The sequence below is a fragment of the Streptomyces sp. NPDC014676 genome (assembly GCF_043084105.1).
GTDB lineage: Bacteria > Actinomycetota > Actinomycetes > Streptomycetales > Streptomycetaceae > Streptomyces.
In genome coordinates this window covers 238651-293837 of sequence record NZ_JBIBZI010000007.1, presented here as the reverse complement: position 1 = coordinate 293837, position 55187 = coordinate 238651, and the positions used below count along the sequence as shown (strand labels likewise).

Sequence of the window (55187 nt, the reverse complement as noted above, 5' to 3'; positions counted from 1 at the left end):
GGCCTCGCCGAGGTCGCGGGACGCGTCCGCGATGATCTTCGGGTCGTCGTAGAAGGTGGTCGCCTTGACGATGGCGGCGGCACGCTTCGCCGGGTCGCCGGACTTGAAGATGCCGGAGCCGACGAAGACGCCCTCGGCGCCGAGCTGGCGCATCAGCGCGGCGTCGGCCGGGGTGGCGACACCGCCGGCGGAGAAGAGGACCACGGGGAGCTTGCCCAGCTCGGCGACCTCCTTGACCAGCTCGTACGGGGCGCGCAGCTCCTTGGCGGCGGCGTACAGCTCGTGGTTGTCGTAGCCGCGCAGGCGGGCGATCTCGTTCTTGATCTGGCGCAGGTGGCGTACGGCCTCGACGACGTTGCCGGTGCCGGCCTCGCCCTTGGAGCGGATCATCGCGGCGCCCTCGGCGATCCGGCGCAGGGCCTCACCGAGGTTGGTGGCACCGCAGACGAACGGGGTGGTGAACGCCCACTTGTCGGAGTGGTTGACCTCGTCGGCCGGGGTGAGGACCTCGGACTCGTCGATGTAGTCGACGCCGAGGGACTGCAGCACCTGGGCCTCGACGAAGTGGCCGATGCGGGACTTGGCCATCACGGGGATGGAGACCGCGCCGATGATGCCCTCGATCATGTCCGGGTCGGACATCCGGGCCACACCGCCGTCCTTGCGGATGTCGGCGGGGACCCGCTCCAGGGCCATGACGGCGACGGCGCCGGCGTCCTCGGCGATCTTGGCCTGCTCCGGTGTGACGACGTCCATGATCACGCCGCCCTTGAGCTGCTCGGCCATGCCGCGCTTCACGCGGGCGGTGCCGGTCTCGGGACCCTGGTTTTCGGAGAGCGTGCTGGACACGAATGACCTCGCTGAGGGGAAGGAGGGGGTTTCTGCAGCACTGAGGAAACGTGAACGGACCAGGCCACAGCAAGGGCCAATGAGAAGCCGGTGGATCCTTTTCGGTCGGTGGCGGTCCGGCCGGGTGGCCGGATCCCGCCGTCACGCGGCCCGCTCGACCAGGGCGGCAGGCGGCTCGTCGTCCATCTCGAAGGCCATCGGGAAGGGCGCGTGTCCGGCCAGCCGGAACCAGCGCACCTTGCGGTGCCGGCGCAGCGCCCGTGCCGCCCGTACGGCGTCGTTGTGGAAGCGGCGGGCCATCGGCACCCTGCGCACCGCCTCGGCGAGCTCCAGGGCCGCCTCCTCGCCCCCGGGAGCCTCCCGGACCGCGTCCACCTGCTGCGCGTCGCCGAACACCGCGCGCAGCGCCTGGCTGAGCTCGCTCTCCGCGACCTCACGGTGCTCCTCGACCGACTGCCGCGCGGCGTGCGCGGCCTCATAGAGCACGATCGACGCGGCGGGGTCGAGCACGCCCGAGGTGGCCAGTTCCTGCGCCACGGAGGCACGGCGCAGCAGCTGGGCGTCGAGCGCGGCCCGGGCGGCGTCGATCCGGGCGTGCAGCCGGTCCAGGCGTCCCGCCGTCCAGCTCAGGTAGAGGCCGATGACGACGAGGGCGACGAGGATCCAGATGAGGGTTGCGGTCACGGGCGGCAAGGCTACCGGGGCGCTCTCAAGGGGCTGCGCCCCCGGACCCCTTGCGGCCCGGGCGGCCCCGTCCCCAGGACCTGTCCGCCCCTTCCCGCCGTCCGCCCGGAGGGCGGGCCACGCGCCTGGGATCCCCCTCCGCGGGAGTACGTGCCAGGCGTCGCGCTGCAGGCGGGAACGGTCCGGGCGGGCCCCGGGGCCCGCCCGGCGGATCAGGCCGGAGGGAACCGGCGGCGTCTTGCGGCCCGGGTGAGCGGGGCGATGGGGCCCCGCTCACCCGGGCCGCAAGGTGGAAGAGTGCGTCGACGCGCCGGGGTCCCTCCGGGGAGGGGCGTACCGGCCCCCGCGCCCGCGCCCGCGGCATGGTCCGCCGGGCAGGTCCCTAGTCCCGTGCCAGGCCGAACCGTGCCCTCAGCCCCGTCGCGCGGTCGTCCGTCGCCACCGCCGCCGCGCCCGCCGTCACCGTCTCGTAGACCGACAGGATGTCCGCGCCGACCGTCGACCAGTCGAAGCGGCGGACGTGGGCGCTGCCGCGGTCACGGAGCTCCGCGCGGCGCTCCGGGTCCTCCAGGAGCCGTACGGCCGCCTCGGCGAGGGCGTCCGGGTCCTCGTTGGCGAACAGCTCGCCCGCCGCTCCCCGGTCGAGGACCTGCGCGAACGCGTCCAGGTCGGAGGCGAGCACCGGCGCACCCGCCGACATCGCCTCGACCAGGACGATGCCGAAGCTCTCCCCGCCGGTGTTGGGTGCCACGTACAGGTCGACGCTGCGCAGGAAGCGGGCCTTGTCCTCGTCGCTGACCATGCCGAGGAACTCCACGCGCGGACGCAGTTCGCGGGGCAGCGACTCGACCGCCTCCTCCTCGTCGCCGCGTCCGGCGACCAGCAGGCGGGCCTGCGGGCGGGCGGCGAGGATCTTCGGCAGGGCCTTCATCAGCACCGGCAGGCCCTTGCGGGGCTCGTCGATGCGGCCGATGAAGCCGATGGTGTCGCCCTGCCACTCCGGCTTGGGCTCGGCCTTGGCGAAGAAGTCGACGTCGACGCCGTTGGGGATGACCACCGCGTCGCCGCCCAGGTGCTCGACGAGGGTGCGGCGGGCGTACTCGCTCACCGCGATCCGCGCGCTGATCTTCTCCAGGGCGGCCTGGAGGATCGCGTACGCGGCGATCATCGCGCGGGAGCGCGGGTTGGAGGTGTGGAAGGTGGCGACGATCGGCCCCTCGGCCGCCCAGCAGGTCAGCAGGCCCAGCGAGGGCGAGGTCGGCTCGTGGATGTGGACGACGTCGAAGGCGCCCTCGTGCAGCCAGCGCCGCACCCGCGCGGCGGACAGGAAACCGAAGTTGAGCCGGGCCACCGAGCCGTTGTACGGCACCGGCACCGCGCGGCCCGCCGAGACGACGTACGGCGGCAGCGGGGTGTCGTCGTCGGCCGGGGCGAGGACGGACACCTCGTGACCGAGCCGGATGAAGTACTCGGCCAGGTCACGGATGTGGAACTGGACGCCTCCCGGCACGTCCCAGGAGTACGGGCAGACGATGCCGATCCTCACGCGGTTCCCTTCCGGTCCTGCTCGGGGGCGGTCGCGGGGTCCCGCGCGGGGTCGAGGTCCCTCAGCCACAAGCGCTGCAGCATGTGCCAGTCCTCCGGATGGTCGGCGATCCCCGTGGCGAAGGCGTCGGCCAGCGCCTGTGTCATGACAGACGTCTTCTCCGCGCGCGTACCTGACTCGGGGACCTCGACCGGCGGATGGACCCGGCCCCGCATCACCGGCGAGTCGTCGTACCAGAGGGTCACCGGCAGCAGCCGGGCCCCGGTCTGCTGGGCGAGCAGGGCGGGTCCGGCCGGCATCCGGGCGGTCTCGCCGAAGAAGCCGACCTCGACACCGGAGGAGGACAGGTCGCGGTCGGCGACCAGGCAGACCAGTCCGCCGTCGCGCAGCCGCCGGGCCAGGGTGCCGAAGGCGGAGCCGCCGCTGTGCGGCAGCACCTCCATGCCGAGGCCCTCGCGGTAGGCGACGAAACGGTCGTACAGCGTCTCCGGCTTCAGCCGCTCGGCGACGGTGGTGAACGGTATGCCGAGCTTCGTGGTGACCCAGGCGCCGGCGAGGTCCCAGTTGGCGAGGTGCGGCAGCGCCAGGACGACGCCCTTGCCGGCCGCCATGCCGTCGGTCAGGTGGTGGAGGTCCTTGACGTCGAGGCCGTCCGCGATGCGCTCGGGGCTCCAGGCGGGCAGCCGGAAGGACTCCATCCAGTAGCGCAGGTACGACCGCATCCCCGCGCGGGAGAGTTCGGCCAGCCGCTCCGGGCCCGCGTCCGGCACGACGCGCGCGTAGTTGCCCTCCAGCCGGAGCACGCCTTTGCCGCGCTGCTTCCACGCGAGGTCGGCGATGGTCCTGCCGAGGCGCGCGGCGACCGGCTCGGGGAGTCTCTTGACGGTGCCCCAGCCGGCGCCGTACAGGGCGTCGGCCAGCCGCTCCTGGGCGCTCACTTCGCGGCCTCGCTCCCCTGGGCCTCCGGCCGCTCCGCGGCCTCCGCCTCGGCGGACTCGCGGCGCACGGTGACCACCCGCTGGATCAGCGTGACCAGGCTGCCGACGGCGACGATCCACAGGGCGACCGGCAGCAGGTACTGGATGCCGGGTACACCGAACGCGTGCAGGCCCGCGAGACCGGCCGCGACCAGCGAGACCACCAGCCGTTCGGCCCGCTCGACCAGTCCGTTGACGGCGACCGGCAGGCCGATCGACTCGCCGCGCGCCTTGGTGTACGACACCACCTGGCCGCTGGCCAGGCAGAAGATCGACACCGCGCACAGGGCGATGTCGTCACCGCCCCCGGCGTACCAGAGGGCGAAGCCGCCGAAGATCGCTCCGTCGGCGACCCGGTCCAGGGTGGAGTCCAGGAAGGCGCCCCAGCGGCTGGAGCGGCCCAGCTGGCGGGCCATGTTGCCGTCGACGAGGTCGGAGAACACGAACAGCGTGATCACGACCGTGCCCCAGAAGAACTCGCCCCTGGGGTAGAAGACCAGCGCGCCCGCGACCACTCCCGCGGTGCCGATGAGGGTGACCGTGTCGGGGCTGACCCCCCGTCGGATGAGAAACGCGGCGAACGGTGTGAGGACACGCGTGAAGAATGCACGCGCGTACTTGTTCAGCATGGCCTTCCCGACGGTCGGTGGGGCCGCGCGGCCCCTGCTGGCCACCCGGCGGGCCCAATCGTAGCCACGCACACGCGCGGGCGGCGGCGGGGCACCCGTACACCCGCGCGGGAGCGGGGCCACGACGCCCTCACCCCGGCACGTCCCGCACGGGCCGGGGCCGCCGGAGTCGACGCCGACCGGTGCCGACGTCCGCCCCCGCACCCGCGTGGGAGCGGGGCCACGACGCCCTCACCCCGGCACACACCGGCCGCCACCCGCTGCACCCGCGCGAAGGCGGGACGGGGACTGTCCCGCGGACCGCTCCGCGGACGCGGGGCCCGGTACACGCTCCCCCGCTGTCTGAAGGATGTGGGACACCCCGAGCCGCGTCGTCGTCACTCACCGACTCCCCACGCCCGGCTCCGCTCGAGCGGGGGTCCCTCCCCCACGCGGGAGGGGACCCCCGTCCCGTCGGCCCCCTCCCCCGCCCTGCGGCCGCACGCTCCCCCGCTCCCGGCTTCGTCCCACCGGGATCCCACGCGCGGGGCACCCCGTCGCCCTCCGCGCATCCGGGCCGCGGGGCACCGCCGGTTTCCTCCCGCCCGGCCGCCGGGCGGACCCCGGCCCACGAGGCGGTTCGCACCGCCGCGGGCAGGGCCGGACGTCGGGATCGCGTCGTTCGTATGGACGCGCCGTGACGGGAGTGGAAAGCTCGAAGGACCGCGGGCGTCGCCGGAGCCGCACCGCACGCGGATTCCGCGGGTCCGCGCCCACAGTGACCTCACCGTGCACGGGAGGCAGGATCATGGGCGACAAGGCGCACACACACCCCGGAGCCGCCGGCAGGGCTCAGCCGGCCGACCACCCCACGTCCGTACGGAATGTGGTGCTGGTCGGCCACTCCGGATCGGGCAAGACGACCCTGGTGGAGGCCCTCGCGCTGACCGCGGGGGCGGTGAACCGGGCGGGCCGCGTGGAGGACGGCGGCACCGTCTCCGACTACGACGACATCGAGCACCGGCAGCAGCGCTCCGTACAGCTCTCCCTGGTGCCCCTCGAATGGGACGGCATCAAGGTCAACCTCTTGGACACCCCCGGATACGCCGACTTCGTCGGGGAGCTCAGGGCCGGTCTGCGGGCGGCGGACGCGGCCCTCTTCGTCGTCTCGGCCTCGGACGGCGTGGACGGCACCACCCGCATGGTGTGGGACGAGTGCGCCGCGGTCGGCATGCCGCGCGCCATCGTCATCACGCACCTGGAGGCGGCCCGCGCGGACTTCGAGGAGATGACCCGCGTCTGCGCGGAGACGTTCGGCGGCGACGACCCCGATGCCGTACTGCCGCTGTACCTGCCGCTGCACGGCCCGGAGGGGCCCGACGGGCACGCGCCCGTGACGGGCCTGACCGGACTGCTGTCGCAGAAGCTGTTCGACTACTCCACCGGCGAGCGCAAGGAGTCCGAGCCCGGCGAGGACCAGCTCCCGCGGATGGAGGAGGCGCGCGGCCGGCTCATCGAGGGGATCATCGCCGAGAGCGAGGACGAGACCCTCATGGACCGCTACCTCGGCGGCGAGCAGATCGACGTCAAGACGCTGATCGAGGACCTGGAACGGGCGGTCGCGCGCGGGGTGTTCTTCCCCGTCCTGGCCGCCGCGCCCGCCGCCGACGGCGCCCGCCAGGGACTCGGCACGGTCGAACTGCTCGAGCTGGTCACCGGCGGCTTCCCGACCCCGCTGGAGCACGGCACCCCGAGCGTGACCACCGTCGACGGCAGGCCGCGCGAGCTGAAACCGTGCGACCCCGACGCCCCGCTGGTCGCCGAGGTCGTGAAGACCTCCTCCGACCCGTACGTCGGCCGGCTCTCCCTGGTCCGGGTCTTCTCCGGCACCCTGCGCGCCGACCAGACCGTCCACGTCTCCGGGCACGGGCTCGCCGACCGCGGGCACGAGGACCACGACGTCGACGAGCGGATCGGCGCGCTGTCCACCCCGTTCGGCAAGCAGCAGCGGCCCGTCTCCCACGTCATCGCGGGCGACCTCGCGTGTGTGGCGAAGCTCAGCCGCGCGGAGACCGGCGACACCCTGTCCGCCAAGGACGACCCGCTGCTCATGGAGCCGTGGGACATGCCCGACCCGCTGCTGCCGCTGGCGATCCAGGCGCACAGCAAACCCGACGAGGACAAGCTCTCGCAGGGCCTGTCCCGGCTGGTGGCCGAGGACCCGACGATGCGGCTGGAACAGAACCAGGACACCCACCAGGTGGTGCTGTGGTGCCTGGGCGAGGCGCACGCGGACGTGGCCCTGGAGCGGCTGCGCAACCGCTACGGCGTCCAGGTCGACGCCGTGCCGCACCGGGTGTCGCTCAGGGAGACGTTCGGCGGCAGGGCCGCCGGGCGCGGACGGCACGTCAAACAGTCCGGCGGGCACGGCCAGTTCGCCATCTGCGAGATCGAGGTGGAGCCGCTGCCGAACGGCTCGGGCATCGAGTTCGTCGACAAGGTGGTCGGCGGCGCCGTACCTCGGCAGTTCATCCCCTCCGTCGAGAAGGGCGTACGGGCCCAGGCCGTCAGGGGAGTCGCCGCGGGACATCCGCTGACCGACGTCCGCGTGACACTCCTCGACGGCAAGGCGCACTCCGTGGACTCCTCCGACGCCGCGTTCCAGACGGCCGGCGCGCTGGCCCTGCGGGAGGCGGCCGCGGACGCGAGGATCCATCTGCTGGAGCCGGTGGCCGAGGTGAGCGTCCTGGTCGGCGACGACTACGTCGGCCCCGTGATGAGCGACCTGTCCGGCCGCCGAGGCCGGGTGCTCGGCACCGAGCAGTCGCCCGGCGGACGCACCCTCGTCAAGGCCGAGGTCCCGGAGATCGAGATCGGCCGGTACGCCGTCGACCTGCGCTCCCTCTCGCACGGCACCGCCCGGTTCAGCCGCCGGTACGCGCGGCACGAACCCATGCCGTCGAACGTGGCGGAACGGGTCAAGGAAGAGGCGCGTACCGCCTCGTAACCGGCGACGGGCGCCCCCGGGAGACCCGGCGGGCGCCCGCGTACGCCCCTCGCACCGGGACGGCTTCGGAATGCCTCACTCCGTGGTGACGGACGGCTTCGGCCGTCCGCCTACGGACGACAGTGGGTACGGATACGCTGAAGACCTGATCAACAGGTGTGCGCAGCAAGGAAGTCGGGAAGGCCGCAAGACGACAGTCGCGGCGATCGGGGGCGGGAATGACCGTTGAGAGCGGTTACGCGGATTTTTTCGGTCCGCAGGTGCCGCGCACGGGCGACGAGGGGCAGACGCCGACGTTCGCGCTGGCCTCGGCGGCCTACCGGGACAACGAGGCCGAGGAGATACTCAAGGCCAACAGCGAATGGCACAAGTCGGCCGTGAGCGCACCCAGGCTGAAGCTGTTCCGGCCGAACCTGGGCGAGGCGTTCTCCAGGGCGATCATCGACCGGATGCTCGGCTCCGGCCGCGCGCCGCTCATCCAGTCCTTCGGCGCCCAGCCGCAGGTGGTGGTCGAGCACTCGCTGGCGGCGCACCGCATCCGCCGCGAGCGGGACAACTGGCTGAGCGCCATCATGGTCCTGTGCGGACTGCTCTTCCTGCCCGGGCTGCTCGTATGGCTGCTGGTCTTCCAGATCCGTACGACGATGTCCAGGCGCGAGGACAAGCGGGCGGGCGCGCTGGCCACCACCCTGCTGGTCGCGGTGGGCGCCCTCGCCGTGCTGTTCCTGATCCGCATGCCGTTCGACGGCTTCTGGGGCTGGTACGCGCGCGCGGCGGTCGTCGCCCCGGTGCTGGGCTGGTTCTGGGCCAAGCGGATCTGCGAGCGCACGGCGAGGGACCTGCGCGAGCGCTGGGCCGGCCTGCTCTCCGGGAGCAGCGTCGGCGCCAAGGTGCCCGAGGCGGTGCCGAGCAGCCCCGGTGAGACGGCCGCCGAGCAACTGCGCCAGTCCCTGGCCCGGCTCAGCGCCGAACAGCAGTCCAACTCCGTCTTCTACGCCGGGCCCAAGGGCATACTCGGCATGGGCACCCGCTGGGGGAGCTGGCAGCTCGCCGAGGACCTGGTGCCCGCCGACCCGGACCGGGAGATCAACCCGTTCCGCAGCTGGGACGTCATCAAGGCCATCTACGACCGGCTGCGGATGCTGGAGCGCGGGCCGCTGCACACCGGCGGCTTCCCCAAGCCGTCGGTACGGCACTGGATCGTCACACCCATCGGGGAGAACGCCGACGCGGTCTCCCGGCCCGAGGGCACCGACGTCGAGGCGTACCAGGTCAAGCCGCACGCGATACAGGACATCTGCAACAAGCAGCAGTTCGGCGCGGGCGACCGGCACTACCTGGGCGTGCAGTGGACGCTGTGGGACGGTCAGCTGGTGCTCACCATGCTGATCACCGTGACCGTGCTGCACGAGACGCTGCGCATCGAGGTCACCGGGCACGCGCTGGGGCCGGTGCACTCGCTGTTCACCAGCAAGCCGGCGGCCAAGGAGAAGGAGGTCCAGAAGTCGATCAGGTTCTGGGAGACCCGGAAGGTGAAGCTCCCGCTGGTCGACTCGGACGAGGTGGTACGCCTGGCCGCGCGGGCGCCGCTGACCTGGTACCCGCCGCTGCTGTACTGGCTGGGCGGCAAGCTGAGCCTGCCGGAGCCGTTCGGTCTGCGGCACGCGTGGGCGGACAGGCCGTGGCGGCACCGGTTCATGGCGGACGACGCGTTGCGGGCGGCCACACCGGTTTTGCGGGTGGTGCACTCGGCAGCGATCAAGGTGCTGAAGGAGAACGGGGTGGACACGGAGAAGTTCGGTGCGCGGTCGTCGTCCCTCAGCGCCGCGGTGCAGGATGCCGCGCCCAGGAAGGCCGACGTGTACGACGCGTAGGCCTCCGGCGGTCGGGCGGCTGCGGGTACGTCGCGGTGACGGGCTCTGGGGGCTGCGCCCCCAGACCCCCCATCGGCCTGAACGGCCTCGTCCTCAAACTCCCCCAGAGGGGAGACCCCCAGACGGGCTGGTTGATGCAGGCCACGCCTCCGCGAGCATCTTCCTCGTGTCCGCCAGGAGCTGGGGCAGGATCTTCGTGTGGCCGACCACCGGCATGAAGTTCGTGTCGCCACCCCAGCGGGGGACGATGTGCTGGTGCAGGTGGGCGGCGATGCCCGCGCCCGCGACCGTGCCTTGGTTTATGCCCAGGTTGAACCCTTGGGCCCCGGAGGCCGTGCGCAGAGCCGTCATCGCCTGCTTGGTCAGCTCGGCGAGCTCCGCGGTCTCCGCGTCGGTCAGGTCGGTGTAGTCGGCGACGTGACGGTAGGGCACGACCATGGTGTGGCCGCCGGTGTAGGGGTACAGATTGAGCACCGCGTAGACCAGCTCGCCACGCCGGACGATCAGGCCGTCCTCGTCGGACTTGGCCGGGATCGAGCAGAAGGGGCAGCCGTCGTCGGCGCCCGGGCCGCTCGGCTTGTTCTCGCCCTGGATGTACGCCATCCGATGGGGCGTCCACAGACGCTGGAACGCGTCCTGCGTCCCCACTCCCCACTGCTGCTCAGGCTCACTCGTCATGCGTGCAGCATATGGCTTCGCCGGAGGACCGCGGAAAAGGCCCCCGGGAAACCCGAGGGCCTACAGAGCCCCGCTGCAGCGGGGAGCATGCGCCGGCGACCGTGCCTTGTTTCATGCCGATCGGATCACCCCCGCAACGGCGGGGAGCACATCACACCTGGATCCGGCGCTCCACCACATCAACGAGCTTCGCCAGCGCCTGGTCACGCGGAATGCCGTTCTCCTGCGAGCCGTCGCGGTAGCGGAACGACACCGTACCCGCGTGCATGTCCTCGTCACCGACGATGATCATGAACGGGACCTTCTGCTTCTGCTGCGTGCGGATTTTCTTCTGCATCCGGTCCGAGGAGGAGTCCACCTCGACGCGCAGCCCCTTCCGCCGTGCCTCGCCCGCGAACTCCTCCAGGTACTGCACGTGGGCGTCGCCCACCGGGATGCCCACCGCCTGGACCGGAGCGAGCCACGCCGGGAACGCGCCCGCGTAGTGCTCCAGGAGCACCGCGAAGAAGCGCTCGATGCTGCCGAACAGCGCGCGGTGGATCATGACCGGGCGGGTCTTGGAGCCGTCCGCGGCGGTGTACTCCAGGTCGAAGCGCTCCGGCAGGTTGAAGTCGAGCTGGATGGTCGACATCTGCCAGGTGCGGCCGATGGCGTCCTTGGCCTGGACGGAGATCTTCGGGCCGTAGAAGGCGGCGCCGCCCGGGTCCGCCACGAGCTCCAGGTTCTGCTTCTCGGCGACCTGGCGCAGCGTCTCGGTGGCCTCTTCCCAGGCCTCGTCGGTTCCGACGAACTTCTCCGGGTCCTTGGTGGACAGCTCCAGGTAGAAGTCGGTCAGGCCGTAGTCGCGCAGCAGGTTGAGGACGAAGGTGAGCGTCTTGTCGAGCTCCTCCGACATCTGCTCACGGGTGCAGTAGATGTGCGCGTCGTCCTGGGTGAAGCCGCGGGCCCGGGTCAGGCCGTGCACCACGCCCGACTTCTCGTACCGGTACACGGTGCCGAACTCGAACAGGCGCAGCGGCAGTTCACGGTAGGACCGCCCGCGCGCGTCGAAGATCAGGTTGTGCATCGGGCAGTTCATGGGCTTGAGGTAGTAGTCCACGCCCTCGTCGAGCTGCATGGGCGGGTACATGCCGTCGGCGTACCAGTCCAGGTGGCCCGAGGTCTCGAAGAGCTTCCCCTTCGTCGCGTGCGGGGTGTAGACGAACTCGTAGCCCTCCTCCTCGTGGCGGCGCCTGGAGTAGTCCTCCATGACCCGGCGGATGATGCCGCCCTTGGGGTGGAAGACGGCGAGGCCGGAGCCGATCTGCTCCGGGATGGAGAACAGGTCGAGCTCGGAGCCGAGCTTGCGGTGGTCGCGCTTCTCGGCCTCGGCGAGGAACTCCAGGTGGGCCTTGAGCTCGTCCTTGCTGGGCCAGGCGGTGCCGTAGATGCGCTGGAGCATCGGGTTCTTCTCGCTGCCCCGCCAGTAGGCGGCGGCGTTGCGCATCAGCTTGAACGCCGGGATGTTCCGGGTGGTGGGCAGGTGGGGGCCCCGGCAGAGGTCCTTCCAGCACAGCTCGCCGGTCTTGGCGTCGAGGTTGTCGTAGATCGTCAGTTCGCCGGTGCCGACCTCGACGTCCGCGCCGTCGTCGTGCGAGGCGGAGCCCTTGAGGCCGATCAGCTCCAGCTTGTACGGCTCGTCGGCGAGCTCCTCACGGGCGGCCTCGTCGGTCACCACGCGGCGGGAGAAGCGCTGCCCGCGCTTCTGGATCTCCTGCATCTTCTTCTCGATGGCCTTGAGGTCATCGGGGTGGAAGGGCTTCTCGACGTCGAAGTCGTAGTAGAAGCCGTCCTTGACCGGCGGGCCGATGCCCAGCTTGGCCTCGGGGAACAGCTCCTGCACGGCCTGGGCCATGACGTGCGCGGTGGAGTGGCGCAGGATGTTCAGACCGTCCTCGGAGGAGATCTCGACTCCCTCGACGGTCTCGCCGTCCTTGACCTCGTAGGAGAGGTCCTTGAGCTCACCGGCCACGCGCGCGGCGATCACCGAGCGCTCGCCGGCGAAGAGCTCGGCGGCCGTAGTGCCCGTCGTCACCACGCGTTCTTCCCGCTCGGAATCGCGTTGGATGATCACACGGACGTCTGACACCGGTCTCTCCTGACTGAAGGCTGTGGTCGCGGCGCCATACCGGAGCGCACGCATGGGTGCGATCGTACCGACCCCGGGCCGCCCACCGCGAAATCATTCCCCGCCGCAGGCCTCCTCGAAGAAGTCGAGGTCCTCCTGGAGCGCCTTCATCAGGCGGTCCCGCTCCGCGTCGTCGACCTGTACGGGCACCACCTCGCCCGCCCCGGTGAGGCGCCGGAAGCCGCCCCGGCTCTCCAGCCGGCCGTGCACCCGGACCGGCAGTCCGACGAGGTGGGCGTGTCCGGCGATGCGGTACGCCTCCTCCTCCAGGGCGATCCGGACGTGCGGGACCTCGGCGCCGGCCAGCACCCGCAGCCGTACGGTGCCCGCGCCGCGCGGCCCCGACCTGCGCATCCGCACCACCGTGCCGGTGATCAGCACCGGCACGGACGGCTCGGCCCGGAGGTAGCGCAGGCCGGCCTCGCGCAGGGCGGGCAGGTCGCCGGGTGAGAACTCGACGGGCTCGGCCGGGGCCGCGCAGCCCTCGGGGACGCCGGCGGCCGGCGCCCACTCCACGGCGATCCGGGCGCCTTCCGAGCCCCGTACCAGGGCGACCAGCGCCTCGGTCAGCTCGTGGCTGACCCCCGCCTCCACGGCGGAGTCGAAGGCGTCCATGCCGCCGGTGGCCCGCCGGTAGTCGACGGCCTCGCGGGTGGCGTGCAGCGCCTGGTGCAGGCATACGGCGAGCGGACGGCCGGTGGCGACGGGCACGAACGCGGTCAGCCGGCGACCGCCGGGCGCGGGGCCGACCAGGACGTTCGCCAGGGAGGCGGCGGCGGCACGCCGGTGCCGGGCGCCGTGGTAGCCGGCCCGCGCGCGCGTGGTGAGCGCGGCGGCGAGCAGCACGGCGCGGGCGGCGCTGCGCAGCCGCTCCTCGACGGTCCAGGGGGCGGAGTCCCCGGGGCCGGACGGCACATCGCGCCACCAGCGGATCTCGTCGCTGGGGACGGCGAGAGCGAGGAGGACCTCGCGGGCGGAGGGCGTGCCGCTGCGGGTCAGGGCGAGCAGGGCCTCGCCGAGCAGGTCCTCGCTGTCGGGGAAGGCACGGCTCTCGGGCACCAGCAGGCTGGTGCCCGAGCCGCCCGGTCCGGGCGGCGTCCAGCGGCCGTAGCGACCGGGGGCGCCGCCGCGCCGCTGCCAGCCGTGCCGCCGCAGCAGGGCGGCGAGCACGGCCGGGTCGACCGCGCCGGGCTCGGGCGGCGCGGCCTCCCGGGCGGCGTCGGCGGGATGGGGACGCACGGGCCTCAGGGGTTCGTCTGTCGAGCGATGCGTCACGGTGTCCCTCCCGTCCCGACCCGCGTCATGATCTCGCACAGCGCACGGTCGTCGAAGATGCGTGAGGTCGGTATCCGCACGGTCGTGCGGCGCCGGCCGGTGACCGGCTGTCCGGCGAGGTTGGTCCAGTAGCAGCAGTGCCTCAGGTCGAGCCGGTCGTGCCCGGCCCGCAGCCACTGGTCCCGCGAGCGCGGGACGATCATCACCACGAGGATCTTGTGCACCGACACGGGCGTGCGGGCGAGCTTCGCCAGGTGGTCGTTGTCGAGGGTGAAGGAGAAGAAGCGGCCCGGAGGGTCCGGAGGGACCTGGTATGTGGCTTTGAGCTGCACCTTGATGGTCACCTCGTCGTCGACGGTGTGTCCGGGCGCGCTGTGGCTGACGTGCCAGTCGATGCCGTTGTCCGGGAACGGCTGGGACAACGAGCAGCCGGCCGCGGCCGCGACGGCGTGCAGATAGCCGACCTGCAGTGTCTCCATGCAGGCGGTGGTGGCGAGAGAGCCGCGGGCGGGTGCGGCGCGCTCGGGCAGCAGCCCGCCCCGCTCGGGCTGCGCTATGGCCATGGCCAACAGCCTTCCCAACTGGTGTATCCCCGCTGCGGACCGCTGAACTGCGCGGATCCGTACTCCTGTTGTCTCCTTCCGGCGTACGGCGCAAACAGGCCGGGTATCACCGGTTCGGGCAGTGGACGGTGCGTCCACTGCCGCTGGTGGACGAGGGGTTGTTGGGTATGGCGTGCTGGTACGAAGGGCCGTTGGCCGCTTTCGACACGGAGACGACGGGTGTGGACGTCGAGACCGACCGGATCGTGTCGGCCGCTCTCGTCGTGCAGGACGCGCCGGGCACCCGGCCGCGGGTGACCCGCTGGCTGGTGAATCCGGGGGTGCCGGTGCCGGCCGCGGCGACGGAGGTGCACGGACTGACGGACGATCACCTGCAGCGCAACGGCCGCTGGCCGGCGCCGGTGATGTACGAGATGGCCCAGGCGCTGGCCGAGCAGGCCAGGGTGGGCCGGCCGCTGGTGGTGATGAACGCGCCGTTCGATCTGACGCTGCTGGACCGGGAGTTGCGCCGGCACCGCGCGTCGTCGCTGGACCGCTGGTTCGAGCGGACGCCACTGCTGGTGCTGGACCCGTGGGTGCTGGACAAGCACTTGGACCGCTATCGCAAGGGCCGGCGCACGCTGACCGATCTGTGCGCGCACTACGGGGTCGAGCTGGCGGGGGCGCACGACGCGGCGGCGGACGCTGTGGCGGCGCTGGAGGTGACCCGGGCGGTGGGGCGGCGTTTCGCGTCCCGGCTGGAGCGGCTGTCCCCCGCCGAGCTGCATCCCTTGCAGGCGGTGTGGCACGCGGCGCAGGCGCGGGGGCTCCAGGCGTGGTTCGCGCGCACGGGCACGGACGAGGTGGTGGACCCGGCGTGGCCGCTGCGTCCGGACCTGTCGGCGGCGGCGTGAGAGCACCGCGGGGAATGCAAGAAGCCGGTCCGTCGGGGACGGACCGGCTTTCCCGGTGGGCGATACTGGGTTCGAACCAGTGACCTCTTCGGTGTGAACGAAGCGCTCTCCCACTGAGCTAATCGCCCGGGAACGCACTGAACAATACAGGTCCGGGGAGGGTTCCTTCAAACCGCTTCCAGGTGGGCGGCCAGGCCGCGCCGGCCGGCCCGCATCATCAGCGCGTGGTTGGCGCGGAGGACGGGCCGTCCGGGCACGGCGAGCAGGCGCAGCAGCGGTGTGCGGACGTCGACCTCCTGCTCGTAGTGGGCGAGGCAGCCGTGGGGTCCCAGGCGGGTGACGGTCCAGCGGGCCCAGCCGTCGATGTCGCCGGAGAGGCCGGCCTCCAGGATCCCGGTCTCCGGGTCGCGCCGGCCCTCCCGCACGGTCGAGGTCAGGTCGTACGGCAGGAAGGAGCGGATCGTGACGATCCCACTGGTGTCGTCGAGCCTGGTGACGTCCCGTACCTGGGGCCACCACAGGGGGTAGTCCTCGATCCGTTCCAGGACGCGGTAGACCACCGGGGCGGGCGCGGACAGGGTCCACAGACTGCGGAAGCGGTAATGGTTCCAGTCCATGGTCGCAGTGTTCCCGTCCGCGCCCGTTGTGTGCGTCTACGGCATCCGGTCCCCGAGCAGCGACAGCAGCTCGATGGCGGCGAGACCGTAGAGCGCGGTGTCGTTGGTGGACACCCAGGCGGCCTCACTGCCGGCGACCAGGGCCGTCGGGCCGCTGATCCTCCCGGTCTTCCAGGGTGCCGACTCCTTGTAGCCGTCGGAGTCGTAGAACTTCTGCCAGGCCCTCTCGGCCAGCTTCTCGTCGCCGGTCCGTACGGCGGCGTAGGCGTCGAGGCGGGAGTGGCCCTGGAAGAGGATCAGGCTGCCGAAGTGGGAGCCGTAGCGGGCGGCCTGTTCCGTCTTGCTCGCGTTGAAGTAGCGGCAGTAGTCGTAGTAGGCCTCGTTGAACTCCGGCAGGTCGACGAGGTCGATGAGTTCCGCGCAGAGTTCGTTCAGACCGAAGACGGCCGACAGGTGGGAGACCTCGACCTTCGGGGTGTCGGCGACGGCGAACCTGCCGGTGTCGAGGTCGTACAGGCCGCTGCCCTGGACGAAGCCGTTGGGCTGGGCGGCGATGGTCTCCATGGTGGACAGGACGCGGGCCCTGGCCTTCTCCCACTTGGGGCCCTTGCGTTCCCACTCGGTGAGCCAGGCGGAGACCAGTCCGCTCCAGTCGGTGCCGAAGCCGATCGACAGGGCGTTGCGGTCGGGCGTGTACGGCTCGGTGCGGATCTTGCGCAGGGGGTCGAGGGCGAGGAAGGTCTCGTCGGAGTCGACGTTGGCGTGCATGAGGTCGCCGACGCGTTCGTCGGCGGTGAGGAAGTAGTAGTAGCGGCGGTAGGTGGTGTTGGCGATGCGCTGCTGTTTGGCGCTGTCGGCGAAGTGCTGGACGCCGTGGCGGGTGCCGAGGCCGGCCCACTCGCCGATGTGGTAGACGTCGACCTCGCCGGTGTGGCGGGTCATCGCCTCGGCGAAGCGGAAGATGTCGGCGCGGCCGGAGCGCAGGTACGCGTACCAGAGCCACAGGTCGGGTGAGAGTTCGGAGTTGTCCCAGGCGTAGCCGCCGACGTCGTACCGCCACTGGTGCCGCACGGTGTCGTAGGTGTGCATGATGTCGCCGTAGTCCCAGAAGCCGTACCAGCGGCGCTGTTCCACCTGGTCCTTGTAGTAGGTGAAGAGGAAGTCGAGGTGGTCCTCGATCCTGGCCTTGGCGGGGGTGGAGCGGTCCGGTTCGGCGAACAGGCCCTTGCCGAAGACGCCCGCGGCGACGAGCTGCCTGGGCGGGGCGGCGAGCTGCGGGAGGACGCGGACGGCCTCGATCTGTTCGGCGAGCTTCTCGGCACTCGGGGTGGACGCGTTGGCCCAGAAGAGGAGTTCGGAGGTGCGGGCGATGCCGTACGGGGTGCCGAACCCGGGCTCGTAGTCCTCGTAGGTGATGTTGAGGCCCTCGATCTGTTCGGGGAAGGTGTCCTGGCCCATGCCGTCGTGGTAGAAGCGCAGGTCCATGGGCTGGGCCTCGGGTGACCAGAGCCAGAGGGTGACCTCGGCCTCGTCGGTGTGGGCGTCGCGGATGTCGAGCTGGGCGGGGTGCTTCTCCCAGAAGTCGCGCAGTCCGAAGGAGAGGCCGCCGCCGACCCCTCCGACGTAGCCGAAGCCGGAGGCGCGCCGGCCGCCGCCGGCGCCGATCCAGCCGTAGCCCTTCTTGGTGCGCTTGCGCACGGTGAAGCCGTCGGCGGAGAGCTGGGAGAGGGTGTAGTCGCCCCATTCGGGGATGTACTGCAGGCGGGTGGTGACCCGCTGGTCCCAGGTGGCGGGGTCGGGGAGCTTCTCGCCGGCGAACTGGGCCGCCTGGACGGCGGCACCGGGGTCGCGGCGCAGTCCGGTGATGCCCTTGACGGCCTCGCGGAGCAGGCCGGTGCCCTCGCCGCCGAGGCGGATGTGGCGGTCGTAGGACTCGTCGCGCAGGGGGACGGTGAAGCGGACGCCGAGGCCGCGGATGAAGTCGCCGCTCGCCTTGCCGGGCTCCTGCTTCCCGTCGTAGGTGATGGTGTGCACCATGCGGAAGGAGTCGGCGCCGGCGTAGAAGTAGAGGCGGACGGAGAAGGGCAGCAGGTCGCGGTGGCCCTTGCGGTGCTTGCCGTCGATACGGACGACCGCGCGGACGGGGCCGTCCTGTTCGACGGTGACGTCGGTGACGGCGCCGTCGAAGCGTTCGGTCCTGACGGTGGTCTGGTCGCCGTCCTCGTACTCGGGCTGGCGCAGGACGACGAGGCGGCCGTTCCTGGCGATCTCGGTGGAGCCGCGGGTGACCGACTTGACGATCGTGGAGCCGGACGTGCCGATCCTGGCGGTGATGACGCCGGTGGAGACGTCGATGGTGCCGCCGCGCCTGTCGACGGTGACCTTCTTCTCGGGCGCCGCGGGCGCCCCGGTGGTCAGGGTGAGCTTGCCGGAGCCCGAACTCACGGCGTGCGCGGTCCACTTGAGGGAGCCGTCGGGCCAGTAGGCGAGCGGCCAGGACTGGACGGGGACGGACTTCCCGTCGGCGTCGGTCAGCGCGAAGGTCTGGTCCTCCTGGTGGGCGCCTTTGGGCCAGGGCACGCCGACGGTGGAGCCGGGGGCCGCGCCGAGGCCGCCGTCCTCCAGCCAGTCGAGGGTGACCGGGTCGGCGTCGGCGGCTTCCGCGCGGGGCGCGGCGGCGGCGTTCGGCGTTCCCAGGGCCCAGCTGAACTGGGCGGCGGCTCCGGCGACGGCGGCCGCCTTGAGCAGGGATCGGCGGGGGATGGGGGACATGGCCTTTCCTTTCCGTTGCGGCAGTGCAAGGTGGCGTCAAGGGCATGACAGACAGAGGTCCGGCGCCGGAGCGCCGGCCTCGAGAAGGGGCACCGCCCGTCAGCGGCGCCGGTACCGCTCCTCCACGGCGACGGCCGCCGCCGCGACGGCCCCCAGGACGGGGACCGCCAGCGGCGGGACGAACCCCGCGGACAGGGCCACGACGGCCAGCCCGCAGACGACCAGGAAGGATCCGGCGGGGTCGAGCACGGTGCGCCGCCCGGCGTCCGCGAGCAGAGCCCGCCAGGTGGTGCCGGGCGTCCAGACCGCGGCCGCCCGCAGCAGGGCCACGGCGGCCGCGATCAGCGCGAGGACACCGACGGCCCCGACGAGCGGCCCGCCGGGGAGTCCGGCCCGCGCGGCCAGGACGTCCACCCACACCGCTGCGGCCACCGCCCACCCGGCGAGCCCGACGGCCCACCCGCCGCGCACGGCCGTACGGAAGTCCGTGACGAACTCCCGCAGGCCACCGCCCTGGTGGGTGGTACGGCGCCGCAGGTGCCGCGCGGCGGCGGCGAAGGCCGCGGGGTAGGTGACGACCCCGAGGCAGGCCACGGCGATCCACACGCCGGTGAGCAGGCACTCGGCGAAGACCCCGAAGCGCTCGCCGGACACGGACTCCCCGCGCGCGGTACGGGCCTTCACGCGTGCTTGCGCCATGGTGACCGCCTCAGCCCTTCAGTCCGGAGGTCGCCATGCCGTCGATGAGGTAGCGCTGGAAGGCCATGAAGAAGGCGATGACCGGCACCAGCGCCACCAGCGACATCGCGATCATGCTGCCGTAGTTGGAGACGCCCTCCTGGTCGCGGAACATCATCAGGCCGAGCGAGACGGTGTACTTCTCGGGGGTGTTGAGGTAGATCAGCGGCCCCATGAAGTCGTTCCAGGCGTTGATGAAGGTGAAGATCGCGCTGGTGATGATCGCGGGCCGGCTCAGCGGCAGCACGATCGACCAGTAGGTGCGCAGGTGCCCGCAGCCGTCGAGCTTGGCGGCCTCGTCCAGTTCCCCGGGCAGTCCGCGCATGAACTGCACCATCAGGAAGACGAAGAAGGCCTCCGTGGCCAGGAACTTGCCCGCGACGAGCGGCACCAGGGTGTCGGTGAGCTCCAGGTTGCGGAAGAGCACGTACTGCGGGATGAGCAGCACGTGGTACGGCAGCAGCAGCGTTCCGATCATCAGCGTGAAGAGCAGGTTCCGCCCGGCGAACCGGATCTTGGCGAAGGCGTACGCGGTCAGCGAGCTGGACAGGACGACACCGGCCACGGCGAGGACCGCGTACACCAGCGAGTTCCAGAAGAAGCTGCCGATGGAGATGCCGGAGATGCCGTCGGCGAGCCCGGAGAAGTTCTCCCAGACCGGCGCGGTGGGCAGCAGGTCGAGGCTGGCGATGATGTCCTTGCTCGGCTTGAACGAGGCGCCGACCACCCAGATCACGGGATAGAGGACGACCGCGAGGACGAGGAGCGCGCCCACGTGCCAGGCGATCGATCCGAGGCGCCGTCGCTCGTTCGCCGCGGGCAGGGCGGGGCTGGTGGCACTGGTCACTTGGCGGCCTCCTCGTAGTGCACCCACTTCTTCTGCGACCAGAACAGGACCGCCGTCACGAGCGCCACCGCGATCACCAGCGTCCAGGCCATCGCGGAGGCGAAGCCCATCTGGGCCTCCTTGAAGCCCTTCTGGTAGAGGTAACAGGTGTAGACGAGCGTGGCGTCGGCGGGCCCGCACCGGGTGTCGGAGACGACGTAGGCGGAGCCGAACACCTGGAACGCGTGGATGGACTCCAGCAGCACGTTGAAGAACAGCACCGGGGAGATCATCGGCAGGGTGACGTTCCAGAACCTGCGCAGCGGTCCGGCACCGTCCATCTCGGCGGCCTCGTACAGCTCCTGCGGGACCTGCTTGAGGCCGGCCAGGAAGATGACCATGGGCGCGCCGAACTGCCAGATGCTGAGGGCCACCAGGGCGTAGATGACGTAGTCCGGGTTGCCGATCCAGCCGCCCACGTCGAAACCGAGGACCTTCTGCGTACGGTCCACGACCGCGTCGTCCGAGAACAGCGCCCGCCACACGAAGCCGACGGAGACGCTGGCGCCGACGAGCGAGGGCATGTAGAACGCGGCCCGGTACAGGCCCTGTCCGCGCCGCTTCTGCGCGAGCAGCAGCGCGATGCCGAGCGCGAGCAGCAGTTTCAGAGGGGTCGCCACGACGACGTACTTGAGGGTGACCTCCACCGACTTCTGCCAGCGCGGGTCCTGGAACATCGTCGTGAAGTTGTCCAGGCCCACCCACTGGGGCGGTGTGAACAGGTTGTAACTGGTGAACGCGTAGTAGAGCGACGCGATCATCGGCCCCGCCGTGAGCAGCAGGAACCCCGCGATCCACGGCGACATGAACAGATAGCCCGCGAGGGTCTCGCGGCGCCGCCCGCGCCGCCCGGCGGCGGGGGCGGCGGGCCGCTTCCCGGCCGGGCGCGCGGGCACTTCCTTGACGAGCGTCATGGTGGTACGTCCCCTCAGCCGGCGAACGCGGCCTTGGCCTCGCCGAACAGTGCCCTGGCGGCGTCGGCCGGCTTGGTCTTGCCCTGGGCGACCTCACCGCCGATGCGCAGGAACGCGGCCTCGATGACGTCGGCGCCCGACGGGTGCGGGGTGATCTTGCCGAGGACGCCGGCCTCGGCGACCTGCTCCTCGTACGCCTTGACGCCCTTGTTGTTGTCGTCGGCGGGCGTGAACGCCTCGTACTGCTCGGTGGTGGCGAGGATGCCCCGGTCGTAGCCCATGATCTTGCCGACCTCGGGGTCGTGGACCATGAAGTCGATGAACTGGGCGACTTCCTTGGGGTGCTCGGTCCCCGAGAAGGCGCTCAGCATCAGCGAGCCGAGGTACTGGCCGGTGGCCTTGCCGTCCGTGGTGGGGATCGGCGCGAGCCCGTAGTCCGACTCGCCCTCGCCCTCGTAGCGGATGGAGAAGTTGTCCCAGGTGAACTCGGACGCCGCGAGGCCCGCGGAGAGCGCGGACTTGGGCTTGACCTGCTCGACCTTCTTCGGGTCGGCGACGAGCCCGGACCGCACGCGCTTGTAGCCGTCCTCCCACCACTGCGTCAGGTCGTCCTCGGTGAAGCCGAGGTCGGTGTCCGTGAAGAAGGCCTTGCCGTTCTGGCGCAGGTAGAGGTCGTAGAGGTACATGATGCTGAAGTAGCCGGTGTCACCGGCGATCTTCAGCTTGTCCTGGATCGTCTGCAGCGCGTCGAAGTACTCGTCCCAGGTCCAGCCGAACTTCGCCTGCACGCCTGCCTTCTCGAAGGCCTTGAGGTCGATGACGAGCGACATGGTGTTGGCGCCGACGGGGACGGCGATCTGCTTGCCGTCGACCTGACCGTTGGCCAGGACGCCGTTGCGGAAGTTGTCCAGGCTCAGGTTTCCGGCGTCCGCCTGCGACTTGAGGTCCAGCAGAACACCGCGCTTGTCGTACTTACGCAGGAAGCCGACCGCATTCTGGAAAACGTCCGGCGGATTCCCGCCGGACGCCTGGGTCTGGAACTTCTCCCAGAACGCTTCGTAGTCGGTGAATTCAGGCTTGATCTTGATCTTCGGGAACTTCTTCTCGAAGAGCGCGATCGTCTTCTTGATGGCGATGGTGCGCGGCTCGCCGCCCCACCACGCGTAACGGATCGTCACCGTCCCGTCCCCCGAGCCGCTGCCGCCACCGCAGGCGGTGGCCGCCGCGCCGATTCCCGCGACGGCCAGCGAGGCCCCCGCCGCTTTGAGGATCGTCCGCCTCTCCACATTCCCGCCCTGCTGCATATGAGCCTCCCCGCGACGTTCGCGTCCGCCTCATGAATCGTTTCAAGTAAGCGCTTGCTGGCACAAGTTACGGAGGGCTTACGGGCGCGTCAATGATTCGGACAGGAATTCATGGGCGCCGCGATCCGGCACCGGCGGCGGCCGGCTCGCCCGCAGGGCTCAGCCCGGCCGTAAACGCCCAGATGACAGCCCTGCGGCCGACCGGCCGAACATGCCGGAGCCCACCGGGACGGGTACGGCGGAAGGTCACGGTTGGATGAAGACGGCCGGAAGCGGAAGGCCCCGGGGACACCGGGAGGGTCCTCACCCGGCGACACCCCGCCGCGGACGCGCCACGCCGACCGCACACGACGAGGCGGCCCGGCTCACGATTCGTGAGCCGGGCCGCCTGGTGATCCGGTGGGCGATACTGGGTTCGAACCAGTGACCTCTTCGGTGTGAACGAAGCGCTCTCCCACTGAGCTAATCGCCCGGACGCAGGAAGAACATTACCCCATGTCACGGGGTGCCCGTGACCGGCGGGGGCCGGGTTGCGCGACCCCCGCCGCGGATCACTGGTCCTTGATCTTCCAGGGCATCTGGAGACCGAACTTCCACAGGTAGATCCCGGCCAGCACCGCGATGATCACCACGCCGATCGAGGTCAGGATGATGTTCCGGCGCCGCACTCTGGGGTCCAGGGCGCGCTGCGCCGCCTCGGTGACCTTGCGCTTGGTCCAGCGCAGCACCAGCTGGGCCCAGACGAACTCGGTCGCCCAGATCGCCATGCCGCCGAAGATCACGACCCAGCCCGGTCCTGGCAGCGGCAGCATGATGATGCCGGCCACCACGACCGCCAGGCCGACGACGAAGACGCCGACCTGCCAGCTCAGATGCAGCGCGCGGCGCGCCTTGATGAATTCCGGTGCCCTCGAGCCGAGCCCTCGCTCGGCCTCGCTCTCGCTGTCGTCCACCGTCGCCCCGTGGGCCGCCACGGCGGCCTCGCCAGGCTTGTCACTCCCCGTGTTCATACAGCCAAACACTACCTGAGTGAAAGACATCACCGGAATGGGTGATGGGCACGAACGATCTTTCGGCCGGAAGAGTTACGTAATCCCACACAAAACACTCAGAGGGGTTTACAACGGCACCGTAGGTGGCATGTCGATTTGGCCGACGTGCGAATCCCCGAGCGCACACTGAGCGAAAGGCCCTGGCGCTTATGAACACCACGGTCAGCTGCGAGCTGCACCTGCGCCTCGTTGTGTCGAGCGAGTCCTCCCTGCCTGTCCCCGCAGGCCTGCGGTACGACACGGCCGACCCCTACGCCGTGCACGCCACCTTCCACACCGGAGCCGAGGAAACCGTCGAGTGGGTGTTCGCCCGCGACCTCCTGGCCGAGGGACTTCACCGCCCCACGGGCACCGGCGACGTCCGTGTCTGGCCGTCGCGCAGCCACGGTCAGGGCGTCGTCTGCATCGCCCTGAGCTCTCCGGAGGGGGAGGCCCTGCTCGAGGCCCCGGCAAGGGCCCTGGAGTCCTTCCTGAAGCGCACCGACGCCGCCGTGCCGCCCGGTACGGAACACCGGCACTTCGATCTCGACCAGGAGCTCTCGCACATCCTGGCGGAAAGCTAGGCGAGGCTCGCGAAGCCGCCCGGCGCCGTCGACTCGGGGAGACGGCTCGGGCCCGTACAGCCGCATACGGCTCACACAGAACGGCGCCGACACCGCGGGGTTCCGCGGGCGGCGCCGTCGTGCTGTGCGCACGCCGAGCCGGCGTCGGCCGAACGGGTGATCGGGAACGACGGCAGGTCTCCGCGCGTTGCATTCGAAGCCATGTGCGGAGCGGGGAGGTACGGGGCGCGCCGGAGCCACTACCATCGGCCACCATCGGCGGGCGCCCGCCCGACCCCCAGGCCAGGGAGCGAACTGTGCTGATCACCCACGACACCCGGTGCGCGCTCGACACCGTGGTGGACCTGGTGAACTCCGCGCCGGAGGACGACACGACACCGGAGAGGCTGCCGGACGTCGCGGCCCTCGAGGAGTTCGTGCGGCGGCACGAGGTCAGCGAGGTCGGGGTGCTCACGGAGTTCGACCTGGCCGCGGTGCGCAAGATCCGCGGCCGGTTCGCGTCGGTCTTCGCCGCTCCGGACGCCCGCGCGGCCGCCACGCTGATCAACGAGCTGATCGCGGCCGCGGGCACCACGCCCCGGCTCACCGACCACGACGGCTACGACTGGCACGTGCACTACTTCGCGCCCGGCGCCTCCGTGGCCGACCACCTGGCCGCCGACTGCGGGATGGCGCTGGCGTTCTTCGTGGTCGCCGGGGAGCAGGAGCGGCTGCGGCGCTGTGAGGCCCCGGACTGCCGGCACGCCTTCGTCGATCTCTCCCGCAACCGTTCGCGCCGCTACTGCGACAGCCGCACCTGCGGCAACCGTCTGCACGTGGCCGCCTACCGGGCGCGGCGCAAGGAGGCGGCGGGCTGACGCCCACGCGGGCGAAGCCGCTCGATGCCGTGCCGACGCGGTCCCGACGGGTGACGCCGGGTACCGCGGGTACGGGTCACAGCCACAGCAGATCGTGCAGGGCAGCCGTGAGCAGCAGACACCCGATCACCGCCAGGAAGATCATCAGCGGTGGCTGGGAAAGGGCGAAGAGGCATCCACGCGGCTCGTCCTGCTGCGGCGCGGCATCACTCTGTGTCGTGTCCAGCATCTCGCGGCGATGATGACGCATCGGGAGCACCCGACGCGATCAACGCTCACGGAGTGAGTGTTGATCGCCGATTCCGCGATCTACGGTTCGGCTTGTGATCATTTCCGGGCGCTCGCGGACCCACTGTGACGTTTCTGCCGGTCGCGCGCATTCACCCGTGGCGCGCCACCGTCATATGCCGTGTTTCTTGAGGATGGCCTCGATGTCGCTGAAGTCGTCCTCGCCGCGGGAGGTGGCAGCGGGGCGGGCCGCCGGGCGGGACCCCTGGCCCAGGGAGGGCGCGGAGGCCCCGGGTGCCGCCGCCTCGGGGCGTGCCGCGGCCCGCGCGGCCTTGCGCTCCTTACGGGTGCCGCCGCGTCGGCGCTCCACGGTGCGGGTGGTCGCGAACAGCACCCAGGACAGGCCGAGCACTCCGAAGCCGGCCCATGCCGTCGGGCTGAAGGCGGTGTCGGCCAGCCAGTCGACGACACCGGCCATCACCAGGCCGAGGGGCACGAGCGAGTAGGCGGCGATGCGGGCGGCCGCGAGGAAGCGCTTGCGGTAGGCCGTGACCGCCGCGATGCCCAGGCCTGCCGCGGAGACGGCGGAACAGACGGTCTCGGCAATCATCCGGTCCTCCAGGCAGGTGGGGTCGCTGTGACGCTTCGTCCCTTCCATCCTGCACCTGTGGGGCCCGGCCGGGCCATGCTCCGGCCGGACATCAGGGACATCTCCGGGTCGGTGATCCTCCGCAGGTGCGAGCACCGGTACGGCCGGGGGCGCGGTGACCGGCGTGTTCCCGGCACCCGGCGTCGGTGCTTCCCCGCCAGGGGCTACCGCCTCCCGGACTCCCGCTTCGGCCCTGAACGGGCCTCGTCCTCAAGCGCCGGACGGGCTGGGACATGGCACCGGAGGGTTGGAGGGACGCACCGGGCAGGCAGAGGACGGTCCTTCGGACGTCCGATCGGGTGGTCCGGGGTCCGGCTGGGAGGTTCGGGGTCCGGCTGGGAGACTGTGACCATGAGTGACTCCTCCCCCGCCCGCCCCACCGCCCCCGTCCTCGACGTCTGGTGCGAACTGCAGTGTCCGGACTGCCGGAGCGCCCTCGACGACCTCCGTGCCCTGCGGGCCCGCTACGGCGACCGCCTGGAGCTGCGGCTGCGGCACTTCCCGCTGGAGAAGCACAGGCACTCCTTCGCCGCCGCCCAGGCCGCCGAGGAGGCGCTGGAGCAGGGGCGGGGATGGCCGTACGTCGAGGCCGTGCTGGAACGGGTCGAGGAGCTGGACCGCAGGGGAGAGGGCTTCCTCGTCGAGGTCGCCCGGGAACTCGGCCTGGACGCCGAGGAGTTCGACACCGCGCTGATCGACGGACGGCACATCCTGATCGTGGACGCGGACCAGGCCGAGGGCAAGGCGATCGGGGTGACGGGCACCCCCACATACGTCATCGGCGGTGAGCGCCTCGACGGCGGCAAGAGCCAGGAGGGCCTGCGCGAGCGCGTCGAGGAGATCGCGGACCGGCTGCTGGCCGAGCAGGAGGACTAGTGCGCTGCGCCTGAAATCCGCAGGTGGATCTCTCTCGCCTCCGTGGTCGGATTCCCGCCGCCGGACCAGGCGCGTCGGCCGTTCATGGCTCAGCCGGGACCGCCTGGGAACCTCAGGCGCGGGACACCAAGAGCCTGTCCGGCGGATCGTGCCGGAGACGCGGGGCGTGCGCAGCCTCCTTGTTCTCCTCCGGCTTGAGCCGCCGAACAGGCCCCAGGGGTGCCGTTCGGGCCGGGCCGGCTTCGGACGACGGCGCCTCGTGGCCGGCCCGAGGGGTCGATGAGAGTCCCCTCCGGGGGGCGTGTCGGGCCCCACGGCCCCGGAGAGATCCGAACGGCATTCCCCGGCCCCGGGCATGCCGCCCGCCGTCACAGGAGCGGCTTGTACATCGAGTACTGCGTCGTGCCGTAGCCGAGGGAGTCGTAGAGCCGCTCGGCCGGGGTGTTGCCGGCGAACACGTTGAGGCCGATGGTCCGGTTCCCCGCGGCAACCGCCTGGGCCTCGGCGAGCAGCATGAGCGCGCGTCCGTGTCCCCGGCCGCGGTGGGCGGCGTCGGCCTCGACGTCGAAGACGTAGGCCCGTTCCCCGCGCACCGACAGCCACAGGGTGCCCACGGGCGTGCCCTCGTGTTCGAGGACGCTGAAGAGCATGTCCTCGGTGGCGTGGCCGTCGGGCAGCAGCGCGGCGTGGTCGTTCGCCGCCTTGGCCCGCGCCTCGGCCTCCGGCACCCCGCGCCGGATCCAGTCCCCCGCGTAGTCCTCCTGGCCCTTGGCCGACCAGGGCCCGAACTCGTCCTCGGTCATGGGCCGGGCCGCGCTGCCCCCCGGAAGCGCGGGCGGGGTGTCCGCGAGGGCCTTCTCCATGGTCCGGTTGCGCACGACGTAGCCGAGCGCCGTGGCCAGCCCGAGGGCGGCCCGGGCGTCGGCGGGGACCGTCGCCTCGATACGGCGGCACCCCCAGCCGCGCGCCACCTCCTCCGCGGCGAGCGCGGCCACCGTGCCCCGGCCGCGCCGGCGGTCCGGCTCCTCGATGAGCAGACTCGTGATCCGGGCGACGGCGTCACCGAAGACGGGATGGGTGCCGAGATGGACCGCCCCGACGGGACGGCTGTTCACGCACACCTGGTAACGGCGCGAGCGCGTGCCGTCGGGGTTCTGCTGAAGCGGCTCGGCCGGCCGCAGGGTGGTGGTCATCGAAGGTTTCCTACCCGCCTTCCCGTCGCCCACCACCGCCCTTGTTCCGAGGGCTCTGTGGGCTCTGTGGGCCCACCTCCTCCGTCCGCGTCCCGGATCAGCCGGATTCCGGGTCCGTCACGGATCGAGGTCGGCCCCGGAGCGCTCGTCGAAGATCCGCATGGCCTTGGCGGTCACCGGGCCGGGGGCGCCGGGCAGTTCACGGTCGTCGACGCGGTGCACGGCCTGGACGTCGCGCAGGGTGGAGGTGAGGAAGACCTCCTCGGCCCGCCCCAGCACGTCCAGCGGCAGGTCGGTCTCCTTGGCGCCGGTCCACTCGACGGCGAGGGCGCGGGTGATGCCGGCGAGGCAGCCGGAGGCGAGCGGCGGGGTGTGGAGCTCGCCGTCGAGGACGACGAAGACGTTCGACCCGGTGCCCTCGCAGAGCTGTCCGACGGTGTTGCCGAACAACGCCTCGGACGCGCCCCGCTCGTGGGCGCGGGCGAGGGCGACGACGTTCTCGGCGTACGAGGTGGTCTTCAGGCCGGTGAGCGCGCCGCGTTCGTTGCGGGTCCAGGGGACGGTGATGACGGCGGTGGAGTCGGGGCGGCGGGTGGTCTCCCCGAGGGCGACCACGAGGGTCGGGCCGTGCTCGCCGCGGTCGGAGCCGAGCGGGCCGTGGCCGCCGGTGTAGGTGAGGCGCAGCCGGCCGAGCGGCATCGGGTTGGCCTCCAGGACGGCGGCGCAGGCGCGGCGGACCTCGTCGAGGTCGGGGTCGGGCAGCCCGAGCCCGCGGGCCGACCGGGTCAGCCGGTCGAGATGCCGGGTGAGCGCGAACGGACGGCCGTCCACGGCCTTCACCGTCTCGAAGACGCCGTCGCCCACGGTCAGTCCGTGGTCGAAGACGGAGACACGGGCGGACTCGGTGTCATGCAGTCCGCCGTCGAGCCAGATCTTCACCCCTGGGTCCCTTCGATCGTCTCGTACGTTCCCGACGCTACCGCGAGCAGTCGGGAGGCCTTCAGTTCGGTCTCCCGCCACTCCCCCTCGGGGTCGGAGCCCCAGGTGATCCCGGCGCCGGTGCCGAACCGCAGAACGGCGTCGCCACCCGCGGTCCGGTCGATCCAGAAGGTGCGGATGCCCACCGCGAGCACGCCGGTGCCGCGGTCTGCGTCGACCCAGCCGATGCCGCCGCAGTACGGGCCGCGGGGCGCCGTCTCCAGCGCGTCGATGATCCGCAGCGCGCTGGACTTGGGCGCGCCGGTGACGGAGCCTGGCGGGAAGGCGGCGCCGAGCAGCTCGGGCCATCCCGCGCCGCCTCGCAGCTCGCCCCGCACGGTCGACACGAGGTGGACGAGACCCGGGTGCTTCTCGACGGCGCACAGGTCGGGCACGGTCACCGTGCCGGTGTCGCAGACCTGTCCGATGTCGTTGCGGACCAGGTCGACGATCATCACGTTCTCTGCGTAGTCCTTCTCCAGCAGGTCGTCCTCGGTCCGCCCGGTCCCCTTGATCGGCCCGGACTCGACGACCCGTCCCTCCCGCCGCAGGAACAGCTCGGGTGACGCGGTGGCGATCTCCACCCCGTGACCGGGCAGACGAATCGTTCCGGCATACGGCGCCGGGTTGCCCCGGGCGAGCAGGGCGGTGAGGGCGTCCACGTCGGCGCCGGACGGCACGGGCGCGGACAGGACGCGGCAGAGGTTCGCCTGGTAGACCTCGCCGACGGCTATGTGGTCGCGGATACGGCGTACGGCCGTCGTGTACGCGCCCCGGTCGAGCGAGGACGTCCAGTCGCCGGCCGCCGGCCCCCGCCAGGCCCCCGGCACGGGGGCGGGGACCCGCTGCTCCCGGACCTCCCGGAAGCGGGCGCAGGTCAGGCGGCCCTCGAAGTCGGCGGCGACGGCCCAGAACCCCGTGGAATCCAGGGCCGCGGGGTCGTCGGTGACGTCGAGGAGCCCGGTGGCGACGCGGTCGCCGAAGCGGGCGAGAGGTGTCAGGTCCAGCACGTGACGAGTCTATGGCGGGCGCGGTTCCGGCGGCCCGGGCACGTCCGTGAGCGGGCGCAGCGCAGCACGCTGCACAAACGGGTTTTTGTACTGGCCCCGGAATCCGCTAGAGTTCAGTTCGTCGCCGGGACGCGCAAGCCGACCGAAACGACAGGCGGACGTAGCTCAGTTGGTAGAGCGCAACCTTGCCAAGGTTGAGGTCGCGAGTTCGAGCCTCGTCGTCCGCTCGAAGGAAGAGGGGGCTTCCCGGTCCCCTACACTCCTGGTGGAGTGGCCGAGAGGCGAGGCAACGGCCTGCAAAGCCGTCTACACGGGTTCAAATCCCGTCTCCACCTCCAAGGACGATTAGCTCAGCGGGAGAGCGCTTCCCTGACACGGAAGAGGTCACTGGTTCAATCCCAGTATCGTCCACTCGGATCTCCGGATCCCCCGCGCGATTAGCTCAGCGGGAGAGCGCTTCCCTGACACGGAAGAGGTCACTGGTTCAATCCCAGTATCGCGCACGCAGTGCCCATGATCCACTCCATGGAGTGGTCGTGGTCCCGAGGACGATTAGCTCAGCGGGAGAGCGCTTCCCTGACACGGAAGAGGTCACTGGTTCAATCCCAGTATCGTCCACACCGCCCGAAGCCCCCGGTCCCGCGACCGGGGGCTTCGTCGTGTCTCCGCGCGTCTCCGTCAGCTGGAGAAGAGCATGTGCCCGAAGCTCTTGTGGCGGTGGTGGCCGTGGTGGCCGCCGTGCGGGGCGCCCCAGGCGGGGGCCGGCGCGGCGGGGTAGGCCTGCGGGGCCGGCGGCGCGGGCTGCGACCACTGGGACTCCAGCCGGGTCAGCGACTCCAGCTCGCCGTAGTCGAGGAAGATGCCCCGGCACCCGCTGCACTGTTCGATCTGGACACCGTTGCGGTTGTAGGTGTGCATCGGGGCATGGCACTTCGGACACTGCATGATCGGTTCAACTCCTAGCCGGTCGTTCCTGCTTCGCGTATCGCCAGGACAGACTCTGCCCGGCTGCGGGTCGGTTGCACCCTACGTCGGGAAACTTCCGCTCACCCCGTCGGGGAGGCGGGACTGACGGAACCCATGCGCGCGCAGGCCTCGACCAGCGACCGCTCCACCTCGTCCAGGGGCCGGCCGGCCGCGACGGCCTTGGTGACGGCGCGGGCGGCGGTCTGGGCCGTGAGGGCGCGGGCCGGGACGTCCAGCACGGTCCAGGGGTCGCCGTCGGACGGTACGGCCGGGCCGCCGGCCACGCGGTAGGCGGTCAGGAAGCGGTGCCACTCGTCGGGAGCGAGCAGTCCGCAGGCGTACCAGGCCGCCGGGCGGGCCAGGTCCCATGCCGGTACGCCGGTGCCGAGGTCGTCGACGTCGATGAGCAGCCAGGGGCCGGTGTGCGCGGGGTGGCGTATGAGCTGGCCGAGGTGGAGGTCACCGTGACAGAGGGTGGTGGTGTCCGGCATGGGGGCCTCACCGCGGGCCCAGGGCGGGAGAGCGGCCCAGGCGTGCAGTACGGGAGCGGTGGCGGGGTGCCGGGGGGCGGTGGTGCGGAGGAGGGCGATGGCGTGGGCGGCCTTGGCGGGGCCGCGCATGGGGGGCACGGCGGTGGGGGCGGGGGCCCGGTGGAGCCGGGCGAGGAGGGTGGCCGCGGCTTCCCAGGGCGCGGCGTCCGGGTCGTCCGGATCCACGGGAGTGCCGTACGGCCAGTGGGTGACGAGTCGTCCGTGCAGTTCGGTGGGGGTCGGGGTGAACGGGGGGAGGAGGATGCCGGGGAGGCGGGTGGCCACGGTGAGACGGAGGGTCAGCTCGGTGGGGTCGGCGTCGGGGGCGTGGGCCTTGGCGACGGTGCCGGCGTGTCGTACGACGGTGGCGTCCTCGCGGACGGCGAGGGTGGCGGTGGTGCAGGGGCAGGTGCGGGGGCTCGCGTGGGCCGCTGCCGTGACGTGGGCTGTCAGGGCGGGGAGGAGGTCCGTGGTCACGGGGTGAGGGTACGGGGCGGTTGCCGGGGCGGCGTGGCCCCGCGCCTGCGGGTGCTCCGGCGTTGGGGCGGGCCGGGAGGTTCACGCGGCCCGGCGCTTACGAGGTGCTCCGCGTTGAGGTGGACCAGGAGATTCACGCGGCCCCGCGCTTATGAGGTGCCTCCCCCAGAGGGGGTACCCCCAGCCCACCCGTGCCGCCCCAGCGGCACGACTGCCCGCGGATAGCGGATGGCGGCCGCAGGGGCAAGGAACGCAGGCAGAGCAATGCCGGCGCAGCTCCCCAGCTGCGCCGGCATTTTTGCCGTCCGCCGCACCCCCGTCCCCACGGGGTTTCATGGGTGGATGTCCCCGCCCGGACCGCTCTTCCGGGCCTGGGGTCGCTGTTCAGCGCCCCAGCATCTCGCCCACGGACGACGCCTGTGTGGCCACCGTCTCCCACCCGTCGAAGACGAGGAGGAGCAGGACCGCCAGAGGAAGGGCCATCAGCGTCGCCACCAGCGGATGACGACGCCCCTCGCCGCGCTCCCGCGTGCGGATCAGTGTCCGCGGTGCCGTGTACGCCATGGTCCCTCTCCTGGCCGTTTCTGTTGTCGTTGACAGCGGCGGGCGTCTGACCTCGGGGGACGAGTGCTGCACCCGCCGCTTGACCTCAAATCTAGGCGCCACGCCCTCTCCCGGCGTCATGCCCTCGTACCGATTGCCGGGCCTCCCGGAGGATGAGCCCTTCCCCGCGGCGTACTCCCCTGGGTGGAGACGGGGCCCTACGTCTCAGGGACATCCCCGAAGGGCCGCCCGCTCTGCCCCGCTTTCTCCGAGCCGTCCTCCCGCGGCACCGGCTGCTCCACCAGCGCGAGCACCCGGTTCGCCATGAACCGGGCGGTCCGCACGACCGTGCCGCTCCGGGTGACTTCGCTCACTTCGACGACCCCCCGCCGCACCGCCGTCTCCACCCGGCGCCCCGCCCTGCTCGCCACCACCTCGTACGTACGCGTCGTGTCCCCCGCGTCCACGACGATCTCCACACGGTCACCCTTCATGCGATCAATCCCCCTTCGCCGTCGGGTGGTTGGAAGCACCAGCCGCGCGAACCAGGTGTGTCCGCGCGCTCCCTGACCACTCTTCAAGTCTCCCACCCACCACTGACAATCCACCGCTCCGAGAGGGCGCGGCCTCTGCGCACGGGCGGCCGTGGAAACGTAAGCTGTGGCACGTCACAGGACCGGGCAGCGGGGATGAACATGGCGATGATGCGCCTGAGGCGCGAGGACCCGCGCGTCGTCGGCTCTTTCAGGCTCCACCGACGACTCGGCGCGGGCGGGATGGGCGTGGTCTACCTGGGCTCCGACAAGAAGGGGCAGCGGGTCGCGCTGAAGGTCATCCGGCCCGATCTGGCCGAGGACCAGGAGTTCCGCTCCCGGTTCGCGCGCGAGGTCTCGGCGGCCCGCCGCATCCGCGGCGGCTGTACGGCCCGGCTGGTGGCCGCTGACCTCGAGGCGGACCGTCCCTGGTTCGCCACCCAGTACGTGCCGGGGCCCTCGCTGCACGACAAGGTCGCCGACGAGGGGGCGCTCAGCGCGGCCGACGTCGCCGCCGTCGGCGCGGCCCTCTCCGAGGGGCTGGTCGCCGTGCACGAGGCCGGTGTGGTGCACCGGGACCTCAAGCCGTCCAACATCCTGCTGTCCCCGAAGGGGCCGCGGATCATCGACTTCGGCATCGCGTGGGCGACCGGCGCGTCGACGCTCACGCACGTCGGCACGGCGGTCGGCTCGCCCGGCTTCCTCGCCCCGGAGCAGGTGCGCGGGGCGGCCGTCACCCCGGCCACGGACGTGTTCTCGCTGGGCGCCACGCTCGCGTACGCGTCGATGGGCGACTCGCCCTTCGGGCACGGCAGTTCCGAGGTGATGCTGTACCGCGTGGTGCACGAGGAGGCCCAGTTGCACGGCGTCCCGGACGCCCTGGCCCCCCTCGTCCGCGCGTGCCTGGCGAAGGACCCCGAGGAGCGGCCCAGCACGCTCCAGCTGTCGCTGCGGCTCAAGGAGATCGCCGCCCGGGAGGCCCAGGGCCTCGCCGACGTGCGTCCGCCGGCCCCGCGCAGTGCCGAGACGGAGCGGCCCACCGGACGCCTCGCGGACACCTACCCGGAGCGGGCACAGCGCCGGCAGGGCGGTCAGGGAACCCCGCCACCGCGCGGACGCGGCCCCGCGCCCAGGAACAGCGGTTCCTCCCCCGGACGGAACAGCCGGGGCGTGCCCCCTTCCCGGAGCGGCGGCGCACGCGACAGCTCCCCGCGCGGGGGCACTCCGTCCCGCAAGGGGCCGCGTCCCACGCCGGCGTCCCGGAACACCACCCGGTCCGGTACCGGCACCGGTGCCCGCCGTCCGGGGCCCCGGACGACCGGGACCGGCCTGCGGCCGGCCAATCCGCGACTGCTCAGGCAGCGGCTGTTCGTGTTCGTCGTCGTGACGCTGGTCGTCGCGCTGGGCATCGCGCTGGTGCAGGGCTGCCAGGGCCCCGGGTAGGGACCCGTCGGCACGGCACCGACCGGGCCGCTATTCCCGCGGGCGCCCGGTGGCCACCGCGTAGAAGGCGACCGCCGCGGCGGCTCCCACGTTGAGGGAGTCGACGCCGTGCGACATCGGGATGCGGACCCATTGATCAGCGGCGGCCAGGGCCCGGTCGGAGAGACCGGACCCTTCCGCGCCCAGCATCAGGGCCACCCGGTCCATGCGGTGCGGTGCCACTTCGTCCAGGGGCCGGGCCTTCTCGCCGGGGGTGAGGGCGAGCAGCTCGAACCCGGCCTCGCGCACCGCCTCCAGTCCCTTGGGCCAGGTGTCCAGGCGGGCGTACGGCACGGAGAAGACCGCGCCCATGGAGACCTTGACGCTGCGGCGGTAGAGGGGGTCGGCGCAGTCCGGGGAGAGCAGGACGGCGTCCATGCCGAGGGCCGCCGCGGAGCGGAAGATCGCGCCGATGTTGGTGTGGTCGTTGACCGACTCCATGACGACGACGCGGCGGGCGGTCCGGAGCACGTCGGCCGGCGCGGGCAGCGGTGTGCGCTGCATGGAGGCGAGCGCGCCGCGGTGCACGTGGTAGCCGGTGACCTGTTCGGCGAGCGCGGGGTCGACGACATACACCGGGGCGGTGGCCCGGTCGATGACGTCGCGCATGACGTCGACCCACTTCGCGGACAGCAGCATCGACCGCATCGCGTAGCCCGCTTCCCCGGCGCGCCTGATGACCTTCTCGCCCTCGGCGATGAACAGGCCCTCGGCGGGTTCGCGGCGGCGGCGCAGTTCGACGTCGGTCAGGCCGGTGTAGTCGTGCAGCCGCGGGTCGGCGGGGTCGTCGACGGTGATGAGTCCGGCCATGTCACGCCGTCCCGCGCGGGCCCACGGCGACGACCTCGCCGATGACGATGACGGCCGGCGGCTTGACCTCCTGGGCGACGACCGTCTCGGCGACCGTGGCGAGGGTGGCGTCGACGCGGCGCTGGGCGGCCGTGGTGCCCTCCTGGACGAGGGCGACCGGGGTGTCGGGGGACTTGCCGTGGGCCACCAGGGTCTCGGCGATCCGGCCGATCTTGTCGACGCCCATGAGGACGACGAGGGTGCCGGTCAGCTTCGCCAGGGACGCCCAGTCGACCAGGGAGCGCTCGTCGTCGGGGGCGACATGGCCGCTGACCACGGTGAACTCGTGGGCCACGCCCCGGTGGGTGACGGGGATACCGGCCGCGCCCGGGACCGAGATGGAGCTGGAGATGCCGGGGACGACGGTGCAGGGGATGCCCGCTTCGGCGAGCGCCTGGAGTTCCTCCATGCCGCGGCCGAAGACGTACGGGTCTCCGCCCTTGAGCCGGACCACGGACTTGCCCTGCTTCGCGTGCTCGATCAGCGCGTTGTTGATGGCCTCCTGGGCCATGAACCGGCCGTAGGGGATCTTCGCCGCGTCGATCACCTCGACGTGCGGCGGGAGTTCGGCGAGCAGGTCGCGGGGGCCGAGCCGGTCGGCGATGACGACGTCGGCCTCGGCGAGCAGGCGGCGGCCGCGCACGGTGATCAGATCCGGGTCACCGGGGCCGCCGCCGACGAGGGCGACGCCCGGGGTGCGGGTGCGGTGGTGCGGGGCGACGAGGGTGCCGTCGCGCAGGCCCTCGACCACGGCGTCGCGGATGGCGGCGGTGTGGCGGGGGTCGCGGCCGCGTGCCCGCGTCGTGAGGACGGCCACGGTGACGCCCTCGCTGGAGCCGGTGGCGGGGGTCCACGCCGTGGCCGCGTCGGCGTCGTCCGAGCGGACGCACCAGACGCGGTGTGCTTCCGCCTCGGCGGAGGCGCGGGTGTTCGCGTCGGTGTCGCTGGTGGCGATGAGGGCGTACCAGGCCTGCGCGAGGTCGCCCTCGGCGTAGGGACGGCGGTGCCAGGTGATCTCGCCGGTGTCCGCCATGGCTTCCACGGAGGGGGTGGCCTCGGGGGACACCAGGTGGATGTCGGCACCGGCGGCGATCAGGGCGGGGAGGCGGCGTTGGGCGACCTGGCCGCCGCCGAGTACGACGACCCGGCGGCCGGTGAGGCGGAGGCCTACGGGGTAGGCGGGGTGTTCGGCCATCAGGTGAGGCTCCTCGGACGAGCGGTGGGTCAGCGGGCACGCTGCGGCTTCGGAGCGAGCCTGACGCGGGAATTTTATGCGTACGTCCAGTGGGGGCCGGGGTGGGTGTGGTGTTTCCCCCAGCCCGCCCCTTCCCGGAACCGGGGGCGCCGCCCCCGGCCCCCGCGCGTGCGGATGGGTGGGCGGCTGTGCCCACCCGTTCCGCCTGGAGGTACCGCCCGGACCCTGGAGGTACTGGGGGAGGAACGACTGCCCACAGCCGCCGGGGCTACTTCTCGGTCACCCCTGCCGAATCGAAGGTCGCCACCTCGTGCATGGCCCGTGCCGTGCTCTGCACGAGCGGAAGGGCCAGGAGGGCGCCCGTGCCTTCGCCGAGGCGGAGGTCGAGGTCGACCAGGGGGCGCAGGCCCAGTTTGTTGAGGGCGGCGACATGGCCGGGCTCGGCGCTGCGGTGACCCGCGATGCAGGCGGCCAGGACCTCGGGGGCGATGGCCCGGGCCACCAGGGCGGCGGCACCGGCGCTGACGCCGTCCAGGATCACCGGCGTGCGCAGCGACGCGCCGCCGAGGAGCAGGCCGACCATGGCGGCGTGCTCGAATCCGCCGACGGCGGCCAGGACACCGATGGGGTCGGCCGGGTCCGGCTGGTGGAGTTCCAGGGCGCGGCGCACGACCTCGGTCTTGCGGGCGAGGGTCTCGTCGTTGATGCCGGTGCCGCGGCCGGTGACCTCCGCCGGGTCGGCGCCGGTGAAAACGGAGATGAGGGCGGCGGACGCGGTGGTGTTCGCGATGCCCATCTCGCCGGTGAGGAGGGCCTTGTTGCCGGCGGCGACCAGGTCGCGGGCGGTCTCGATGCCGACCTCGACGGCCTTCTTGGCCTCCTCGCGGGTCATCGCGGGCCCGGTGGTCATGTCGGACGTACCGGCGCGGATCTTGCGCGGCAGCAGACCGGGGGTGGCCGGGAGGTCGGAGGAGACGCCCACGTCGACGACGCAGACCTCCGCCCCGACCTGGGCGGCGAAGGCGTTGCAGACCGCTCCCCCGCCGAGGAAGTTGGCCACCATCTGGGCGGTGACCTCCTGCGGCCAGGGGGTGACGCCCTGGGCGTGCACCCCGTGGTCGCCGGCGAAGATCGCGACGGCCGCGGGTTCCGGGATGGGCGGCGGGCACTGGCGGGACAGGCCGGAGAGCTGGGCGGAGATGATCTCCAGCATGCCGAGCGCCCCGGCCGGCTTGGTCATGCGCTTCTGGCGCTCCCACGCCTCGCCGAGCGCCTTGGCGTCCAGCGGGCGGATCTGTGCGACGGTCTCGGCGAGCAGGTCGTGGGGGTCCTCTCCGGGCAGGGCGCGACGGCCGTACGTCTCCTCGTGGACGACCCAGGACAGCGGGCGGCGCTTGGACCAGCCGGCCTGCATCAGCTCGGGCTCGTCCGGGAACTCGTCGACGTAGCCCACGCACAGGTAGGCGACGACCTCGAGGTGCTCGGGGAGCCCCAGCGCGCGGACCATCTCGCGCTCGTCGAAGAAGCTGACCCAGCCGACGCCGAGGCCCTCGGCACGGGCGGCGAGCCAGAGGTTCTCGACGGCGAGCGCGGAGGAATACGGCGCCATCTGGGGCTGGGTGTGGCGGCCGAGGGTGTGCCGGCCGCCGCGGGTCGGGTCGGCGGTGACGACGATGTTCACGGGCGTGTCGAGGATGGCCTCGATCTTCAGTTCCTTGAACTGCTTGGCCCGGCCCTTGGGGAGGGACTTGGCGTAGGCGTCGCGCTGGCGCGTGGCCAGTTCGTGCATGCTGCGCCGGGTCTCGGCGGAACGGATGACGACGAAGTCCCAGGGCTGCGAGTGGCCGACGGAGGGCGCGGTGTGGGCGGCCTCCAGGACGCGGAGCAGCACCTCGTGCGGGATGGGGTCGCTGCGGAAGCCGTTGCGGATGTCCCGGCGTTCGCGCATGACCTTCAGTACGGCCTCGCGCTCCACGTCGTCGTAGCCGGGTGCGGCCGGACCGGTGGGCCGTGCGGCTTCCGCGTCCACGCCGGCGCCCTGGGTGTCGAGGTCGTCCGGGTTCTGCGCGGGTTCGGTGTCCGCCTCGTGGGGTTCCCCGGCGGGGGCGGCCACGCCCTGGGGCGGGGTCGGCGCGAGGTGCGGGGTGGTGGGCACGGTGCCGTCCACGGGGACGAACTCGCCCACGGGCCGGTCCGGCTCCGGGGGGACGGTGCCGGTCAGGGGGGCGGCGGGGGTCTGCTGGGGGCCCTGGACCGCGCCCGTGTCGATCACGGGGGTGGCGTCGGCGGCATGGGGGGCCTCCGGTGCGAGGGCGGCCGGGACCTCAGGCGCGGGGGTCCGCGCGAGGGCTTCGTCGCCCGCCGTTCCGGAAACAATCCCTTCCGCTTCGGCAGTGGGGGGTACGGCGGTGTCGGCGCCCGGCGCGGGGACGTCCGGGGAGGCTTCGGAAACCCCGACGTGCTCCGGAACGAGAGCCTCCGCGCCCGTCACCGGAACGGCCTGGACCGTCTCGGGCCCCTCGGCGGCGCCGGCACCCGGTGCCTGGACGGCCTGAGGGACTTCAGCCACCTCACCGGCCTGCGGCACTGCGGCATCGGTACCCGGCACCCGAACATCCTGAACAGCCTCAGCCACCTCGGCACCCGGCACCTGAACAGCCTGGTCGGCCTCAGCCACCTCACCGGTCTGCGCCGCGACGGCCTCGGCACCCGGCGCCTGAACGGCCTGAGAAACCTCAGCCGTCTCACCGGCCTGCGCCGCGACGGCCTCGGCACCCGGCGCCTGAACGGCCTGAGACGCCTCGGTCCCCTGTGCGGCGGCCTCCGGTCCGGGCTGCTGAACGGCCTGCGGTGCCCCGGCCTCCTGGGCCTGGTCCGGTGCGGTGGCCACCGCGCCTGGTGCCTGGACGTCCTGCGGTGCCTCGGCTCCCTGCGCGAGCACGGCGGCCTCCGCGCCCGCCGCCTCGCCGGCCTGGGGTGCCGCGGGGTCGAGACCCGGTACCTGAGCGCCGTGGGAAGCGTCCGCCCCCGGAGCGTATGCGGAAACGGCGGCCTGAGCGGGGTCCGGCACGGCGGCCGGCGCCTGACCGGTCTGCGGCGCCTCGGCCGCCGGGGCGTGCTCCGGCGCCGTGGGCCCGGTGCCCGGCGCCTCGGCGGCCGGGGGCGCCTCCGGCTCCGGAGCAGCGGGCTCGGGTACGGGCGCCTGGGCCGCCTCGGCGGGCCGCGGTGCCCCGGTCCCCTGCGCGGGCTCGGCGGCGGACGTGCCGGACGGACCGTGATCCGCGGCCGGAACCGGGACGGGCCCCTGTTCGCCGCCCTCGGCCGGGGCGCCCACCGCGACGGCGGCGACCACACCCCCGGTGTCCTGCTGCACCGCCCCCGCCTCCGCGGCGACGCGGGTCACGACCGCCTGGGCCGCGTCCATCGGCTCCGAAGCCGGAACCGGAGCCGGAACAACCGTTTCGGCGGCCACCGTGGCCTGCGCGCCCCAGGGCGCCGCGGCCTGCGGTACCGCCGCCTCGCGCGCGTGCGGGATGTCGAGGTACTCGGGGCCGAGGGACGGCGGGCCGGCCTGGCGGGCCGGCACGTCGGCGGGACCGCGGTCGGCGAGGGAGCGCACCGGGCCGGCGTTGACGTGGGGAATGGGCGGGCCGAGGTGCAGCGGGCGGCGCGGTGCCGGCTGCGGCGGCTCGGGGAGCCGGACGCCGCCGAGGTCGACCGAGCCGCTGTCGCGGCCGGCCGTCTCGTGCGGGCCCGGCTGGTGCACGGTCTCGACGACCGGCTCGGGCGCGGGCGGGGCGATCTCGTTGCCCCAGGCGCTCTGGGCGCCGGGCAGCAGCAGGTCTTCTTCCTCGGCGGGACCGTCGGAGAGGTAGGTGTACGCGTCGGGCGCGGGGACGCCCGGCTGCTCCACCATGCCTGCGTTCTCCGGCAGTCCCTCGCCCGGGACCTGGCCGGTGTCGGTCATGCGTACCCCTCGCCCATCGGTTAGTGCTCCTACGACCAGCTCACCCGGAACGGCGCACCGACCGCCCCACGCTGAAGAACGAGCGTGCGTCCCCAGCGGCACGAACGGCGCGTCCGTAAAAGGCGACAAAGCCCTTCACCGTCATTCTCGCGGCCGTACGACCGTCGCGTCAGCTTGATCGGCGACGGTTCCGCTGTGGACTGCGCCACGTTGCGCGTCCTCCGGTTCCTGCTGTACCACGACCCACCCCAAAACGGGCGCGCTTTCCGGACATTGGCCGACGAAGCGCCGGGTGTCCGGGTGCGGTACAACGATCGGCCAGCCTACCTCGCGCGGTCGGACAATCCGATCACGGGGACGGGAATCGGATCAGTTGTCGCGCGCGGGCAGCACCCCGCTGAGCAGGAACGCGACGCTCCGTTCCTTCTCCGTCCAGGCCCTGGTGTCGAGTTCGACGGACTGCAGCAGGGCGCACTCCACCTGGTAGCCGTGTTCCGCGAGGTTCCGGCCGACGAGTTCGGCCCCGTCGCGGGTGGCGGCGTGCGTGACGATGCGCTGCGGACGGCGGTCGGCGACCGCGGAGACGACGGCCGCTCCCCCGCCGCCGACCCGGACGACGTCCGGCTCGGGGAGGTTCTCCAGGACGTGCGGGGCGGTGCCGTGGACGATCTGGAGCTGAACCCCGTACCGGCGGGCGGTGGACTCGGTGCGGGCACAGGCGCGCGGGTCGCTGTCGACGGCGATGACGGCGGCGCCCGCGCGGGCGGCCTCGGTGGCGAAGGCGCCGCTTCCGCAGCCGATGTCCCAGACGAGGTCGCCGGCCCGCGGTCCGAGCCGGGCGAGTTGGGAGACGCGCAGCGGTTCCCGCTCGCCCTCACCGAGGTCGCCGCCGTACTCCCCGGCCGGCAGCGACCAGCCGCGGGGGCCGGCGGAGGGGTCGCGTCCGGCGATCCAGCCGCCGGACTCACCGGCACCGGCCCGGCCGCCGACGACGATGACGACATTGGGGTCGCGCCAGGTGTGGTCGGCGGCCTTGTCGGAGGTGACCACGCTGACCCGCTCGCGCTCGGTGCCGAGTTCCTCACAGATCACGAAGGTGCGGTGGACGCCCTCCATGAGCAGGCCCAGTTCGGCGGGTCCGGCGCCGGGCGAGGTGAGAACCGCGACCTTGGTGTGGGCCCGGCATACATTCACCGCGCGTCGCAGCGTGCGCGGGTGTGCGACGACCACGTGGGCGTCGTCCCAGGGCATTCCGGCGCGGGCGAAGGCGGCGGCGACGGAGGACACGCCGGGGACGACCTCGACCTCGAGGCCGAACTCGGGTGCGCGCAGGGTCCGTACGACGCCGAAGAAGCCGGGGTCGCCGTCGGCGAGGACGACGGCGGTGCCGCGGTGGGCGGCGATGCGGCGGGCGGCGAGGGCGACGGAGCCGAGCCGGACGCGTTCGGCGCCGGGGGGCACCTCGGGGAGTGCCAGATGGTGGGCGGCGCCGGCCACCAGCGTGGCGGCGCCCAGCGCGGCGCGGGCCGCGGCGGTCAGCGGCGAACCGTCCCAGCCGATCACCGTGACCCGGTCGGCCATCGTCGTCAGTCTCCTGGGGTCTGCGCAGGTCGTCGTCGGCTGTCCCGCCACGGGGCGGGCTCCGTGAGACTACCTGGTGCGACCGGGGTCCGCGCCGCCGGTACCTCGTGCGAAGGTCAGTTCCAGTCCGGGTACGAGGTGAATCCGCCGGTGTCGGCCAGTTGTCCGTCCGCGCCCTCGATGTCCTCGGGCAGCAGGCTCCATACGATGAAGTCGGTGCGTACGTCGCTCCAGCCGCCGCCCTCGGTGCGGACGTGGGCTATGCAGGCACCTCTCAGCACGCCCTCGCTGATGCAGCCGATCTTCTGGGCGACCTGCTGGGAGGCGGTGTTGTCGGCCGCGGTGCGCAGCTCGATGCGTTCGAACTTCTGGTCGTTGAAGAGCCACTGGGCGGTGGCGAGCGCCGCCTCGGAGGCGTAGCCCTCGCCGCGCGCCCAGGGGGCGATGATGTACGACAGCTCGGTGGAGCGCACGTGCCAGTCGGTCTTGGCGAGCTGGATGACGCCGACCAGGCGCTGGGTGAGGAACTCGGTGACGGCGAGGTCGAGTCCGTTGCCCCGGGCGCGTTCGGAGGGGGCGTACTCGGTGATCCAGGTGCGTGCGGCCTGTTCGGAGAAGGGCTGCGGGACGTCGGTCCAGGCGCCGACCTGCTCGTCGTTCATCATCTCGGCGAGGGCCGGGACGTCGTCCGTGTCGAAGGGACGCAGCACCAACCGCTCCGTGCTGATGGAGATGCTGGGGAAGGTGCTCGTCATGCGCCGCTCCGTAACCTGAGGGACCGTCGGGTGCTGCTGAACTGCCCAGCATGCAGCATGAAGGCACCGAACCGCACCACGGGGTCCGCTCCGGTACGCGGAGGGGACCCCGTGGGTGCCGTGCGGGTCGCGCCGGTCAGAACGAGGCGATGACGGAACCCGCGTACTTGTCCTCGATGAACTTCTTCACCTCGGGCGAGGTGAGGAGTCCGGCGAGCTTCTTGACGCGCGGGTCGTCCTCGTTGCCCTCCTTGACGACGAGGAGGTTCACGTTCGGGTTGTTCTCGGCGGACTCCAGGGCGATGGCGTCCTCGGCCGGCTTGAGGTCGGCCTCCAGGGCGTAGTTGCCGTTGATGACGGCCGCGTCGACGTCGTCCAGGGAGCGCGGGGTCTGGGCCGCCTCCAGCTCCTTGAACTTCAGGTTCTTCGGGTTCTCGGTGATGTCCGCGGTGGTGGCCGCGGTGCCGACGCCGTCCTTGAGGGTGATGAGCCCGTTGGCGGCGAGCAGCTGGAGGGCGCGGGCCTCGGTGACGGTGTCGTTGGGGACGGCGACGGTCGCGCCGTTCTTCAGGCCGTCGGCCTTCTCGGTCTTCTTCGAGTACAGGCCGAGCGGCTCCAGGTGCACCGAGGCGACGGACTTCAGGTGGGTGCCGTTCTTCTTGTTGAAGTCCTCGAGGTAGGGCTCGGTCTGGAAGTAGTTGGCTCCCACCGAACCGTCCTCGGTGGCCGTGTTCGGCGTGACGTAGTCGGTGAACTCCTTGACCTCCAGGTCGAGGCCGGCCTTGTCGGCGAGGTTGTCCTTGACGTAGGTGAGGACCTCGGCGTGCGGGACGGGCGTCGCGGCGACGACCAGCGGCCCGGAGGTGTCGGAGGCGGCGTCCTTGTCCGAGCCGCAGGCGGTGAGCCCGAGGGTGAGGGCTCCGGCGGCGAGGACGGCGGTGGTGATCTTGGCGGTGTTACGCACGAAAAGTGCCTTTCCTTGGGTGGTGCGGCCCCGTATGGGTGGTACGGGGAGTCTTCGGCGGAGGTGCTACGCGACCTTGCCGACGTCGGCCGCGGCGGGCTCCTCGGCCTTGAGGAGCCGGAGCCTGGGCGAGGAGCCGGAGCGGCCGCCGCGGCGGTGCAGGGCGCGGGCCGCGTAGTCGCCGGCGAACTGGATGAGGGAGATGGCCACGGCGAGGACCGCGACGGTGATCCACATCAGGCCGGTCTCGAAGCGCTGGTAGCCGTAGCGGACGGCGAGGTCGCCGAGTCCGCCGCCGCCGACGGTGCCGGCCATGGCCGAGTAGCCGATGAGGGCGATGACCGTGGTGGTGGTGGAGGCGATCAGCGAGGGCAGCGCCTCGGGGACGAGGACCTTGCGGACGATCGTCCAGGTGTTGCCGCCCATGGCCTGCACGGCTTCGACGAGTCCGTGGTCGACCTCGCGCACGGCGGTCTCGACGAGGCGGGCGAAGAAGGGGATGCCGCCGATGGCGAGCGGCACGATCGCGGCCTCGCTGCCGATGGTGGTGCCGGTGACCCAGCGGGTGAAGTTCATCAGGGCGACCATGAGGATGATGAACGGCAGCGAGCGGCCGATGTTCACGATCTGCCCGATGACCTTGTTCACCAGGGTGTTCTGGAGCAGTCCGCCCTTGTCGGTGAGGACGAGCAGGATGCCGAGCGGGAGGCCGCCGACGACGGCGATCAGGGTGGACCAGCCGACCATGATCAGCGTCTCGGTACAGGCCTGTTCGAGCAGTGGCTGCATCTCGGACCAGGTCACTTGGCCCCCTCCTTCACGAGTGCGGGCTCTTCCCGGTTCACGACGTCGATCTGCAGGCCCTGTTCGCGCAGGAAGCCGACGGGGACGACGTTGTCCTCGTAGCGGCCGGGCAGTTCGATGCGCATCCGGCCGACCTGGAGGCCGCCGACGGTGTCGATGGCGGCGCCGAGGATCGATATGTCGATGTTGTAGGTGCGCGAGAGCTGGGAGATGACCGGCTGGGTCGCGCTCTCCCCGTGGAAGGTGACGTCGAGGACGGTGCGGTCGTCGCCGGAGGCCTCGCCGCCGACCGGGAAGAGCGCGGCGGCCAGTTCGGAGCCGGGGGTGGCGAGGAGCTCGGTGACCGTGCCGGACTCGACGACGCGGCCGTTCTCCATGAGGGCGGCCGAGTCGCAGACCGACTTCACGACGTCCATCTCGTGGGTGATGAGCAGGACGGTGAGGCCGAGCTGCCGGTTGAGGTCGCGCAGGAGCCGCAGGATCGAGCGGGTGGTCTCCGGGTCGAGGGCGCTGGTGGCCTCGTCGGAGAGCAGCACCTTGGGGTCGCCGGCGAGGGCGCGGGCGATGCCGACGCGCTGCTTCTGGCCGCCGGAGAGCTGGGCGGGGTAGGCCTTGGCCTTGTCCGCGAGGCCCACCAGGTCGAGCAGTTCCAGCGCCTTGCGGGAGCGTTCCCTCCCCGACTTCCCGAGGATCTCCAGGGGCAGTTCGACGTTGTCCTGCACGGTGCGCGAGGAGAGCAGGTTGAAATGCTGGAAGACCATGCCGATACGGCTGCGCGCCTGCCGCAGTTCCCGGCCGGCCCGGGGGCCGCGGCCGGCGAGCGCGGTGAGGTCCTGGCCGGCCACGGTCACGGTGCCCGAGGTGGGGCGTTCCAGCAGGTTGACGCAGCGGATGAGGGAGGACTTGCCGGCGCCGGACTGGCCGATGACGCCGTAGACCTCGCCTTCGCGGACGTGCAGGTCGACGCCGTCGAGGGCGGTGACCTCGCGGCCGCGTGAGCGGTAGACCTTGGTGAGGCCCGAGGTGGTGATCACGTGGGTATCCGTCACTGTCGAGTGCGCGGCGCGTCGTGGGCGCCGGGCACGAGGCATTCAGGGTCGAAAGCAGCCGGGCGGCACGGATCTCGGTGGGGCGTGGCGGTGGGGACCGTGGAGAAACGTGCGCGCGGGGGCGTGGCTCAGTCGCACATGCGGGGGACGCGGGCGGACATGAGCGGGCTCTCGCTTCGGGGCGCGAGGCTCAGATGGTGCGGGGGCCCTCTGTCAGGCGCACATTCGGCGACACATACACCGGGCGCCGGGCGTCATGGGCGCCTCGGTCGCGGGGATGCGGTCGCTCGTCGTGGTCATGCGATCAGTAAAGCAGACGTTCACTCCCGACCGGACACGGCTGTCCGTATTCTGGACAACCGTGGACAGCGGCACGCCCGCGTCAAGGACGTACGGAGATCTCCACTCCCCCGTCCGTGACCAGTGCGGACAGGGCCGAGAGGTCCTTCACGACGAGGTCGGCGGTCAGCTCGTGGGCCCGGTGGGTTGTGGCCAAGGCCACGGTGGTCATGCCGGCGGCGCGGCCGGCCTGGAGTCCGGCGGGGGCGTCCTCGAAGACGACGCAGTGCGCGGGGTCGACGCCGAGGGTGCGGGCGGCGAGGAGGTAGGGCTCGGGGTCGGGCTTGCCGCGGGTGATGTCGTCGGCGGCGACCAGGGTCTTGGGCAGGATGCCGACGGCCTCCAGGCGGGCCTCGGCCAGGCGCCGGGTGGCGGAGGTGACGACGGCCCAGCGCTCGGCGGGCAGCGCGGCGAGGAAGTCCGCGGTCCCCGGCAGCAGTTCCACACCGCCGTTGGGCACGTCCTCGACCTCCAGGTCCTCGATCCGCGCGACGGCCTCCGGCACGACACGGGCGGGCAGCAGATCGGCGGCTATCTCCGCGGCCGGCCGCCCGTGCAGCTCGACGCGCCCGAACTCCTCGGCCGTGATCCCGTACTCGACGGCCCACCGCGTCCAGCAGCGGTTCACGGAGGCGAGGGAGGAGACGAGGGTTCCGTCGTTGTCGAACAGCAGGGCCTGCGCATGGATGGTCATGCCATCGACCTTACGGGCCCGCCGGACCTTGCCGGATCCCCCGGCCGTGGCGATCATCACGGCATGAGTCCTGAGGTGAGCGCCTTCGTGGCGGACAGACCGCTGCCCGACGAGGAGTCCGGTGAGGAAGCGGAGATCGACCGCAGGGCGCGGCAACTGGAGGCGATACCGCGCCCGCTGAGCCTCGCCGAGGCGGAGGCCCTGGCCGGCTGCTACCGGACACTTGCCCAGTGCTCCACCCTTCAGGGTGGAGGTGTGGGGCATCCTCGCCCCGGCGACCCGTAGGGGGCCAGCTTCATTGCTAAAGTCGCCTTGTCCGACAACGTAGTTGGCGGACCTACCGCCGGACGGGCGGGAAGTCAGGCCTGTGGAGGCCCTGTAAGACCACCTCCGGGTGGCAAGGGCCCGTGAAGCAGGAACCCGAGGGAGCATCGCGTAGCGGTGCTGACCGGAATCGCCCGCGTTCACGCGGGCGAGGACGTCAAGGGCTCGCTTGGACGATGGTCCACCTGATCGAGACCGCCCCGGGTCCGGTGTACACGCCGGACCCGGCGTCCGAAGCGGGCGCGCACGCGCGGACCCGCGGGTGGGCGGTCGCCGCCGGGCTGGTCACGGAGGACACCGGGCCCGGCGCTCCCGGGGGCGGGGACAGCGGGGGTTTTCCGGCGTAATAGGGTCACTGCCATGCTTGATGTCCTGACGGTGGTGACCGGTGTCGCCGCGTTGCTGCTCGGCGCCTGGTGCGGGTGGGCCGCCTACCGTGACCAGCCGACGAAGGACTGGCACTTCATCGGGATGGCCGTGGTCACGCTGCTGGCGCTGGCGCAGCTGGTCGTCGGGATCGTGCGGCTGGCCCGGGGCGAGAAGCCGGAGCAGGGAACGACGATCTTCGTGGCGTATCTGCTCGGCGCGTTCGCGTGCGTCCCGGCGGCCGGCTTCATGTCGCTCGGCGAGCGCTCCCGCTGGGGTTCGCTGACGGTCGCCGCGAGCGGTGTCGTGCTGGCCGTGCTCGAGGTGCGGCTCTATGACATCTGGGGAGGCTGAGGTGGCCGCGACGCGGGAGAAGCCGGCCAGGACGCGGCTGATCGGCGGTCCCGGACTGCTGCTGGTGTGGCTGTACGGGGTGATGGTCGTCGGCGCGGTGTCGCGCTCCGCGTACCAGATCGCCACCGAGTTCGACCGGGCGCCGCTCGCCTACGCGCTGTCGGCGGCGGCCGGCGTGGTCTACGGCTTCATCACCTACACCCTGGTACGCGGCGGGGAGACGGCCCGCAGGGCGGCGCTGGTGTGCTGCGCCGCCGAGCTCGTGGGCGTACTGACCGTGGGGACCTGGACGCTGGTGGAGCCGTCCGCGTTCCCCGACGCCACCGTGTGGTCGGACTACGGGATGGGCTATCTCTTCATCCCGGTGCTGCTGCCCCTCACCGCCCTGTACTGGCTGCGCGGGGCACGGCCGGAGCAGCGGCCCGCGTCCTGATCAGGCGGTCGTCGCGTAGGCCTGCGCCTGCTTCTCCAGGACGATCATCGGTACGCCGTCGGCGCCCTGGGAGGTGCCCACCCGCTGGTAGCCGACCTTGCTGTACAGCCGCAGGTTGCTCTCGCTGCGGTGCCCGGCGTGCAGGCGGAAGGTCCTGGCGCCGCGCTCGTCGGCCAGGGCGGACTCCGCGGCCCGCAGGAGACGCGCGCCGATGCCGTGTCCCTGGAGGCGGGGGTGGACGCAGAGCTTGCCGATCGCGGCGGCGCCCTCCTCGGTGATCCTGCCGTGCACCGAGCCGACGATCTCGTCGCCGAGGCGGGCGACGAAGACGCAGTCGGCGGCGACCTCCTCGCGGACCGAGTCGAGGGTCTGGACGAGCGGGTCGATGCGGTAGTTGCCGTAGAGCGCCGCCTCGCTCTGGAAGCACAGGTACTGCAACCTGAAGATCTGCTCCGCGTCCTGCCCGGCCGCCGCAGAGATGGTCACGCTCATGCCCATGTGCGCATGCCTCCCGCTCACCTGATCACCTGTCGTCCCCCACTCCTATCCCCGTCCTCAGCGCGCCGCAACCTCCTGTGTGAGCAAACGACGCAGACATCCCAGGCATCTGGAACGTTCCGGGCCGATACTGCCCTGTGAGATACCCAACTCCCCCGCGATCTCCCGGTATGTCGGGTCGTGCGGGGACAGCAGCGCCTCCATCAGTTCCGGGCAGCGGCCGGGCAGCCGTCGTACGGCGTCCCGCAGGGCACGGCGGCGGGCGGCGGCGAGTGCGAGACCTTCGGGGCCGTGGTGACCGGTGTCGGCGGGGTCGCCGGTCAGCGCCGCCTCCCGGCGGGCGCCGCGGCGGGTGCGGCGGGCCTCCGCGCGGACCGCCCGGCGCAGCCAGCCCGGAGGGTCGGACGGCGGACCGCAGGTGCCGAGACGCTCCAGGAGGCGCAGCCACACCGCCTGTTCCAGATCGCCCGGTTCGGTCCCGGAGCCGAGCGCCTCTGCGGCGGCCTCCGCGGTGAGCAGCGGACGCAGGGAGACGACCAGCTCGTACGCCATGACCAGCTCGTGTGTCATACGCGCAACGACTCGGCCGCTCCGGGCAGGGTTGCCCGGAGCGGCCCAAATCCCCTCTGACAGGGCAAAGCGGGTCAGTTGTTGACGAAGTCCTCGCGGGCCAGCAGTCCGGTGTCCGGGTTGTCGGTGAAGACGCCGTCGATGCCGGTGGCGAAGTACGCCCGGTAGGCGCCGAAGACGTCGCCGTAGGCGTCGGGGTCGGTGCCCTCGCGGAAGTCGGCGGGCAGGAAGGGGTTCTCGTTGCGCAGGGTGTAGGGGTGCAGGATCAGGCCCGCGCGGTGGGCGTCCCGCACCAGCGTGGTCGGCTCGGTGAGCCGGCCGGCCGCGTCGCGCGGGATGACCAGGTCGAGGGTGGGGCCAATGCCCTGGGCGTAGCCGGCGATCTCGCGCAGGCCCCTGCGGGTGACGAGGTCGGCGACGGTGCGCGGGTCCCCCGTCTCGACGAAGTCCCAGGGGCGGGTGGTGGCGCCGGAGAGGAGGACGACGAGGGGGTTGTCGACCAGTTTGTTCAGGCGCTCGACGCTGGTCGGCTCGAAGGACTGGAGGATGACCGGCGCGTTCTTGTCGTCCTTGCCGTGCCGGCGCAGCAGCTTGGCGACTCGCTCCTCCAGGTCCAGCCCCAGCTTGCGGAAGTAGGTGGGGTGCTTGAGCTCGGGGTAGATCCAGACCTGCTTGCCGCGCTTGCGGGTCTGCTCGTCCTGCCAGCGCAGCACCTCCTCGAAGGTGGGGATCTCCCAGCGTCCGTTGTAGAGGGTGTTGTGCGGGCGGTTGGCGGGGATGCGCTCCACCGCGCGGAGCCGCTTCAGCTCGGCGAGGGTGAAGTCCTCGGTGAACCAGCCGGTGACGGAGGCGCCGTCCAGTGTCTTGGTGGTCCGGCGGCCGGCGAACTCGGGATGGTCGGCGACGTCCGTGGTGCCGCCGATCTCCGGTTCGTGGCGGCAGACGAGATGACCGTCCTTGGTGGGGACGAGGTCGCCGGCCTCGACGATGTCCGCGCCCATGTCGAGGGCGAGCTGGTAGGCGCCGAGGGTGTGCTCGGGCCGGTAGCCGCTGGCCCCGCGGTGGCCCACGATGGTGGGGACGGGCAGGCTCTTCAGTCCCCGGCCGCCGCCGGGCCGGGCACCGGCGGCTCTCGCGGTGCCGCCCAGGGCCAGGACCGTTCCGGAGGCGCCGAGCACGGCCGCGCCGAGGAGGGTCCGCCGTCCGGTTCCGCCCGCCTGTTCGTTCGACTCCCGCGTTGCCATGAGGGTCCTCCTGATGTCGGCTCGTCCGGTGCGGGGCGATCGTAGGTGCGCGCGGATGACGCACGGGAGACCCCGGGCCGAACACACGGATGATGTCGCGTGACGTACGCCCCTCGTGCGAATGACGTACGTCTGTCGTATTCCGGCGGGGATGTGACGGCTCGTCCGGTTGGACGGGACAGAGCGGGGCACGCGTGCGGTGTGCGGCCCGGGCGAGTTGCGTCACAGCGTGACGGCCGTGTCGCCCACCGGCCGCGGGCGGGCCACCGCAGGTGAACCCGGGTCAAGAGTGAGTAAGACCTCGGTGAACTCACGCGATCTCGATGTGCGCAACCCCCCGGGCCGCGAGTAATGTCCTCACCTGCACAGACTCGTACGGCATGAACCGACGTCCGTTTCCCACCGGAGGGCCCGTTGTCCCGCTTCGCGCTCATCAAGGCAGTGCTCGGTCCGATCATGCGCCTGATGTTCCGCCCACAGGTGGAGGGCGCGGAGAACATCCCGGGCGACGGTCCCGTCATCCTGGCCGGCAACCACCTGACGTTCATCGACTCGATGATCCTGCCGCTCGTCTGCGACCGTCAGGTCGTCTTCATCGGCAAGGACGAGTACGTCACCGGCAAGGGCCTCAAGGGCCGGTTGATGGCGTGGTTCTTCACCGGCGTCGGCATGATCCCCGTCGACCGCGACGGCGGCCGGGGCGGGGTGGCGGCGCTGATGACCGGGCGCCGGGTGCTGGAGGAGGGCCGGATCTTCGGCATCTACCCGGAGGGCACCCGCTCCCCCGACGGCCGGCTGTACCGGGGCCGTACCGGCATCGCCCGGCTCACCCTGATGACCGGCGCGCCGGTCGTGCCGTTCGCGATGATCGGCACGGACAAGCTGCAGCCCGGGGGTGCGGGTCTGCCCCGGCCGGGCAAGGTGACGGTCCGTTTCGGTGAGGCGATGGAGTTCTCCCGTTACGACGGGATGGGGCGTGACCGGTATGTGCTGCGGGCGGTGACCGACTCGGTGATGACCGAGGTCATGCGGTTGTCCGGGCAGGAGTACGTGGACATGTACGCCAGCAAGGCCAAAGAGGCCGCGTAGGTCTCGGTCGGCCCGGACCGACGTTCTCTTCGGTGGGAGCCGGCGGATCCTCTCCGCCGGCTCCCACCGCGTTTCCGGTCCCTGCGGGCGAGTGGGGGCTTGGCGCGCGGTTCCCCGCGCCCCTTGGGGGTTGTCCGCGGGCCTGGGTGCGCAGGTGACCGCGCCCCTCAAGGGGGTTGTCGGGGGCCTGGGTACGCAGGTGGCCGGCGGCCCGCTCAGGCGTTGTCCAGCTTCTGGCCGCGGAGCATGGACCAGGCTGCCGCCGAGGCTGCCAGGAGGACTGCCGCTCCTGCTCCCGCTGCCAGGGTGAGGCCGTCGACGAAAGCCTCGCGGGCCGCTTCCAGCATGGGTTCCGCGGTGTGGGCGGGCATGCGGGTCGCTGCCTCGACCGCGCTGCCCAGGGACTCGTGGGCGGTGGCCGGGGTGCCCGGTGGGGCGGGGAAGTCGCGGTAGACGCCCGTGACGATCGAGCCCAGGACGGCGATGCCCAGGGCCGCGCCGAGTTCGTACGCCGTCTCCGAGACGGCGGATGCTGCGCCCGCCTGTTCCTTCGGAACGCTCGAGAGGATCACGTCCGCGGTCACCGTGAACGAGAAGCCCGCGCCCGCGCCGACCACCAGCAGCGCCGTACCGAGCAGGGGGTAGCCGGTGGACTGGCCGATGACGGTGAGGGCGGCCAGGGCCAGGCCGATGGCGGCCAGGCCCCCGGCGACGACCGAGCGCACCGAGAAGCGGCGGGCGGTCCGGCCGGCGATCAGGCCGGCCGCCACCGCGCCGACCGCGGCGGGCAGTTCCGCGAGGCCCGCCTCGAACGGGCGACGCCCCTGGACCAGTTGCAGGTACTGGGAGAGGAAGAACACCAGGCCGGACAGGCCGAGGACGGTGAGCAGGTCGGCGAGCACCGCTCCGCTGAATCCCCGGCCGCGGAACAGCCGCATGTCCAGGAGGGGCTTGGGAAGGGCGAGCTGGCGGCGGACGAACAGGTACAGGGCCGTCGCGCCCGGCAGGCCTGCCGCGAGGGCGGGCGCGGCGAAACCGTGGCTCGCGGTCTCCTTCACCGCGTAGACCACGCCGATCATGCCGGCCAGGGACAGGGCCACGCTGGTCAGGTCCCACGGGCCGGGTTCGGGGGTGCGGGACTCCGGCAGCAGCTTGATGCCGACGACCACCAGGACCGCCATGACCGGCAGGTTGATCAGGAAGACCGAGCCCCACCAGAAGTGCTCCAGCAGCAGCCCTCCGAGGATCGGTCCGACCGCCGTGCCGGCGGAGGCGGTCGCGCCCCAGATGCCGATGGCGAGGCTGCGCTCACGCGGGTCGTGGAAGAGGTTGCGGATCAGGGCGAGGGTGGCCGGCATCAGGGTGGCCCCGGCGACGCCGAGCAGGGCGCGCGCCGCGATCATCACCTCGGGCGTGTGCGCGTAGGCGTTGAGCACGGAGATCATGCCGAACGCGACGGCGCCGTACAGCAGGATCCGCTTGCGGCCGACGCGGTCGCCGAGGCTGCCCATCGACACGAGCAGTCCGGCGAGCACGAAGGAGTAGACGTCACCGATCCACAGCAGCTGGGAGCCGGTGGGTGCGAGGTCCTCGCTGATGTACGGGGTGGCGAGGCCGAGGACGGTCGCGTCGACGGCCACCAGCAGGACGGCGAGCACGAGGACCGACAGGGCGAGCCAGCGGCCGGGGCGGCGCGTCTCCTCGGTCGTGGTCCGCGGCCGTATGGCGCTGGTCATGATTCCTTCCTTGCCGCCGGTTCTTCCGTGCGTCGTACGCCGCCGAGCAGCAGCTCGACGATCATGTGGGTGAAGTCCTTGGGGGCGACCCGGCCCTCGGCCACCGCCCAGGCGGCGGAGGCGAGCAGTCCGTAGAGCGCCTCGGTGAGCCAGGCCGGGGTGAGGTCGATGCGGAACTCCCCGCTCGCCTGGCCGCGCCGGAACAGCGCGGCGATGCGCTCGTCGATCGCGGCCCAGCCCTCGTTCTGCTCCTCGCCCTCGAACAGCTGGTTCTCGGTGTAGAGGAAGGCGAGCAGGGGGGCGTGCGGTTCGATCGCGGCGACCATGCGGCGCACGGCGTCGGCGGCCGGCCCCTCGTCGGGCCGGGCGGCGGCCAGGGCGGCCTCGCACTCGGCGATCCCGAGCGCCTCCAGCGCCCGGACCAGCGCGTCCCGCCCGGCGAACTGCCGGTGCAGGGTGGCGCGGCTGATTCCGGCGGCCTTGGCGACCTCGTCCATGGTCGCGGTGGATTTACGGGTCAGCAGGGCGGCGGCACTGCGCAGCACGTGGTCACGATCGACAGCCATGAGACAACAGTACTCCAAGTGAGACATGAATGTCTCATCCAAGGCGCACAGGTCTCACAACTGTCCGTCGTGTGAGGAACGGCCGAGCGGTCAGTGCCAGGGCAGCTCTCCGCGCCGCTCCCAGTAGGCCCGGGGCTCCTCGGCCAGGGCGGCGAGGCGGGAGAGCTGGTCGTCGGTGAGGCCGACGGCGGCGGCGTGCAGGTTGGAGGCGAGCTGGGCGGTGGTGGCCGCGCCGGAGAGGACCACACCGGCCCACGGCTGCCGCAGGACCACCGCGAGGGCGACGGCGTCACAGCCGAGCCCGGTCTCCTCGGCGACGGCCCGCAGCGCCTCCGGGGCGTGCGCGGCGGCGAGCCGGCCGTTGGCCATGCCCTCCTTGACGATCACGGTGAGCCCGGCGTCACGGGCCTCGGCGAGCGCGGGCCCGGCGGAGGTCTCCAGGGCGTTGTACGTCGACTGGACGGTACGGAAGAGGGGTTCGCCGTCGACCGTGACGGCGAGGGCGGCGCGGACGGCGTCGGCCTGGGCCGGGCCGCTGGTGGAGAAGCCGACGGTGAGGCCCCGGCCCGCCGCCTCCGCGAGCCGGGCGTGCAGCTCCTTGTCGGTGAGGGCGGGGCTCTCGGGGGTCACCGAGTGGATCTGGTAGAGGTCGAGCCGGTCGCCGAGCAGCGCCTCGGTCTCGGCGCGCTGACGCTCGTACGCCGCGAGGGAGTGGTCCTTGACCTCGTGCCGCTCGGCGTCGGTGGTCCAGTCGGCGGTGTAGGTGTAGCCCCATTTGCTGCCGATGACGACGTCGTCGACGTCGGTCCTCTTCCTCAGCCAGTCGGCGAGGAACTCCTCGGAGCGGCCGTAGGAGCGGGCTGCGTCGAAGTAGCGGACGCCCTGGGCGTAGGCGGCGTCGAGGAGTTCGTGCGTGCGGGTGCGCAGCGTCTCGACGCTGCGGTCCTCTCCGAGGTCGGCGTTCCGGCCGAGGTTGATGTAGCCGGGGCGGCCGACGGCGGCGAGGCCGAGGCCGATGTGGCAGGTGGGGGTTGTCGCTGTTGCCAGTCGGGCGAAGGGCATCGCGGGCTCCGTCGGTCGGGTCCGGTACGGTTCCCGACCAACGTAACCCGCGATGACCTTGGCTTCGCCCAAGAGCTCGGGTGCTGCGGCTGTTTCGCGGGTGCGGGTGCGTCGGGGTTCTTCGCGCCCGCGCGGCGGAGCCGCACACCGGTACGGCCCCGCGCCCCTGAGGGATGTTGCCCTACCGCTTCTTCGCCGTTGCCCAAGCGTGCTGGTCGGCCACGTCCCGCTTCACCTCCGCCAGCTGGACCGCGACCGCGCTCGGGGCCGTGCCGCCCCGGCCGTCGCGGGAGGCGAGGGCGCCGGGGACGTTGAGGACCGAGCGGACCTCCGGGGTGAGGTGGGCGGAGATCTTGGCGAACTGTTCGTCGGTCAGTTCGTCCAGTTCCTTGTCCTCGGACTCGGCGACCTTGACGCACTCACCGGCCACCTCGTGCGCGACGCGGAACGGCACGCCCT

52 protein-coding genes and 7 tRNA genes (2 of these 59 only partly in view) are annotated in these 55187 nt (G+C 72.0%); 16 read left to right on the top strand and 43 right to left on the bottom strand.

Features of this window, described 5'->3' with window-relative positions:
- From pdxS to pgsA, 5 genes are all read right to left on the bottom strand, one after another.
- Nucleotides 1–849: the 5' portion of a pyridoxal 5'-phosphate synthase lyase subunit PdxS gene (gene pdxS / locus ACF1DX_RS21870; protein ID WP_391792801.1), read on the bottom strand. Its footprint begins 63 nt before the window's first position; 849 of the gene's 912 nt are visible here — the first part of the coding sequence; it begins with the start codon at nt 847–849; its stop codon lies beyond the left edge, outside the window.
- A 141-nt stretch (nt 850–990) separates the two neighbouring features.
- Complete coding sequence (locus ACF1DX_RS21865) at nt 991–1533, bottom strand: hypothetical protein (RefSeq protein WP_391792800.1); 543 nt, start codon at nt 1531–1533, stop codon at nt 991–993.
- Nucleotides 1534–1915: 382 nt separating this feature from the next.
- Nucleotides 1916–3079 carry a glycosyltransferase family 4 protein gene (locus ACF1DX_RS21860; protein WP_391792799.1) on the bottom strand — a complete coding sequence of 388 codons (1164 nt, stop codon included), beginning with the start codon at nt 3077–3079 and terminating at the stop codon, nt 1916–1918.
- The gene (locus ACF1DX_RS21855; protein WP_391792798.1) at nt 3076–4017 is read right to left on the bottom strand and encodes a phosphatidylinositol mannoside acyltransferase; all 942 of its coding nucleotides are present in this window, start codon (nt 4015–4017) and stop codon (nt 3076–3078) included. Before ACF1DX_RS21855 ends, ACF1DX_RS21860 begins: the two co-directional genes overlap by 4 nt.
- A complete protein-coding gene (gene pgsA, locus ACF1DX_RS21850; protein ID WP_391792797.1) occupies nt 4014–4685 on the bottom strand; it encodes a phosphatidylinositol phosphate synthase in 672 nt (223 codons plus the stop codon). The genes ACF1DX_RS21855 and pgsA overlap by 4 nt, the downstream gene beginning before the upstream one ends.
- 787 nt (nt 4686–5472) lie before the next feature.
- On the opposite strand from pgsA, the gene ACF1DX_RS21845 reads away from it, so the two are divergent.
- Entirely contained in the window at nt 5473–7671 is a 2199-nt protein-coding gene (locus ACF1DX_RS21845; protein ID WP_391792796.1) for an elongation factor G-like protein EF-G2, read from the top strand.
- Between the two features lie 218 nt (nt 7672–7889).
- On the top strand, nt 7890–9545 hold the full coding sequence (locus tag ACF1DX_RS21840) for a hypothetical protein (RefSeq protein WP_391792795.1): 1656 nt from the start codon (nt 7890–7892) through the stop codon (nt 9543–9545).
- 93 nt (nt 9546–9638) lie between these two features.
- Here ACF1DX_RS21840 and ACF1DX_RS21835 read toward each other — a convergent pair whose 3' ends face one another.
- From ACF1DX_RS21835 to ACF1DX_RS21820, 4 genes are all read right to left on the bottom strand, one after another.
- On the bottom strand, nt 9639–10223 hold the full coding sequence (locus ACF1DX_RS21835) for an HIT family protein (RefSeq protein WP_391792794.1): 585 nt from the start codon (nt 10221–10223) through the stop codon (nt 9639–9641).
- A gap of 151 nt (nt 10224–10374) precedes the next feature.
- Nucleotides 10375–12351: a threonine--tRNA ligase gene (gene thrS / locus ACF1DX_RS21830; RefSeq protein WP_391792793.1), complete on the bottom strand. Its 1977-nt coding sequence runs from the start codon at nt 12349–12351 to the stop codon at nt 10375–10377.
- 93 nt (nt 12352–12444) lie between these two features.
- Nucleotides 12445–13665: a hypothetical protein gene (locus ACF1DX_RS21825; protein WP_391792792.1), complete on the bottom strand. Its 1221-nt coding sequence runs from the start codon at nt 13663–13665 to the stop codon at nt 12445–12447.
- The gene (locus tag ACF1DX_RS21820) at nt 13662–14228 is read right to left on the bottom strand and encodes a DUF4365 domain-containing protein (protein WP_391792791.1); all 567 of its coding nucleotides are present in this window, start codon (nt 14226–14228) and stop codon (nt 13662–13664) included. The genes ACF1DX_RS21825 and ACF1DX_RS21820 overlap by 4 nt, the downstream gene beginning before the upstream one ends.
- A gap of 167 nt (nt 14229–14395) precedes the next feature.
- On the opposite strand from ACF1DX_RS21820, the gene ACF1DX_RS21815 reads away from it, so the two are divergent.
- Complete coding sequence (locus ACF1DX_RS21815; RefSeq protein ID WP_391792790.1) at nt 14396–15121, top strand: 3'-5' exonuclease; 726 nt, start codon at nt 14396–14398, stop codon at nt 15119–15121.
- 56 nt (nt 15122–15177) lie between these two features.
- Here the strand turns inward: ACF1DX_RS21815 and ACF1DX_RS21810 are convergent.
- The 9 genes from ACF1DX_RS21810 to ACF1DX_RS21770 form a co-directional block, all read right to left on the bottom strand.
- Nucleotides 15178–15249 (bottom strand) — tRNA-Val (locus ACF1DX_RS21810).
- A 39-nt stretch (nt 15250–15288) separates the two neighbouring features.
- Complete coding sequence (locus tag ACF1DX_RS21805; protein ID WP_391792789.1) at nt 15289–15738, bottom strand: SRPBCC family protein; 450 nt, start codon at nt 15736–15738, stop codon at nt 15289–15291.
- A gap of 36 nt (nt 15739–15774) precedes the next feature.
- A complete protein-coding gene (locus ACF1DX_RS21800) occupies nt 15775–18510 on the bottom strand; it encodes a Tat pathway signal sequence domain protein (RefSeq protein WP_391792788.1) in 2736 nt (911 codons plus the stop codon).
- A 99-nt stretch (nt 18511–18609) separates the two neighbouring features.
- Nucleotides 18610–19209 carry a hypothetical protein gene (locus ACF1DX_RS21795; protein WP_391792787.1) on the bottom strand — a complete coding sequence of 200 codons (600 nt, stop codon included), beginning with the start codon at nt 19207–19209 and terminating at the stop codon, nt 18610–18612.
- A gap of 10 nt (nt 19210–19219) precedes the next feature.
- Complete coding sequence (locus tag ACF1DX_RS21790) at nt 19220–20095, bottom strand: carbohydrate ABC transporter permease (RefSeq protein WP_391792786.1); 876 nt, start codon at nt 20093–20095, stop codon at nt 19220–19222.
- Nucleotides 20092–21048 (bottom strand): carbohydrate ABC transporter permease, encoded by a 957-nt coding sequence (locus tag ACF1DX_RS21785; protein WP_391792785.1) that lies wholly within the window; start codon nt 21046–21048, stop codon nt 20092–20094. Before ACF1DX_RS21785 ends, ACF1DX_RS21790 begins: the two co-directional genes overlap by 4 nt.
- Before the next feature lie 14 nt (nt 21049–21062).
- On the bottom strand, nt 21063–22352 hold the full coding sequence (locus ACF1DX_RS21780) for an ABC transporter substrate-binding protein (RefSeq protein ID WP_391792784.1): 1290 nt from the start codon (nt 22350–22352) through the stop codon (nt 21063–21065).
- Nucleotides 22353–22752: 400 nt separating this feature from the next.
- Nucleotides 22753–22824 (bottom strand) — tRNA-Val (locus ACF1DX_RS21775).
- A 79-nt stretch (nt 22825–22903) separates the two neighbouring features.
- A complete protein-coding gene (locus ACF1DX_RS21770) occupies nt 22904–23362 on the bottom strand; it encodes a TIGR02611 family protein (protein WP_391792783.1) in 459 nt (152 codons plus the stop codon).
- 191 nt (nt 23363–23553) lie between these two features.
- On the opposite strand from ACF1DX_RS21770, the gene ACF1DX_RS21765 reads away from it, so the two are divergent.
- Together ACF1DX_RS21765 and ACF1DX_RS21760 are read left to right on the top strand one after the other, a co-directional pair.
- On the top strand, nt 23554–23967 hold the full coding sequence (locus tag ACF1DX_RS21765; RefSeq protein ID WP_004002642.1) for an SsgA family sporulation/cell division regulator: 414 nt from the start codon (nt 23554–23556) through the stop codon (nt 23965–23967).
- Between the two features lie 296 nt (nt 23968–24263).
- On the top strand, nt 24264–24824 hold the full coding sequence (locus ACF1DX_RS21760) for a CGNR zinc finger domain-containing protein (protein ID WP_391792782.1): 561 nt from the start codon (nt 24264–24266) through the stop codon (nt 24822–24824).
- A 76-nt stretch (nt 24825–24900) separates the two neighbouring features.
- On the opposite strand, the gene ACF1DX_RS21755 is transcribed toward ACF1DX_RS21760, so the two are convergent.
- Nucleotides 24901–25074, bottom strand: coding sequence for a hypothetical protein (locus ACF1DX_RS21755; protein ID WP_371237426.1), 174 nt, complete (start codon nt 25072–25074; stop codon nt 24901–24903).
- A gap of 150 nt (nt 25075–25224) precedes the next feature.
- The gene (locus ACF1DX_RS21750; RefSeq protein WP_391792913.1) at nt 25225–25662 is read right to left on the bottom strand and encodes a hypothetical protein; all 438 of its coding nucleotides are present in this window, start codon (nt 25660–25662) and stop codon (nt 25225–25227) included.
- 390 nt (nt 25663–26052) lie between these two features.
- On the opposite strand from ACF1DX_RS21750, the gene ACF1DX_RS21745 reads away from it, so the two are divergent.
- Nucleotides 26053–26577, top strand: a complete 525-nt coding sequence (locus ACF1DX_RS21745) for a DsbA family protein (protein ID WP_391792781.1) — start codon at nt 26053–26055, stop codon at nt 26575–26577.
- Between the two features lie 368 nt (nt 26578–26945).
- Here ACF1DX_RS21745 and ACF1DX_RS21740 read toward each other — a convergent pair whose 3' ends face one another.
- From ACF1DX_RS21740 to ACF1DX_RS21730, 3 genes are all read right to left on the bottom strand, one after another.
- A complete protein-coding gene (locus ACF1DX_RS21740; protein ID WP_391792780.1) occupies nt 26946–27770 on the bottom strand; it encodes a GNAT family N-acetyltransferase in 825 nt (274 codons plus the stop codon).
- 117 nt (nt 27771–27887) lie between these two features.
- Complete coding sequence (locus ACF1DX_RS21735; protein WP_391792779.1) at nt 27888–28709, bottom strand: aminotransferase class IV; 822 nt, start codon at nt 28707–28709, stop codon at nt 27888–27890.
- Nucleotides 28706–29758 carry a chorismate-binding protein gene (locus ACF1DX_RS21730; RefSeq protein WP_391792778.1) on the bottom strand — a complete coding sequence of 351 codons (1053 nt, stop codon included), beginning with the start codon at nt 29756–29758 and terminating at the stop codon, nt 28706–28708. Before ACF1DX_RS21730 ends, ACF1DX_RS21735 begins: the two co-directional genes overlap by 4 nt.
- A 154-nt stretch (nt 29759–29912) precedes the next feature.
- Here ACF1DX_RS21730 and ACF1DX_RS21725 point away from each other — a divergent pair.
- From ACF1DX_RS21725 to ACF1DX_RS21705, 5 genes are all read left to right on the top strand, one after another.
- Nucleotides 29913–29985, top strand: a tRNA-Gly gene (locus tag ACF1DX_RS21725).
- A gap of 37 nt (nt 29986–30022) precedes the next feature.
- Nucleotides 30023–30096 (top strand) — tRNA-Cys (locus tag ACF1DX_RS21720).
- A 1-nt stretch (nt 30097) separates the two neighbouring features.
- Nucleotides 30098–30169, top strand: a tRNA-Val gene (locus ACF1DX_RS21715).
- 20 nt (nt 30170–30189) lie between these two features.
- Nucleotides 30190–30261 (top strand) — tRNA-Val (locus ACF1DX_RS21710).
- Nucleotides 30262–30304: 43 nt separating this feature from the next.
- Nucleotides 30305–30376, top strand: a tRNA-Val gene (locus ACF1DX_RS21705).
- 60 nt (nt 30377–30436) lie between these two features.
- On the opposite strand, the gene ACF1DX_RS21700 is transcribed toward ACF1DX_RS21705, so the two are convergent.
- The 4 genes from ACF1DX_RS21700 to ACF1DX_RS21685 form a co-directional block, all read right to left on the bottom strand.
- Nucleotides 30437–30703 (bottom strand): zf-TFIIB domain-containing protein, encoded by a 267-nt coding sequence (locus ACF1DX_RS21700; protein WP_391792777.1) that lies wholly within the window; start codon nt 30701–30703, stop codon nt 30437–30439.
- 101 nt (nt 30704–30804) lie between these two features.
- A complete protein-coding gene (locus tag ACF1DX_RS21695) occupies nt 30805–31731 on the bottom strand; it encodes a phosphotransferase family protein (protein WP_391792776.1) in 927 nt (308 codons plus the stop codon).
- A 384-nt stretch (nt 31732–32115) separates the two neighbouring features.
- Nucleotides 32116–32295, bottom strand: a complete 180-nt coding sequence (locus tag ACF1DX_RS21690; RefSeq protein ID WP_030867596.1) for a hypothetical protein — start codon at nt 32293–32295, stop codon at nt 32116–32118.
- A gap of 197 nt (nt 32296–32492) precedes the next feature.
- On the bottom strand, nt 32493–32768 hold the full coding sequence (locus ACF1DX_RS21685) for a hypothetical protein (protein ID WP_030867592.1): 276 nt from the start codon (nt 32766–32768) through the stop codon (nt 32493–32495).
- Between the two features lie 195 nt (nt 32769–32963).
- On the opposite strand from ACF1DX_RS21685, the gene ACF1DX_RS21680 reads away from it, so the two are divergent.
- Entirely contained in the window at nt 32964–34250 is a 1287-nt protein-coding gene (locus tag ACF1DX_RS21680) for a protein kinase (protein ID WP_391792775.1), read from the top strand.
- Between the two features lie 30 nt (nt 34251–34280).
- Here the strand turns inward: ACF1DX_RS21680 and ACF1DX_RS21675 are convergent, their stop codons facing one another.
- From ACF1DX_RS21675 to ACF1DX_RS21635, 9 genes are all read right to left on the bottom strand, one after another.
- Nucleotides 34281–35099 carry a TrmH family RNA methyltransferase gene (locus ACF1DX_RS21675; protein WP_391792774.1) on the bottom strand — a complete coding sequence of 273 codons (819 nt, stop codon included), beginning with the start codon at nt 35097–35099 and terminating at the stop codon, nt 34281–34283.
- Between the two features lies 1 nt (nt 35100).
- Nucleotides 35101–36333 (bottom strand): uroporphyrinogen-III C-methyltransferase, encoded by a 1233-nt coding sequence (gene cobA, locus ACF1DX_RS21670; RefSeq protein ID WP_391792773.1) that lies wholly within the window; start codon nt 36331–36333, stop codon nt 35101–35103.
- Nucleotides 36334–36601: 268 nt separating this feature from the next.
- Complete coding sequence (gene cobT / locus ACF1DX_RS21665) at nt 36602–40300, bottom strand: nicotinate-nucleotide--dimethylbenzimidazole phosphoribosyltransferase (RefSeq protein ID WP_391792772.1); 3699 nt, start codon at nt 40298–40300, stop codon at nt 36602–36604.
- A 369-nt stretch (nt 40301–40669) separates the two neighbouring features.
- Nucleotides 40670–41881, bottom strand: coding sequence for a precorrin-6y C5,15-methyltransferase (decarboxylating) subunit CbiE (gene cbiE, locus ACF1DX_RS21660; protein ID WP_391792771.1), 1212 nt, complete (start codon nt 41879–41881; stop codon nt 40670–40672).
- 116 nt (nt 41882–41997) lie between these two features.
- Nucleotides 41998–42636, bottom strand: coding sequence for a GNAT family N-acetyltransferase (locus ACF1DX_RS21655; protein WP_391792770.1), 639 nt, complete (start codon nt 42634–42636; stop codon nt 41998–42000).
- 136 nt (nt 42637–42772) lie between these two features.
- Nucleotides 42773–43600: a MetQ/NlpA family ABC transporter substrate-binding protein gene (locus ACF1DX_RS21650; protein ID WP_391792769.1), complete on the bottom strand. Its 828-nt coding sequence runs from the start codon at nt 43598–43600 to the stop codon at nt 42773–42775.
- 66 nt (nt 43601–43666) lie between these two features.
- A complete protein-coding gene (locus ACF1DX_RS21645) occupies nt 43667–44404 on the bottom strand; it encodes a methionine ABC transporter permease (RefSeq protein WP_391792768.1) in 738 nt (245 codons plus the stop codon).
- Complete coding sequence (locus ACF1DX_RS21640) at nt 44401–45438, bottom strand: methionine ABC transporter ATP-binding protein (RefSeq protein ID WP_391792767.1); 1038 nt, start codon at nt 45436–45438, stop codon at nt 44401–44403. Before ACF1DX_RS21640 ends, ACF1DX_RS21645 begins: the two co-directional genes overlap by 4 nt.
- 397 nt (nt 45439–45835) lie before the next feature.
- Entirely contained in the window at nt 45836–46486 is a 651-nt protein-coding gene (locus ACF1DX_RS21635) for an HAD family hydrolase (RefSeq protein ID WP_391792766.1), read from the bottom strand.
- 63 nt (nt 46487–46549) lie between these two features.
- Here ACF1DX_RS21635 and ACF1DX_RS21630 point away from each other — a divergent pair, with 63 nt between their 5' ends.
- From ACF1DX_RS21630 to ACF1DX_RS21620, 3 genes are all read left to right on the top strand, one after another.
- Entirely contained in the window at nt 46550–46771 is a 222-nt protein-coding gene (locus tag ACF1DX_RS21630) for a hypothetical protein (protein ID WP_391792765.1), read from the top strand.
- A gap of 399 nt (nt 46772–47170) precedes the next feature.
- A complete protein-coding gene (locus tag ACF1DX_RS21625) occupies nt 47171–47530 on the top strand; it encodes a hypothetical protein (RefSeq protein WP_391792764.1) in 360 nt (119 codons plus the stop codon).
- Between the two features lies 1 nt (nt 47531).
- Complete coding sequence (locus tag ACF1DX_RS21620) at nt 47532–47963, top strand: hypothetical protein (protein ID WP_391792763.1); 432 nt, start codon at nt 47532–47534, stop codon at nt 47961–47963.
- On the opposite strand, the gene ACF1DX_RS21615 is transcribed toward ACF1DX_RS21620, so the two are convergent.
- From ACF1DX_RS21615 to ACF1DX_RS21605, 3 genes are all read right to left on the bottom strand, one after another.
- Nucleotides 47964–48461 (bottom strand): GNAT family N-acetyltransferase, encoded by a 498-nt coding sequence (locus ACF1DX_RS21615; RefSeq protein WP_391792912.1) that lies wholly within the window; start codon nt 48459–48461, stop codon nt 47964–47966.
- 57 nt (nt 48462–48518) lie between these two features.
- The gene (locus ACF1DX_RS21610; protein ID WP_391792762.1) at nt 48519–49031 is read right to left on the bottom strand and encodes a sigma-70 family RNA polymerase sigma factor; all 513 of its coding nucleotides are present in this window, start codon (nt 49029–49031) and stop codon (nt 48519–48521) included.
- Nucleotides 49032–49105: 74 nt separating this feature from the next.
- Nucleotides 49106–50275 (bottom strand): glycerophosphodiester phosphodiesterase, encoded by a 1170-nt coding sequence (locus ACF1DX_RS21605; protein WP_391792761.1) that lies wholly within the window; start codon nt 50273–50275, stop codon nt 49106–49108.
- A 414-nt stretch (nt 50276–50689) separates the two neighbouring features.
- Between ACF1DX_RS21605 and ACF1DX_RS21600 the strand changes: the two genes are divergently transcribed.
- Nucleotides 50690–51364 carry a lysophospholipid acyltransferase family protein gene (locus ACF1DX_RS21600; RefSeq protein WP_391792760.1) on the top strand — a complete coding sequence of 225 codons (675 nt, stop codon included), beginning with the start codon at nt 50690–50692 and terminating at the stop codon, nt 51362–51364.
- A gap of 215 nt (nt 51365–51579) precedes the next feature.
- Here the strand turns inward: ACF1DX_RS21600 and ACF1DX_RS21595 are convergent, their stop codons facing one another.
- From ACF1DX_RS21595 to argH, 4 genes are all read right to left on the bottom strand, one after another.
- The gene (locus ACF1DX_RS21595) at nt 51580–53100 is read right to left on the bottom strand and encodes an MFS transporter (RefSeq protein ID WP_391792759.1); all 1521 of its coding nucleotides are present in this window, start codon (nt 53098–53100) and stop codon (nt 51580–51582) included.
- Nucleotides 53097–53666 carry a TetR/AcrR family transcriptional regulator gene (locus ACF1DX_RS21590; RefSeq protein ID WP_391792758.1) on the bottom strand — a complete coding sequence of 190 codons (570 nt, stop codon included), beginning with the start codon at nt 53664–53666 and terminating at the stop codon, nt 53097–53099. The genes ACF1DX_RS21595 and ACF1DX_RS21590 overlap by 4 nt, the downstream gene beginning before the upstream one ends.
- Before the next feature lie 90 nt (nt 53667–53756).
- Nucleotides 53757–54728 carry an aldo/keto reductase gene (locus ACF1DX_RS21585; protein ID WP_391792757.1) on the bottom strand — a complete coding sequence of 324 codons (972 nt, stop codon included), beginning with the start codon at nt 54726–54728 and terminating at the stop codon, nt 53757–53759.
- A 181-nt stretch (nt 54729–54909) separates the two neighbouring features.
- Nucleotides 54910–55187 carry the end of an argininosuccinate lyase gene (gene argH / locus ACF1DX_RS21580; RefSeq protein WP_391792756.1) on the bottom strand. 1153 nt of this gene lie beyond the right edge of the window, so only the last 278 of its 1431 coding nucleotides appear in the window; its start codon lies beyond the right edge, outside the window — the gene reads right to left on this strand; the stop codon is at nt 54910–54912.

Bases quoted from the DNA above. Each gene is read 5' to 3' on its own strand.
- pgsA (WP_391792797.1), bottom strand. From the start codon at position 4,685: ATGCTGAACAAGTACGCGCGTGCATTCTTCACGCGTGTCCTCACACCG.
- ACF1DX_RS21845 (WP_391792796.1), top strand. From the start codon at position 5,473: ATGGGCGACAAGGCGCACACACACCCCGGAGCCGCCGGCAGGGCTCAG.
- ACF1DX_RS21840 (WP_391792795.1), top strand. From the start codon at position 7,890: ATGACCGTTGAGAGCGGTTACGCGGATTTTTTCGGTCCGCAGGTGCCG.
- ACF1DX_RS21835 (WP_391792794.1), bottom strand. From the start codon at position 10,223: ATGACGAGTGAGCCTGAGCAGCAGTGGGGAGTGGGGACGCAGGACGCG.
- ACF1DX_RS21820 (WP_391792791.1), bottom strand. From the start codon at position 14,228: ATGGCCATAGCGCAGCCCGAGCGGGGCGGGCTGCTGCCCGAGCGCGCC.
- ACF1DX_RS21815 (WP_391792790.1), top strand. From the start codon at position 14,396: ATGGCGTGCTGGTACGAAGGGCCGTTGGCCGCTTTCGACACGGAGACG.
- ACF1DX_RS21805 (WP_391792789.1), bottom strand. From the start codon at position 15,738: ATGGACTGGAACCATTACCGCTTCCGCAGTCTGTGGACCCTGTCCGCG.
- ACF1DX_RS21800 (WP_391792788.1), bottom strand. From the start codon at position 18,510: ATGTCCCCCATCCCCCGCCGATCCCTGCTCAAGGCGGCCGCCGTCGCC.
- ACF1DX_RS21795 (WP_391792787.1), bottom strand. From the start codon at position 19,209: ATGGCGCAAGCACGCGTGAAGGCCCGTACCGCGCGCGGGGAGTCCGTG.
- ACF1DX_RS21785 (WP_391792785.1), bottom strand. From the start codon at position 21,048: ATGACGCTCGTCAAGGAAGTGCCCGCGCGCCCGGCCGGGAAGCGGCCC.
- ACF1DX_RS21780 (WP_391792784.1), bottom strand. From the start codon at position 22,352: ATGCAGCAGGGCGGGAATGTGGAGAGGCGGACGATCCTCAAAGCGGCG.
- ACF1DX_RS21770 (WP_391792783.1), bottom strand. From the start codon at position 23,362: ATGAACACGGGGAGTGACAAGCCTGGCGAGGCCGCCGTGGCGGCCCAC.
- ACF1DX_RS21765 (WP_004002642.1), top strand. From the start codon at position 23,554: ATGAACACCACGGTCAGCTGCGAGCTGCACCTGCGCCTCGTTGTGTCG.
- ACF1DX_RS21755 (WP_371237426.1), bottom strand. From the start codon at position 25,074: ATGCGTCATCATCGCCGCGAGATGCTGGACACGACACAGAGTGATGCC.
- ACF1DX_RS21750 (WP_391792913.1), bottom strand. From the start codon at position 25,662: ATGATTGCCGAGACCGTCTGTTCCGCCGTCTCCGCGGCAGGCCTGGGC.
- ACF1DX_RS21745 (WP_391792781.1), top strand. From the start codon at position 26,053: ATGAGTGACTCCTCCCCCGCCCGCCCCACCGCCCCCGTCCTCGACGTC.
- ACF1DX_RS21740 (WP_391792780.1), bottom strand. From the start codon at position 27,770: ATGACCACCACCCTGCGGCCGGCCGAGCCGCTTCAGCAGAACCCCGAC.
- ACF1DX_RS21700 (WP_391792777.1), bottom strand. From the start codon at position 30,703: ATGCAGTGTCCGAAGTGCCATGCCCCGATGCACACCTACAACCGCAAC.
- ACF1DX_RS21690 (WP_030867596.1), bottom strand. From the start codon at position 32,295: ATGGCGTACACGGCACCGCGGACACTGATCCGCACGCGGGAGCGCGGC.
- ACF1DX_RS21685 (WP_030867592.1), bottom strand. From the start codon at position 32,768: ATGAAGGGTGACCGTGTGGAGATCGTCGTGGACGCGGGGGACACGACG.
- ACF1DX_RS21680 (WP_391792775.1), top strand. From the start codon at position 32,964: ATGAACATGGCGATGATGCGCCTGAGGCGCGAGGACCCGCGCGTCGTC.
- ACF1DX_RS21675 (WP_391792774.1), bottom strand. From the start codon at position 35,099: ATGGCCGGACTCATCACCGTCGACGACCCCGCCGACCCGCGGCTGCAC.
- cobA (WP_391792773.1), bottom strand. From the start codon at position 36,333: ATGGCCGAACACCCCGCCTACCCCGTAGGCCTCCGCCTCACCGGCCGC.
- cobT (WP_391792772.1), bottom strand. From the start codon at position 40,300: ATGACCGACACCGGCCAGGTCCCGGGCGAGGGACTGCCGGAGAACGCA.
- cbiE (WP_391792771.1), bottom strand. From the start codon at position 41,881: ATGGCCGACCGGGTCACGGTGATCGGCTGGGACGGTTCGCCGCTGACC.
- ACF1DX_RS21655 (WP_391792770.1), bottom strand. From the start codon at position 42,636: ATGACGAGCACCTTCCCCAGCATCTCCATCAGCACGGAGCGGTTGGTG.
- ACF1DX_RS21635 (WP_391792766.1), bottom strand. From the start codon at position 46,486: ATGACCATCCATGCGCAGGCCCTGCTGTTCGACAACGACGGAACCCTC.
- ACF1DX_RS21630 (WP_391792765.1), top strand. From the start codon at position 46,550: ATGAGTCCTGAGGTGAGCGCCTTCGTGGCGGACAGACCGCTGCCCGAC.
- ACF1DX_RS21625 (WP_391792764.1), top strand. From the start codon at position 47,171: ATGCTTGATGTCCTGACGGTGGTGACCGGTGTCGCCGCGTTGCTGCTC.
- ACF1DX_RS21615 (WP_391792912.1), bottom strand. From the start codon at position 48,461: ATGGGCATGAGCGTGACCATCTCTGCGGCGGCCGGGCAGGACGCGGAG.
- ACF1DX_RS21610 (WP_391792762.1), bottom strand. From the start codon at position 49,031: ATGACACACGAGCTGGTCATGGCGTACGAGCTGGTCGTCTCCCTGCGT.
- ACF1DX_RS21605 (WP_391792761.1), bottom strand. From the start codon at position 50,275: ATGGCAACGCGGGAGTCGAACGAACAGGCGGGCGGAACCGGACGGCGG.
- ACF1DX_RS21595 (WP_391792759.1), bottom strand. From the start codon at position 53,100: ATGACCAGCGCCATACGGCCGCGGACCACGACCGAGGAGACGCGCCGC.
- ACF1DX_RS21590 (WP_391792758.1), bottom strand. From the start codon at position 53,666: ATGGCTGTCGATCGTGACCACGTGCTGCGCAGTGCCGCCGCCCTGCTG.
- ACF1DX_RS21585 (WP_391792757.1), bottom strand. From the start codon at position 54,728: ATGCCCTTCGCCCGACTGGCAACAGCGACAACCCCCACCTGCCACATC.